This is a genomic window from Stutzerimonas stutzeri, assembly GCF_002890915.1.
GTDB lineage: Bacteria > Pseudomonadota > Gammaproteobacteria > Pseudomonadales > Pseudomonadaceae > Stutzerimonas > Stutzerimonas stutzeri_AF.
The window spans coordinates 170,758-225,020 of record NZ_POUT01000002.1 but is presented as its reverse complement, the minus strand read 5'-3'; the positions used below and the strand labels follow the sequence as shown (position 1 = coordinate 225,020).

Annotated in this window: 58 protein-coding genes and 2 pseudogenes (2 of these 60 only partly in view); 27 read left to right on the top strand and 33 right to left on the bottom strand. The window is 65.2% G+C overall.

The features are described 5' to 3' along the window. Window positions 1–535, bottom strand: the 5' portion of a protein-coding gene (locus CXK94_RS04780) for a response regulator transcription factor (RefSeq protein WP_102893493.1). The gene continues 170 nt to the left of window position 1, outside the view; only the first 535 of its 705 coding nucleotides appear in the window; the start codon lies at window positions 533–535; the stop codon falls past the left edge of the window. Between the two features lie 229 nt (window positions 536–764). Here CXK94_RS04780 and CXK94_RS04775 point away from each other — a divergent pair, with 229 nt between their 5' ends. Genes CXK94_RS04775 through CXK94_RS04760 form a run of 4 tightly spaced genes read left to right on the top strand, consistent with a single transcriptional unit; the run spans window position 765 to window position 4,437 of the window. After that, window positions 765–2,522, top strand: coding sequence for a copper resistance system multicopper oxidase (locus CXK94_RS04775; protein ID WP_037041569.1), 1,758 nt, complete (start codon window positions 765–767; stop codon window positions 2,520–2,522). An 11-nt stretch (window positions 2,523–2,533) separates the two neighbouring features. After that, window positions 2,534–2,851, top strand: coding sequence for a hypothetical protein (locus CXK94_RS04770; RefSeq protein ID WP_102893492.1), 318 nt, complete (start codon window positions 2,534–2,536; stop codon window positions 2,849–2,851). Further along, window positions 2,841–3,767, top strand: a complete 927-nt coding sequence (locus CXK94_RS04765; protein ID WP_102893491.1) for a copper resistance protein B — start codon at window positions 2,841–2,843, stop codon at window positions 3,765–3,767. The genes CXK94_RS04770 and CXK94_RS04765 overlap by 11 nt, the downstream gene beginning before the upstream one ends. A gap of 10 nt (window positions 3,768–3,777) precedes the next feature. Beyond that, a complete protein-coding gene (locus CXK94_RS04760) occupies window positions 3,778–4,437 on the top strand; it encodes a c-type cytochrome (RefSeq protein ID WP_102893490.1) in 660 nt (219 codons plus the stop codon). 62 nt (window positions 4,438–4,499) lie between these two features. Here the strand turns inward: CXK94_RS04760 and mdoH are convergent, their stop codons facing one another. The 3 genes from mdoH to bglX form a co-directional block, all read right to left on the bottom strand. Further along, a complete protein-coding gene (gene mdoH / locus CXK94_RS04755; RefSeq protein ID WP_423835235.1) occupies window positions 4,500–7,028 on the bottom strand; it encodes a glucans biosynthesis glucosyltransferase MdoH in 2,529 nt (842 codons plus the stop codon). 4 nt (window positions 7,029–7,032) lie between these two features. After that, window positions 7,033–8,532, bottom strand: a complete 1,500-nt coding sequence (locus tag CXK94_RS04750; RefSeq protein WP_037041577.1) for a glucan biosynthesis protein G — start codon at window positions 8,530–8,532, stop codon at window positions 7,033–7,035. 289 nt (window positions 8,533–8,821) lie between these two features. Beyond that, the gene (gene bglX, locus CXK94_RS04745) at window positions 8,822–11,107 is read right to left on the bottom strand and encodes a beta-glucosidase BglX (RefSeq protein ID WP_102893488.1); all 2,286 of its coding nucleotides are present in this window, start codon (window positions 11,105–11,107) and stop codon (window positions 8,822–8,824) included. Between the two features lie 196 nt (window positions 11,108–11,303). Between bglX and CXK94_RS04740 the strand changes: the two genes are divergently transcribed. Beyond that, a complete protein-coding gene (locus CXK94_RS04740) occupies window positions 11,304–11,810 on the top strand; it encodes a GNAT family N-acetyltransferase (RefSeq protein ID WP_102893487.1) in 507 nt (168 codons plus the stop codon). A 41-nt stretch (window positions 11,811–11,851) separates the two neighbouring features. On the opposite strand, the gene wrbA is transcribed toward CXK94_RS04740, so the two are convergent. From wrbA to CXK94_RS04720, 4 genes are all read right to left on the bottom strand, one after another. Further along, complete coding sequence (wrbA, locus tag CXK94_RS04735) at window positions 11,852–12,451, bottom strand: NAD(P)H:quinone oxidoreductase (RefSeq protein ID WP_037041584.1); 600 nt, start codon at window positions 12,449–12,451, stop codon at window positions 11,852–11,854. 237 nt (window positions 12,452–12,688) lie between these two features. Then, window positions 12,689–13,228, bottom strand: a complete 540-nt coding sequence (locus CXK94_RS04730) for a DUF3087 domain-containing protein (RefSeq protein WP_102893486.1) — start codon at window positions 13,226–13,228, stop codon at window positions 12,689–12,691. A gap of 349 nt (window positions 13,229–13,577) precedes the next feature. Beyond that, window positions 13,578–14,288 carry an LrgB family protein gene (locus tag CXK94_RS04725; RefSeq protein ID WP_037041588.1) on the bottom strand — a complete coding sequence of 237 codons (711 nt, stop codon included), beginning with the start codon at window positions 14,286–14,288 and terminating at the stop codon, window positions 13,578–13,580. Then, a complete protein-coding gene (locus CXK94_RS04720; RefSeq protein ID WP_102893485.1) occupies window positions 14,285–14,635 on the bottom strand; it encodes a CidA/LrgA family protein in 351 nt (116 codons plus the stop codon). The genes CXK94_RS04725 and CXK94_RS04720 overlap by 4 nt, the downstream gene beginning before the upstream one ends. 307 nt (window positions 14,636–14,942) lie before the next feature. Between CXK94_RS04720 and ccoG the strand changes: the two genes are divergently transcribed. Next, a complete protein-coding gene (gene ccoG, locus CXK94_RS04715; protein ID WP_102893484.1) occupies window positions 14,943–16,358 on the top strand; it encodes a cytochrome c oxidase accessory protein CcoG in 1,416 nt (471 codons plus the stop codon). A 34-nt stretch (window positions 16,359–16,392) separates the two neighbouring features. Continuing rightward, entirely contained in the window at window positions 16,393–17,802 is a 1,410-nt protein-coding gene (gene mapR, locus CXK94_RS04710; RefSeq protein WP_102893483.1) for a GntR family transcriptional regulator MpaR, read from the top strand. A 278-nt stretch (window positions 17,803–18,080) separates the two neighbouring features. On the opposite strand, the gene CXK94_RS04705 is transcribed toward mapR, so the two are convergent. Continuing rightward, the gene (locus CXK94_RS04705; protein ID WP_256045984.1) at window positions 18,081–18,464 is read right to left on the bottom strand and encodes a PhzF family phenazine biosynthesis protein; all 384 of its coding nucleotides are present in this window, start codon (window positions 18,462–18,464) and stop codon (window positions 18,081–18,083) included. A gap of 154 nt (window positions 18,465–18,618) precedes the next feature. On the opposite strand from CXK94_RS04705, the gene CXK94_RS04700 reads away from it, so the two are divergent. Then, window positions 18,619–19,083: a DUF3597 domain-containing protein gene (locus tag CXK94_RS04700; RefSeq protein ID WP_102893482.1), complete on the top strand. Its 465-nt coding sequence runs from the start codon at window positions 18,619–18,621 to the stop codon at window positions 19,081–19,083. 38 nt (window positions 19,084–19,121) lie between these two features. Here CXK94_RS04700 and CXK94_RS04695 read toward each other — a convergent pair whose 3' ends face one another. The 3 genes from CXK94_RS04695 to CXK94_RS04685 form a co-directional block, all read right to left on the bottom strand. Then, complete coding sequence (locus CXK94_RS04695) at window positions 19,122–19,532, bottom strand: HPF/RaiA family ribosome-associated protein (protein ID WP_102893481.1); 411 nt, start codon at window positions 19,530–19,532, stop codon at window positions 19,122–19,124. 268 nt (window positions 19,533–19,800) lie between these two features. After that, window positions 19,801–20,061, bottom strand: coding sequence for a hypothetical protein (locus CXK94_RS04690; RefSeq protein ID WP_037041610.1), 261 nt, complete (start codon window positions 20,059–20,061; stop codon window positions 19,801–19,803). A 195-nt stretch (window positions 20,062–20,256) separates the two neighbouring features. Continuing rightward, window positions 20,257–21,075 carry an inositol monophosphatase family protein gene (locus tag CXK94_RS04685; RefSeq protein ID WP_102893480.1) on the bottom strand — a complete coding sequence of 273 codons (819 nt, stop codon included), beginning with the start codon at window positions 21,073–21,075 and terminating at the stop codon, window positions 20,257–20,259. A 162-nt stretch (window positions 21,076–21,237) separates the two neighbouring features. On the opposite strand from CXK94_RS04685, the gene CXK94_RS04680 reads away from it, so the two are divergent. From CXK94_RS04680 to CXK94_RS04670, 3 genes are all read left to right on the top strand, one after another. Continuing rightward, window positions 21,238–21,858: a hypothetical protein gene (locus CXK94_RS04680; protein ID WP_102893479.1), complete on the top strand. Its 621-nt coding sequence runs from the start codon at window positions 21,238–21,240 to the stop codon at window positions 21,856–21,858. Beyond that, window positions 21,851–22,582: a hypothetical protein gene (locus CXK94_RS04675; RefSeq protein WP_102893478.1), complete on the top strand. Its 732-nt coding sequence runs from the start codon at window positions 21,851–21,853 to the stop codon at window positions 22,580–22,582. Before CXK94_RS04680 ends, CXK94_RS04675 begins: the two co-directional genes overlap by 8 nt. Before the next feature lie 74 nt (window positions 22,583–22,656). Beyond that, window positions 22,657–23,052, top strand: a complete 396-nt coding sequence (locus tag CXK94_RS04670; protein WP_102893477.1) for a DUF3597 domain-containing protein — start codon at window positions 22,657–22,659, stop codon at window positions 23,050–23,052. A 161-nt stretch (window positions 23,053–23,213) separates the two neighbouring features. On the opposite strand, the gene CXK94_RS04665 is transcribed toward CXK94_RS04670, so the two are convergent. After that, window positions 23,214–23,450, bottom strand: coding sequence for a DUF2789 domain-containing protein (locus tag CXK94_RS04665; RefSeq protein ID WP_037041618.1), 237 nt, complete (start codon window positions 23,448–23,450; stop codon window positions 23,214–23,216). Window positions 23,451–23,578: 128 nt separating this feature from the next. Between CXK94_RS04665 and CXK94_RS04660 the strand changes: the two genes are divergently transcribed. Further along, a complete protein-coding gene (locus CXK94_RS04660) occupies window positions 23,579–24,514 on the top strand; it encodes a 2-hydroxyacid dehydrogenase (protein WP_102893476.1) in 936 nt (311 codons plus the stop codon). Window positions 24,515–24,518: 4 nt separating this feature from the next. On the opposite strand, the gene CXK94_RS04655 is transcribed toward CXK94_RS04660, so the two are convergent. Together CXK94_RS04655 and dgt are read right to left on the bottom strand one after the other, a co-directional pair. Next, window positions 24,519–25,727, bottom strand: coding sequence for an ammonium transporter (locus CXK94_RS04655; RefSeq protein ID WP_102893475.1), 1,209 nt, complete (start codon window positions 25,725–25,727; stop codon window positions 24,519–24,521). A 323-nt stretch (window positions 25,728–26,050) separates the two neighbouring features. Then, window positions 26,051–27,547: a dGTPase gene (dgt, locus tag CXK94_RS04650; RefSeq protein WP_102893474.1), complete on the bottom strand. Its 1,497-nt coding sequence runs from the start codon at window positions 27,545–27,547 to the stop codon at window positions 26,051–26,053. Window positions 27,548–27,658: 111 nt separating this feature from the next. Here dgt and CXK94_RS04645 point away from each other — a divergent pair, with 111 nt between their 5' ends. The 4 genes from CXK94_RS04645 (at window position 27,659) to CXK94_RS22375 (ending at window position 29,092) form a co-directional block, all read left to right on the top strand. Further along, window positions 27,659–27,856 carry a hypothetical protein gene (locus CXK94_RS04645; protein WP_102893473.1) on the top strand — a complete coding sequence of 66 codons (198 nt, stop codon included), beginning with the start codon at window positions 27,659–27,661 and terminating at the stop codon, window positions 27,854–27,856. A gap of 78 nt (window positions 27,857–27,934) precedes the next feature. Further along, window positions 27,935–28,222 carry a hypothetical protein gene (locus CXK94_RS22380; protein ID WP_102893472.1) on the top strand — a complete coding sequence of 96 codons (288 nt, stop codon included), beginning with the start codon at window positions 27,935–27,937 and terminating at the stop codon, window positions 28,220–28,222. Between the two features lie 70 nt (window positions 28,223–28,292). After that, complete coding sequence (locus CXK94_RS04635; protein ID WP_102893471.1) at window positions 28,293–28,886, top strand: hypothetical protein; 594 nt, start codon at window positions 28,293–28,295, stop codon at window positions 28,884–28,886. Between the two features lie 65 nt (window positions 28,887–28,951). Beyond that, window positions 28,952–29,092 (top strand): hypothetical protein, encoded by a 141-nt coding sequence (locus CXK94_RS22375; RefSeq protein WP_180984395.1) that lies wholly within the window; start codon window positions 28,952–28,954, stop codon window positions 29,090–29,092. A 57-nt stretch (window positions 29,093–29,149) separates the two neighbouring features. Here the strand turns inward: CXK94_RS22375 and CXK94_RS04630 are convergent, their stop codons facing one another. After that, on the bottom strand, window positions 29,150–30,034 hold the full coding sequence (locus tag CXK94_RS04630) for an EamA family transporter (RefSeq protein ID WP_102893470.1): 885 nt from the start codon (window positions 30,032–30,034) through the stop codon (window positions 29,150–29,152). A gap of 194 nt (window positions 30,035–30,228) precedes the next feature. On the opposite strand from CXK94_RS04630, the gene CXK94_RS04625 reads away from it, so the two are divergent. Then, window positions 30,229–30,927, top strand: a complete 699-nt coding sequence (locus CXK94_RS04625) for a YebC/PmpR family DNA-binding transcriptional regulator (protein ID WP_102893469.1) — start codon at window positions 30,229–30,231, stop codon at window positions 30,925–30,927. A gap of 52 nt (window positions 30,928–30,979) precedes the next feature. After that, on the top strand, window positions 30,980–31,324 hold the full coding sequence (locus CXK94_RS04620; RefSeq protein WP_102893468.1) for a YajD family HNH nuclease: 345 nt from the start codon (window positions 30,980–30,982) through the stop codon (window positions 31,322–31,324). A 24-nt stretch (window positions 31,325–31,348) separates the two neighbouring features. Here the strand turns inward: CXK94_RS04620 and CXK94_RS04615 are convergent, their stop codons facing one another. Further along, window positions 31,349–31,780 carry a universal stress protein gene (locus CXK94_RS04615; RefSeq protein ID WP_102893467.1) on the bottom strand — a complete coding sequence of 144 codons (432 nt, stop codon included), beginning with the start codon at window positions 31,778–31,780 and terminating at the stop codon, window positions 31,349–31,351. Between the two features lie 150 nt (window positions 31,781–31,930). Here CXK94_RS04615 and CXK94_RS04610 point away from each other — a divergent pair, with 150 nt between their 5' ends. Further along, window positions 31,931–32,371, top strand: a complete 441-nt coding sequence (locus CXK94_RS04610; protein WP_102893466.1) for a group II truncated hemoglobin — start codon at window positions 31,931–31,933, stop codon at window positions 32,369–32,371. Here the strand turns inward: CXK94_RS04610 and CXK94_RS04605 are convergent, their stop codons facing one another. Then, window positions 32,372–32,809, bottom strand: coding sequence for a pyrimidine dimer DNA glycosylase/endonuclease V (locus CXK94_RS04605; protein WP_102893465.1), 438 nt, complete (start codon window positions 32,807–32,809; stop codon window positions 32,372–32,374). A 106-nt stretch (window positions 32,810–32,915) separates the two neighbouring features. Between CXK94_RS04605 and CXK94_RS04600 the strand changes: the two genes are divergently transcribed. Together CXK94_RS04600 and CXK94_RS04595 are read left to right on the top strand one after the other, a co-directional pair. Then, window positions 32,916–33,464, top strand: a complete 549-nt coding sequence (locus CXK94_RS04600) for a non-canonical purine NTP pyrophosphatase (protein WP_037042083.1) — start codon at window positions 32,916–32,918, stop codon at window positions 33,462–33,464. Window positions 33,465–33,470: 6 nt separating this feature from the next. After that, entirely contained in the window at window positions 33,471–34,262 is a 792-nt protein-coding gene (locus CXK94_RS04595; protein ID WP_037042081.1) for an SIR2 family protein, read from the top strand. Between the two features lie 144 nt (window positions 34,263–34,406). On the opposite strand, the gene CXK94_RS04590 is transcribed toward CXK94_RS04595, so the two are convergent. Both CXK94_RS04590 and CXK94_RS04585 read right to left on the bottom strand, forming a co-directional pair. Then, window positions 34,407–34,922: a hypothetical protein gene (locus CXK94_RS04590; RefSeq protein WP_180984382.1), complete on the bottom strand. Its 516-nt coding sequence runs from the start codon at window positions 34,920–34,922 to the stop codon at window positions 34,407–34,409. A 300-nt stretch (window positions 34,923–35,222) separates the two neighbouring features. Beyond that, entirely contained in the window at window positions 35,223–37,133 is a 1,911-nt protein-coding gene (locus CXK94_RS04585) for a sodium:solute symporter family protein (RefSeq protein WP_102893464.1), read from the bottom strand. Between the two features lie 121 nt (window positions 37,134–37,254). Here CXK94_RS04585 and CXK94_RS22815 point away from each other — a divergent pair. After that, a pseudogene (locus CXK94_RS22815) lies at window positions 37,255–38,176 on the top strand (GNAT family N-acetyltransferase). On the opposite strand, the gene CXK94_RS22370 reads toward CXK94_RS22815, so the two are convergent. The 8 genes from CXK94_RS22370 to ispF all read right to left on the bottom strand — a co-directional run bounded on the left by CXK94_RS22370 (window position 38,119) and on the right by ispF (window position 44,684). Continuing rightward, entirely contained in the window at window positions 38,119–38,256 is a 138-nt protein-coding gene (locus CXK94_RS22370) for a hypothetical protein (protein WP_164838461.1), read from the bottom strand. The pseudogene CXK94_RS22815 and the gene CXK94_RS22370 sit on opposite strands and share 58 nt — an antisense overlap. 584 nt (window positions 38,257–38,840) lie before the next feature. Beyond that, on the bottom strand, window positions 38,841–39,821 hold the full coding sequence (rpoS, locus tag CXK94_RS04575; RefSeq protein WP_037042068.1) for an RNA polymerase sigma factor RpoS: 981 nt from the start codon (window positions 39,819–39,821) through the stop codon (window positions 38,841–38,843). 100 nt (window positions 39,822–39,921) lie between these two features. Then, window positions 39,922–40,764: a peptidoglycan DD-metalloendopeptidase family protein gene (locus CXK94_RS04570; RefSeq protein ID WP_371257627.1), complete on the bottom strand. Its 843-nt coding sequence runs from the start codon at window positions 40,762–40,764 to the stop codon at window positions 39,922–39,924. 28 nt (window positions 40,765–40,792) lie between these two features. Then, entirely contained in the window at window positions 40,793–41,728 is a 936-nt protein-coding gene (locus CXK94_RS04565; protein ID WP_102893463.1) for a DUF368 domain-containing protein, read from the bottom strand. Window positions 41,729–41,747: 19 nt separating this feature from the next. Further along, on the bottom strand, window positions 41,748–42,383 hold the full coding sequence (locus tag CXK94_RS04560; RefSeq protein ID WP_037042092.1) for a protein-L-isoaspartate(D-aspartate) O-methyltransferase: 636 nt from the start codon (window positions 42,381–42,383) through the stop codon (window positions 41,748–41,750). Window positions 42,384–42,424: 41 nt separating this feature from the next. Then, window positions 42,425–43,174, bottom strand: a complete 750-nt coding sequence (gene surE, locus CXK94_RS04555) for a 5'/3'-nucleotidase SurE (protein WP_037042060.1) — start codon at window positions 43,172–43,174, stop codon at window positions 42,425–42,427. After that, on the bottom strand, window positions 43,174–44,214 hold the full coding sequence (gene truD / locus CXK94_RS04550; protein ID WP_102893462.1) for a tRNA pseudouridine(13) synthase TruD: 1,041 nt from the start codon (window positions 44,212–44,214) through the stop codon (window positions 43,174–43,176). Before truD ends, surE begins: the two co-directional genes overlap by 1 nt. Continuing rightward, window positions 44,211–44,684 (bottom strand): 2-C-methyl-D-erythritol 2,4-cyclodiphosphate synthase, encoded by a 474-nt coding sequence (gene ispF, locus CXK94_RS04545; protein ID WP_037042059.1) that lies wholly within the window; start codon window positions 44,682–44,684, stop codon window positions 44,211–44,213. The genes truD and ispF overlap by 4 nt, the downstream gene beginning before the upstream one ends. Window positions 44,685–44,855: 171 nt before the next feature. Here ispF and CXK94_RS04540 point away from each other — a divergent pair, with 171 nt between their 5' ends. Further along, on the top strand, window positions 44,856–45,158 hold the full coding sequence (locus CXK94_RS04540) for an ArsR/SmtB family transcription factor (RefSeq protein WP_102893461.1): 303 nt from the start codon (window positions 44,856–44,858) through the stop codon (window positions 45,156–45,158). Window positions 45,159–45,200: 42 nt separating this feature from the next. Beyond that, window positions 45,201–46,250, top strand: coding sequence for an alkene reductase (locus CXK94_RS04535; protein WP_102893460.1), 1,050 nt, complete (start codon window positions 45,201–45,203; stop codon window positions 46,248–46,250). Between the two features lie 687 nt (window positions 46,251–46,937). Here the strand turns inward: CXK94_RS04535 and fghA are convergent. After that, complete coding sequence (gene fghA / locus CXK94_RS04530) at window positions 46,938–47,783, bottom strand: S-formylglutathione hydrolase (RefSeq protein WP_102893459.1); 846 nt, start codon at window positions 47,781–47,783, stop codon at window positions 46,938–46,940. A gap of 93 nt (window positions 47,784–47,876) precedes the next feature. Beyond that, window positions 47,877–48,992: an S-(hydroxymethyl)glutathione dehydrogenase/class III alcohol dehydrogenase gene (locus CXK94_RS04525; RefSeq protein ID WP_102893458.1), complete on the bottom strand. Its 1,116-nt coding sequence runs from the start codon at window positions 48,990–48,992 to the stop codon at window positions 47,877–47,879. Between the two features lie 301 nt (window positions 48,993–49,293). Between CXK94_RS04525 and CXK94_RS04520 the strand changes: the two genes are divergently transcribed. From CXK94_RS04520 to CXK94_RS04510, 3 genes and pseudogenes are all read left to right on the top strand, one after another. Beyond that, window positions 49,294–50,193: a LysR family transcriptional regulator gene (locus CXK94_RS04520; protein WP_102893457.1), complete on the top strand. Its 900-nt coding sequence runs from the start codon at window positions 49,294–49,296 to the stop codon at window positions 50,191–50,193. A 137-nt stretch (window positions 50,194–50,330) separates the two neighbouring features. Next, a pseudogene (locus CXK94_RS04515) lies at window positions 50,331–50,630 on the top strand (HPF/RaiA family ribosome-associated protein); the annotation flags it as partial. Between the two features lie 96 nt (window positions 50,631–50,726). After that, window positions 50,727–51,893, top strand: coding sequence for a hypothetical protein (locus CXK94_RS04510; RefSeq protein WP_102893456.1), 1,167 nt, complete (start codon window positions 50,727–50,729; stop codon window positions 51,891–51,893). Window positions 51,894–51,939: 46 nt separating this feature from the next. Here the strand turns inward: CXK94_RS04510 and ispD are convergent, their stop codons facing one another. From ispD to eno, 3 genes are all read right to left on the bottom strand, one after another. Further along, a complete protein-coding gene (gene ispD / locus CXK94_RS04505) occupies window positions 51,940–52,644 on the bottom strand; it encodes a 2-C-methyl-D-erythritol 4-phosphate cytidylyltransferase (RefSeq protein ID WP_102893455.1) in 705 nt (234 codons plus the stop codon). Then, window positions 52,641–52,928, bottom strand: coding sequence for a cell division protein FtsB (gene ftsB, locus CXK94_RS04500; RefSeq protein ID WP_102893454.1), 288 nt, complete (start codon window positions 52,926–52,928; stop codon window positions 52,641–52,643). Before ftsB ends, ispD begins: the two co-directional genes overlap by 4 nt. Window positions 52,929–53,265: 337 nt before the next feature. Then, a protein-coding gene (gene eno, locus CXK94_RS04495) for a phosphopyruvate hydratase (RefSeq protein WP_102893453.1) crosses the window boundary here: on the bottom strand, window positions 53,266–54,263 show its 3' portion. The gene runs 292 nt beyond the window's last position; the window shows 998 of its 1,290 coding nt (coding positions 293–1,290); the start codon falls outside the window, past its right edge; it ends in the stop codon at window positions 53,266–53,268.

Here is a 54,263-nt window from a genome sequence, read left to right as displayed (position 1 = left end):
CCGTGTACCTCGACAGGGCTGCAACGATCTCCCGTTCGCGCTCGGTGAGCGACGTTATCCGCTGCGACTCAGGGTCAGGCACGCGAGCCGGTACACGGGACAGGCAATCGGCCAGAATCCGCCCGGTGGTCGCACGGTCCAGCCAGAGCTGCCCCTGGACCACCTTGGTGATCGCCGTGACGATCAGCTCTGCCGGCTCCGCCATTTCGAGCACCCCGCAAGCCCCGCAGAGCACGGCCTGGCCATGCACCGACCTGTCCTGCAGCGTAGTCATCACCAGCAGCTTTGCCGGCGATTGCGCCCTGAACCAGGAAATGGCATCGAAGCCACTCTGCATGGCCAGATCGATACCAAGCAGGACGACGTCGGGGGCGGTCTTGTTCAGCAAGGCAAGCGCATCAGCAGGGCTGGTCGCGCTACCGACGACCTCCATGGCAGGCTTCGCATCCCCGATGAGCTTTTCCAGAGCCCAGAGAATGCAACGATGGCCGTCGACAACCAGAACGCGGATCGGCCCAGAGCGCTCAGTACTCATCGAAAATCCCTTCCGTGAGAATCATGCACTGCACTTGAGTATAAGCGCAGATATCGAAGGCTTCGCTCCGAGGTGCCAAACCTGCCCGCGTGCCCGCCCTGCAAGCTGACCGAACCGTAATCTTGCGCTCAGCCTCCTGTCAGCGCAGGCACGCTATGGTTGTCCTGCTCCCTGCGTTCACCTCGCGGCAACACTGCTCGAACATCCCGATCGACCGAACAGGACCAGCATGCAATTCACCAGTTCCCGGCGCACCTTCGTCAAAAGCCTGGCCGTTGGCGGCGCCCTCGCCGGCTTCGGCCTGTGGCGCCAGCCCGTCTGGGCGCTGACCAGCCCCGGCCAACCCACGGTGCTCAGCGGCACCCGGTTCGACCTGAGCATCGACTCGATGACGGTGGACTTCAGCGGCCGCCGACGCACCGCCATGGCCATCAACGGCAGCATTCCCGGCCCGCTGCTGCGCTGGCGCGAGGGCGACAGCGTGACCCTGCGCGTGCGCAACCGCCTGCCGCAGGACACTTCCATCCACTGGCACGGCATCCTGCTGCCGGCCAACATGGACGGCGTGCCCGGCTTCAGCTTCGCCGGCATCGCGCCGGACGGCATGTACGAGTACCACTTCAAGGTCAAGCAGAGCGGCACCTACTGGTACCACAGCCATTCGGCCTTCCAGGAACAGCTCGGCGTCTACGGCCCGCTGGTCATCGACCCGCTCGAGCCGGAACCCTTCGCCTACGACCGCGACTACGTGGTGTTCCTCTCCGACTGGACCGACGAGAGCCCGGCACGGGTGCTGGCCAAGCTGAAGAAGCGATCGGACTACTACAACCAGGGCCGCCGCACCCTCGGCGACTTCATCGGCGACGTCGCCGACAAGGGCTGGCGCGAGGCCTTCGGCGAGCGCTGGGCCTGGGCCAGGATGAACATGTCGCCCACTGACCTGGCCGATGTCAGCGGCGCCACCTACACCTACCTGCTCAACGGCCAGGCGCCGGACGGCAACTGGACCGGCCTGTTCCAGCCGGGCGAGCGCATTCGCCTGCGCCTGATCAACGGCTCGGCGATGAGCTACTTCGATTTCCGCATTCCCGGGCTCAAGCTCACCGTGGTCGCCGCCGACGGCCAGCACATCGAGCCGGTAACAGTGGACGAGATTCGCCTGGCGGTGGCGGAAACCTATGACGTGATCGTCGAGCCCGACGCCAGCCAGGACGCCTACACCCTGTTCGCCCAGGCCATGGACCGCAGCGGCTACGCGCGTGGCACCCTGGCCCGCCGTGCAGGCCTGCAGGCGCCGGTGCCCGGGCCGGACCCGCGGCCGGAACTGAGCATGGCGGACATGGGCCACGGCGATCATGCCGGCCATGGCGCCCCTGCACCGGCCGGGCCGGGGCATGCCGCCATGGATCATGGACAGATGGATCACGCCGCCATGCCCCATGGCACCACCGGCAGCCCGGCAATGCAGGCGCATCCGGCCAGCGAGCAGGGCAATCCGCTGGTGGACATGCAGACCATGATGCCGGTGGCGAAGCTGGACGACCCCGGCATCGGCCTGCGCGACAATGGTCGCCGCGTGCTGACCTACGCCGACCTGCGCAGCGCCTTCGCCGATCCGGACGGCCGCGAGCCGAGCCGCACCCTCGAACTGCACCTGACCGGGCACATGGAGCGCTTCGCCTGGTCGTTCGACGGCATCCCCTTCGCCGACGCCGAGCCGATCCGCCTGAAGTACGGCGAGCGGGTACGCCTCGTGCTGGTCAACGACACCATGATGCACCACCCCATCCACCTGCACGGGATGTGGAGCGACCTGGAAGACGAGCACGGCAATTTCAAGCTGCGCAAGCACACCATCGACATGCCGCCCGGCGCCAGGCGCAGCTACCGCGTCACCGCCGATGCCCTCGGCCGCTGGGCCTACCACTGCCACCTGCTGATGCACATGGACCTCGGGATGTTCCGCGAAGTCCGCGTAGAAGAATGACGGAGAAGCACATGAACACTCGCAAACACAATGCCCTGCTCGCCTTCGGCCTGACCGCCACCCTCAACCTCGGCACCGCCTATGCGCAGAGCGAACACGACGGCCACCATCCGCAGAACGCCCCGGCCGAACAGGCGGCGCCACAGGCCACCCTGCCCAAGCCCGGCCAGGGCGGCATGATGCAAGGCATGGATCACGACAAGATGATGCAGATGCACGATGAGCACATGGGCAAGGGGCAGATGATGGACCACAGCAACATGGGCCAGGGCGGCATGGGCAACGGCATGAACAAGGACGCCGGCCAGGGCAAGCCGCATGATCACTAAGACGCTGCCCGTCGCCCTTGCCCTCGGCCTGGCCGCCACGGCGAGCCAGGCACAGCAGCTCATGGACCACTCCGGCCATGCCATGCCGTCGGCGCACGAGCAGGCACCTTCCCCGCAGATGGAGCATGGCCAGATGGGCCATGGCGACATGGATCACGGCTCGATGGCGCATCCGCCGGCCACCGGCATCCCACCGGGCCAGGAACCGCGTTCGCCGATCCCCACCCTCACCGAGGCAGACCGTGCCGCTGCCTTCCCCGCCCTGCCGCCGCACCGGATGCACCAGGGCGGCAGCCACTTCCTCTTCCTCGCCGACCAGTTGGAATGGCAGGACGCCGACGACGGCAGTGCGCTGGCCTGGGACATTTCCGGCTGGCTCGGTGGCGACGTCGACCGCCTGGCCTTCCGCTCCGAAGGCGAGCGCACCGACGGCCATACCGAAGAGGCCGAACTGCAACTACTCTGGAGCCACGCCATCGGCCCCTGGTGGGAAACCGTCGCCGGCGTGCGCCAGGACTTCAAGCCCGGCTCGGCGCAGACCTGGGCCGCGTTCGGCGTGCAGGGCATGCCGGTGTACGGCCTGGAAACCGAGGCCACCGCCTTCCTCGGCGAAGGCGGCCAGAGCGCGCTGCGCCTGGAGGCCGACTACGACATCCTGCTGACCCGGCGCTGGGTGCTGCAGCCGACCGCCGAGCTCAACCTGCATGGGCGCAACGACGAAGCCCGCGGCGTGGGGGCCGGCCTCAGCGAGGCCAGCGTCGGCCTGCGCCTGCGCTACGAAATCACCCGACAGTTCGCCCCCTACGTCGGCCTGAGCTGGAACCGCGCCTACGGCAATACTGCCGACATCCTGCGCGCCAATGACGAAGACATCAGCGAAACACGTCTACTGGCGGGCATCCGTTTCTGGTTCTAAGGTCCAGCGCATGAAAACCATTCTGACGACACTGGCGGCGGTCGCCCTGGCCACGGCGATTGGCGGTGCCGCGGTGGTGTATTCCGGCATCATCGATGTCGCAGCCGATACCCCGCATGCCGCCCCCCTGCACGCCTTGCTGGAAACCACCCGCAAGTACGCCATCGCGGCGCGCGCCAAGGACATCGAGGTGCCCGGCCTGGACGCCGCCGAACTGATCCGCTCCGGGGCCGGCAACTACGACGCCATGTGCATCGGCTGCCATCTCGCGCCCGGGGTCGCCTCCAGCGAATTGAGCCAGGCCCTCTATCCCGCCCCGCCGAACCTCGCCAAGGCAACGGCCGATGGCGATCCGGCGATCCGTTTCTGGATCATCAAGCACGGCATCAAGTCCACCGGCATGCCGGCCTGGGGCAAGTCCATGGACGATCGCTACATCTGGGGCCTGGTCGCCTTCCTCGAGCGGCTGCCATCGCTCTCCGCCCAGGAATACCAGAGCCTGGTGGCATCCAGCGCGGGCCACCAGCATGGCGGTGGGGAAAGCGACAGGCACGCACCGGGGACAGCAGGCCATGAAGCCGGCACGAACCACGCGGGGCACCCGCATCCGGCCGAGCCCGAGGCGGCGACGGTTCATCGTCACGCCGATGGCAGCCAGCACCGGCACTGATCGCCCTGGGCACGGGGCCGCCCCTGCGGGCGTACCCCCGTGCCGCGGCCGCTATGCCCGGCTCACGACTCCTTCGCGGCGCAGCGGCGGTAGGCGTCGCACCAGGCCTGGTAGCGCGGGTCCTGCCAGACACGCAGGTGCAGGCTCGCCATGCCGTCGGGATCGTTGAGCAGGCGCCAACGTGCCGCTTCGGCATTGCCTTCGGGGCCGGCATCGAGGATCTGCTGCATGCGCTGCTCGCGCAGCGCCTCGGCAGCGGCCACCCGCTTGGCGTGACGCGCCCGCGCCATGCCGCACACCAGCGCGTTGTAGAGCGGGTCCACCGTGGCGGCGAGGAAGCCCTCATGCAGGGCAGCGTCCTGGTTCTGCCGGGTATAGCGATCGGTTGCGGCCAGCTCCGGCGGCGGATTGAACTCCTCCGGAATCAGGAACAGCTTGCGGCGCAACGCGGCCAGCCCCAGCCCCGTGCGACTGGTGATCACCGAGACCGGCGCCGACAGCATCAGCGACACCACGATCGGCGCCAGCCACCAGAGGAAGGCCGGATCGAGCCAGGCCACCAGCGCCGTCCAGAGCACGCCCAGCAGCATCTGCGAGCCGTGCCGGCGCAGCGCTTCGCCCCAGGGCGTGGCGTTGTCGGCGCGCTGCGGCGACTGCCATTGCACCGACCAGCCGAGGAACGCCGCGGTGACGAACACCGTGTGGAACAGCATGCGCACCGGCGCCGCCAGCATCGAGAACAGCGATTCGAGGATCATCGACAGCAACAGCCGCAACCGCCCGCCATACTCGTGCGCACCCTGGATCCAGATCAGCAGCACGCTGAGCAGCTTGGGCAGGAACAGCAGGGTCAGCGTGGCGGTGAACAGCGCGATGGCTTCCTCCGGATGCCAGCGCGGCCACAGCGGGTAGAGCTGGTTCGGCTGCAGGAAATACTCCGGCACCATCAGCGTGTGGATCGCCAGCAGCCCGGTGGACAGCGCCAGGAACACGAACCACAGCGGCGCGGAGAGGTAGGACATGACCCCGGTGAGGAACACGAAGCGGTGCACCGTGTGCATGCCCTTGACCAGGAACAGGCGGAAGTTCATCAGGTTGCCGTGGCACCAGCGGCGGTCGCGCTTGAGTTCGTCGAGCAGGTTGGGCGGCAGTTCCTCGTAGCTGCCCGGCAGGTCGTAGGCGATCCACACGCCCCAGCCGGCGCGGCGCATCAGGGCCGCCTCGACGAAGTCGTGGGAAAGGATGTCGCCGGCGAACGAGCCCTTGCCCGGTAGCGGCGCCAGCGCGCAGTGCTCGATGAAGGGTTTGACCCGGATGATCGCGTTGTGCCCCCAGTAGTGCGATTCGCCCAGCTGCCAGAAGTTGAGGCCGGCAGTGAACAGCGGACCGTAGACCCGCGTGGCGAACTGCTGCATCCGCGCGTAGAGGGTGTCCATGCCCGAGGCCTTGGGCGCCGTCTGGATGATGCCGGCGCCAGGGTTGGCTTCCATCAGCCGCACCAGGCTGGTCAGGCAGGCGCCGCTCATCACGCTGTCGGCATCGAGCACCACCATGTAGCGGTAGCTGCTGCCCCAGCGGCGACAGAAGTCGTCGATGTTGCCGCTCTTGCGCTTCACCCGGCGCCGGCGCCGGCGGTAGAAGATGTGGCCGAAGCCGTCGACCTCGCGGCACAGCTCCAGCCAGGCCTTCTGCTCGGCCACGCAGGTATCCGGGTCGTTGCTGTCGCTGAGCACGAAGATGTCGAAATGCTCGATCTGCCCGGTGGCCAGCAGCGATTCGTAGGTGGCGCGCAGGCCGGCGAACACCCGCGGCACGTCCTCGTTGGCAATCGGCATCACCAGCGCCGTGCGCGCCTCGCGCGGGATCGGCTCGTCGCCCAGCGTGCTGGCGGAGATGTTGTAGCGGTCACGCCCCTTGAGCAGCTGGAAAAAACCCATCAGCGCCGTCCAGAAGCCCACCGAGACCCAGCAGAACAGCAGCGCGAACAGCAGCAGGATGCTGGTCTGCACCACATACGGCAGGATCTGCCGCGCCGACTCCTGCCAGGGTTGCTGGAACACCTCCTGCAGGTCCACCAGCGCCCAGCCCTGATAGGGCAGCACCGACTTCATGTGCCAGGTGGCGAAGACCGTCTGTAGCAGCATCAGCAGCAGCAGGACGGTGCGGCGGAAACCGGCCACCCTGCGCCAGCCGGAACGATCCATCTCGACCGGCGGCGGCATGTCCACCGCCCGGTTCTTCTTGCGCAGCAAGCGCCACCAGCTCAGCCGCAGCACGTTGGTATGCCAGGGCTCGGGCACCATCCGGGTGCGCACGATTGGCGGCGTCGACTGGATGCAGATACGGTCCTGGTGATCGCGCGCGAGCGCCCGGCCACGCTCCAGGGTCTCGCCCCAGCCGAGCCTCAGGCGCGCGACGACCGAGCCCAGCACTCCGGCACCGCCGGCAATGGCCGGTGCACGACGCGCCAGGACCCGGTGCACGTCTTCCAGCTCGCCCCCCTCGTGGGTCACCTCGCGAACCAGGGCCTGGCGCTCGTCTTCGGCGAGTGGCAGTTGATCGATATAGCGCCCGCTAAGGGGAGGCAGCACCGGATTATTCATGGATCGGTATCTGATAGCTCCAGGTTTCGGAAAGCGTCGTCTCGCCGTCCACCAAGGCTGCGCGCAGCTCCACCGGTCGGGCCGGGTCGCGCACCTTCAGCCTCAAGGTCAACCGCCAGCCCTTGCTCACCGGGTTGTGGCGCAGGTTGTTCTCCACCAGTTCGGCGTTGTTGTCGACGCTCACCCGCGTGGACACCGGGGCGTCCGCCGGCAGCCCGGCCAGGTTCGGTCCGGCGAAATCGACGATCAGCGCCATGCTGCCGTCGGGCTGGCGGATCAGGTTCGACTGCTTGACGTCGCCGGTCGACAGCCGCGTCTGGCTGACCCAGGCCAGCGCCGGATCGTGCAGCGCCGGCTCGTCCATGGTGAAGTGCAGGCGGTAGGCGAAATCCAGCGGCTCGCGCGGCTCCGGTCGCTCTTCGGGGACCCAGAACGCGACGATGTTGTCGTTGGTTTCGTCCGGCGTGGGGATTTCCACCAGCTCGACGTGGCCCTTGCCCCAGTCGCCGCTCGGCTCGACCCAGGCGCTCGGGCGCAGCTCGTAGCGATCATCGAGATCCTCGTAGCGGCCGAAGTCCCGGGTGCGCTGCAACAGACCGAAGCCACGCGGATTCTCCACGCTGTAGCTGCTGATCGCCAGGCGCTTGGGGTTGTTCAGCGGACGCCAGATCCACTCGCCGTTGCCGGCCTGAATGGCCAGCCCTTCGGAGTCGTGGAGCTGCGGCCGGTAGTTGAGTTGCCGGCTCGGCTGGTTGGCGCCGAACAGGTACATGCTGGTGAGTGCGCCGATGCCGAGCTTTTCCACCGGCTCGCGCAGATAGACCCGCGCCTGCACGTCGACGGTGCTGTCCTTGCCCGGCGTGACCACCATGCGATAGGCGCCGGTCGCGCGCGGCGAATCCAGCAGTGCATAGATCACCAGGTTGCGCCGGTCGGCCTCCGGCCGCTCGATCCAGAACTCGCGAAAGTGCGGGAATTCCTCGCCGCTGGGCAGCGCCGTGTCGATCGCCAGCCCGCGGGCCGACAGGCCGTAGACCTGGCCCTTGCCGACCACGCGGAAGTAGCTGGCGCCCAGCAGCGTGATCAGCTCGTCCGCCTTGTCCGGCGCGTTCAGCGGATAGAGCACCTTGAAACCGGCGAAGCCGAGGTTTTCCAGCGCCGCCGGGTCGACCTGCACGTTGCCGAAATCGAACATCTCGGGATCGTAGCGCACCCGTTCGACGCCCTTGGCGGTGATTTCGTTGATCCTCACCGGCACGTCGAAATGCATGCCCTGGTGGTAGAACTGCACCTCGAACGGCGTCTGCGCCTCGTGCCAGAGCGCCTTGTCGCCACGAAAGCGCAACTGCTGGTAGTCGGCGAAGGCCATCTCCCGGAACGCCGCCGGCAGGTTGCTCTGCGGCGCGGTGTATCCCGCCGCCGCCAGCTTCTCGGCCTTTTGCGCAACGTCATCGAGGTTGAACGCCCAGCCGCGGCCCGCGAGCAGGCTCATGGACAGGCCCAGCGCCAGAGCCCATACCCGGCTTTTACCGGCGCCCGTTGCCAAATGAATGGTTCGTGACACATCCCCTCCTGTCGAATCGCGATTACGCCGGGCCGTCGATCGGCCCGCTTGCTCGTTGGTCTGCTGCCAGCGGTAATGATTCCCGCGCTAATCGAGGCGGCGCATCATCCCACGCCGGACACGAGCCGGATAGATACCCCGAAACGTCCCGTGCAGGCGCGTGCCAGCGGTCGCCCCGCCGCCTGCGCAGCAGCCTTGGACCGGGGCCTGGCGCGATTCATTGCAGCTCGAAACGCAGGCTTTGCACCCGCTGCGAATCGAGGCCGATCTGCACCTCGAATTCGCCCGCCTCTGCCACCCGCTGCAGCTGGGCGTCGACGAACTTCAGGTCGTCCTCATCGATGCTGAAGCGGACTTCCCGCTCTTCGCCGGCCTCGAGCAAGACCTTGCGAAAGGCCTTGAGTTCTTTCACCGGGCGAATCACCGATGCCACCCGGTCCTGGATATATAGCTGGACCACGGTCGCGCCGCTTCGCTGACCGACGTTCTTCACCTTCACGCGCGCCTGCACTGTTTCCCCGCGTCTGAGAGTGGAGCTGGACAAGCTGACATCGGACAACGCGAAGCGGGTATAGCTCAAGCCGTAGCCGAACGGGTACAGCGGGCCGGTAGGCTCCTCGAAATACTGCGAGGTGTAGTTGCCCGGCTTGCCCTCGACGTATGGCCGCCCGACGCGGAGGTGGTTGTAGTAGGTCGGGATCTGCCCCACCGAGCGCGGGAAGGAAATCGGCAGCTTGCCCGAAGGGTTGTAGTCGCCGAACAGCACGTCGGCGATGGCGTGGCCGCCCTCGGTGCCGCTGAACCAGGTTTCGACGATCGCATCGGCGTTGGCCTTCGCCCAGCCGAGCTCCAGCGGCCGGCCGTTCATCAGCACCAGTACCAGCGGCTTGCCGGTCTCTTTCAGCGCTTCGAGCAGGCGCTGCTGGCCGGGCGGAAGCTGCAGGCTGGTGCGACTCGACGACTCGTGCGACATGCCGCGCGACTCGCCCACCGCAGCGACGATCACGTCGGCCTTCTGCGCGACGGCAAGCGCTTCGGCGATCATCTCGGCGGGGGAACGCGGGTCCTGCACGACCTCCGTGACGTCCCAGTTGAGCTGGTTCAGGTAGTCGACCATGTGCGGGTCGTCGGTCACGTTGGCGCCCCGCGCATACAGCAGTTCCGCCGCCTCGCCCAGCGCCTCGCGCATGCCCTGGCGCAGGGTCACCGATTGCCGGGCGATACCGGCGGCGGACCAGCTGCCCAGCATGTCGAGCGGCGAATCGGCCAGCGGGCCGACCAGGGCGATGCTGCCGTGCTTCTTCAGCGGCAGGATCCGCCCGTGGTTCTCCAGCAACACGAGCGACTGGCGCGCAACGGCTCTCGCTGCGGCGCGATGCAGGCGGCTTTCGGCATTGACGTCCTGCGGATCGTCCTTGGCGGCGCCGATGCGCCGATAGGGATCGTGAAACAGGCCCATGTCGTACTTGGCACCCAGCACCTCGCGCACCGCCGCATCGACCACGTCGATCCCGACCTCGCCCGAACGCACCAGGGCCGGCAGCTCGTCGCGATACAGCGTGTCGGCCATGCTCATGTCGATGCCCGCCTCGATCGCCAAGCGGGCCGCCTCGCGACCGTCGCGCGCGACGCCGTGGCGCAGCAGCTCGCTGATCGCGCCGTGATCGCTGACGGTCATGCCGCGAAAGCCCCAGTCGCGGCGCAACAGGTCGCGCAGCAACCAGCGGTTGGCGCTCGCCGGCACGCCGTTGATGGCGTTCAGCGCCACCATCACGCCGCCGGCCCCGGCATCGATGGCGGCGCGGTACGGCGGCAGGAAATCCTGGTGCATGCGCATCGGGCTCATGTCCACCACGTTGTAGTCGCGTCCGCCCTCGACCGCCCCGTAGAGGGCGAAATGCTTGACGCTGGCCGTGATGCTGTCCGGTGCCGCCGGCGACTCGCCCTGGTAGGCTTTGACCATGGTGCGGGCGATTTCCGAGACCAGGTAGGGGTCCTCGCCGAAACCTTCGGAGGTGCGCCCCCAGCGCGGATCGCGGGAGATGTCGACGGTGGGCGCGAAGGTCATGTCCAGGCCGTCGGCACTGGCCTCGATGGCCGCCACCCGGCCGCTGTGGGCGATGGTGTCCAGGTCCCAGCTCGACGCCAGTCCCAGCCCGATGGGAAAAATCGTCCGGTGGCCATGCACCACGTCGTAGGCGAAGAAGATCGGAATCTTCATCCGGCTGCGCAATGCAGCATCCTGCAAGGGCCGATTGTCATGGCGGGTGACCGTGTTGAAAGTGCCGCCGATCTGCCCCGCCGCCAGTTCCTCGAGCATCCGCGAGCGCGGCATGTCCCCGCCGATACTGATCAGCCGCAGCTGGCCGATCTTTTCCTCGAGGGTCATCCGCTCGATCAGGTCGTCAATGAAGGCTCCTTTCTCGTTCGGCGAAGGGACGGTCGCGGCAGCAGCATGAAGCGAAAAGCCGGCGAGCAAGCCGAGCAGATACATCCGTTTCATTGAAATGTGTTCCAGGCAGGCGGGCATTTGGCGCTTCGCTCGTACCGGGACGGCGCCGAGCAGTGCGCGTGCCGAGTATGAATCGCCCAGCCGGGTACAAACCAGAGGCGCTCGCGGAGAAATTGCTATTCTCGCCTACCCCGCGCCCGCCGAGGCGCACGCAACCGCCCCGATGCGACCACCACTGGAGCAACGCATGCGCCGACTCGCCACGCCAGCCGACTTCGACCGCGTCTACGACATCTACATGCATGAGGAAGTGGTGCCCTTTCTCGGCTTCGAGCCGATGCCCCGCGAGGCCTTCGCCAGGGTCTTCGACCCGTTATTCGAAAGCGGCTGCTTCTACGTGTTCGAGGTCGAGGGGCAGGTCCAGGGGTTCTACAAGGCGCAGCGCCATATCGGCCGCGCCGCCCATGTCGTCTACCTGGGGACGCTGGCGGTGGCGCCGGCGGCGAAAGGCCGCGGCGTGGCGCAGATGATGATGGGCGATGCCCTGGCCCGGCTGCGCGCCGCCGGTATCCGCCGCGTCGAACTGACGGTCGAGGCGGACAATCCGCGTGCGATTGCCTTCTACGAGCGCTTCGGATTCGTACGCGAGGGCACCCAGCGGGCCGCATACAAACGCGCGAGCGACGCAGGCTATGTGGACGAGCTGATGTATGGCCTTTTGCTGGAGCCTCTACAGGCCTGCCCAGCAGGCTGATGCGGCGCCGGACGGCCAGCCTCCGGCACCGCCTCGGTCGCTCAGCCTTTCAGCTTGCTGGCGATCTTGGCCACATGCTCGCCCTGGAAGCGGGCGATGGTCAGTTCCTTGGCCGACGGCTGGCGGGAGCCGTCGCCCCCGGCAATGGTCGAGGCACCATAGGGCGTGCCGCCGTTGGTCTCGGAGATATCGAAGAATTCACTGATGCCGTAGCCGGTCGGCACGATGATCATGCCGTGGTGCGCCAGCGTGGTCCAGGTGGAGGTGATGGTCATCTCCTGGCCGCCGCCGGTGCCGGTCGAGGTGAACACGCTGGCGACCTTGCCATGCAGCGCGCCATTGACCCAGAGGCCGCCGGTCCGGTCGAGGAAATTGCGCATCTGCCCGGACATGTTGCCGAAGCGGGTCGGCGTGCCGAAGATGATCGCATCGTAGCCGGGCAGCTCGGCCGGATCGGCTATCGCCGCGGCCTGCTCGACCTTGCCGCCGGCATTCCTGAACGCATCCTCCGGCATGGTTTCCGGCACACGCTTGATGACCACCTCGGCGCCCGGCACGCGACGCGCGCCCTCGGCCACCGCATTGGCCATGGTTTCGATGTGGCCGTACATCGAGTGATACAGCACGAGAATCTTCGCCATCTGGTGTTCCTCCTGGGGTGAAACGCAAACCTGCTGGTGAATAACCATAGCTCGTGAAAACGCCTGGTCACGTCCGCTCACGAGAGCGCCGCGCTCTCAGGCGTGACGGGGCGGATGATGTATTCGCCCCAGCCTCGAATGGTTGCAATTTCATACCGATAAACATCGACCAGTTCGATACGAACCAGCCGACACCGGAGGACTTGCCCGCTGGCCACGAAGCGCGGCCAGGCTGCCTTAGCTGGAGGCGCCGAAGCGCTTCACCGCCTCCAGCCAGGCCGGATCCAGCCGGCGCTGGTCGATGTCCATGCCCAGCGCCTGCATGGCTTCGCGATGCCGGTCGATCTCGGGGACCATCTCGCTGAGGGCGCTGGAGTTGGCATCCAGCTGGTGCATCTGCGTCATGCCCAGGTGGTAGAAGCGCAGCAGGCGCATGGCCGTGGGGTCCTGCGCGGCGACGCCGGCCTTCAGGTGATGCATCAGGTTGGTGATGCTCATCAGGCTGCGCTTGAGCCGCCAGCCGTAGACCGCCGCGGCCATCCACGGCTGCCGCCAGTACAGCTGGCGCACCAGCGCCACCGTCAGCAGCAGGCCGGCCAACACACCGCCGATGTTCCAGCGCAGGTTGTCGCCGCCCGGCTCGCCGAACAGCGCCACCGCCGCCGTCGCCAGCCCCATGGCCAGCACCGCGAAGGTCGCGATGACGATCAGCGTGCTGCGCCGCGTCTGCTGACGGTACGCCTCCGCGTTCATCGGCTCGATCTCGAATACCAGCATGTCGGATTTCCTGCAGGGCTAATGGCGGCGCGCATTATTGCAGACTACAGGTCTGCCCGAGGCTCAAAGCATCGCCCCGAGGGCGAGGCTCCCACAAGAACAGCAAGCCCACGCCGAACCGATGGGAGGCACGCCCTCGCGGCGACTGCAGGCCGCTGGACTGCCAGAAGCCCAAAAGCATCGCCCCGAGGTCGGGCCTCCCACAGAAGCAGCCTGTGCACACCGAACCCTGTGAGGCGCGCCCTCGCGGCGATTGCAGGCCGCAGGACTGCCTGAGGCTCAAAGCATCGCCCCGAGGTCGGGCCACAAAAGTAGCCGGAGCATGCCGCGGACCCTGTGGGCGCGCCTATCACCCCAGCGCGAACGGCAGCAACAACGCGATCAGGATGCCCAGCAGGCTCATCCCCAGCGCGGCGAAGGCGCCGCATTCGTCGCCCTCCTCCAGCGCCCTGGCCGTGCCGATGGCATGGGCATTGATGCCGTAGCTCAGGCCACGCGCCGCCGGATGCTCGACCCCTGCCCAACGCAGCAGCAACGGGCCCAGCGCGGTGCCGATGACGCCGGTGAGCATGACGAACACCGCCGCCAGCGAAGCCATGCCGCCGAGTTGCTCGGCCACCAGCATGGCGATCGGCATGGTCGCGGATTTCGGCGCCAGGCTCATCAGCACCGGCAGCTGCGCGCCCAGCGCCCAGGCGATCAACAGGGTCAGCGCCACGCAGAGCACGCCACCGACCAGCAGGGTGACGAGGATCGGCCAGAACAACTGTTGGATGCGCCGCAGATGTCGATACAGCGGTACCGCCAGCGCCACCGTCGCCGGGCCCAGCAGCATGGCGATCAACGCGGCGCCCTCGCGGTAGCGCGCATAGTCCATGCCGACCAGCGTCAGCGTGGCGACCACCAGCAGCATCCCCACCATCACCGGTTGCAGCACCAGCCAGCCGCTGCGCCGGTACAGCACGAGCGCCAGTTGGAAGGCAATCAGCGTCAGCGCCACGGAAAACAGCGGGTGCTCCACCAGCGTCAGCCAGAACGCGCGCAGGTCGAGCGTGTTCATGTCCGGTCCTCCTGCCGGCGAATGAGCCACTGCATCAGCCAGCCACAGAACGGCACGGTGACCAGCAGCGACAGTACCAGGCCCGCCGCGATGGCGGGCAGGTCGTCCAGCAGCGCGGCGCCGCTGGTCATGATCCCGGCCGCCGGCACGATCAGCAGCAGCGGCAGATACTGCAGCAGCAGCGCAGCGGTCTTCTCCAGCGGCTCGGGGATGCCGCGGCGCAACAGCAACAGGCCGAACAGCAAGACCATGCCGATGATCGGCCCCGGCAATGCCGGTACCAGCAGGTTGAGCATGCCGCCGAGCAGTTGCAGCAGCACCAGCCAAGTCAGGCCCTTGATGATCATCGGACTGCCTCCAGCCGCTGGTAACGCTCGTCGTGATACATGACATTCCCCCTTCGCTGACCGGCCAAAAGGTATCGACTATGGCTGTAGCTTCCATTGCGCAACAGGTGCAGATGCGCACGAAAAATACGGATCAGTCGAGTTGCGGACGGTTTCGCTGATACAGGTCAACCGTCGCCCCATGGAAGCCTGATAGGCGCCCGCCAGCCTCATCTGATCCGTATTTTCAAGGCAAATCTGAGTCTGTTATACGAACGCTCCGCCGTCGATCATCCGCTCGCCTGAAAAGCCTATGGGGCGAAAACCAATGACCGACCGCATACCCGCGCGGATCATCGAAACCGTTGATCCCAGCCAACCGATCCGCCTGACGCCCGCGCAGCGCGGCGGGCCCATTCATACGCGCAGCTTCAGCGGCTTCTTCCGCAACCTGCGCCTGCTGGGCGGCGGCCTGCTGATGCTGCTCTACTTCGGCACCGTCTGGCTGAACTGGAATGGTCGCCAAGCGGTGCTGTGGGACCTGGGCAGGCAGCAGTTCCACATCTTCGGTGCCACTTTCTGGCCACAGGATTTCATCCTGCTTTCCGGCTTGCTGATCATCGCCGCCTTCGGCCTGTTCTTCATCACCGTGCTGGCCGGCCGCGTCTGGTGCGGCTATGCCTGCCCGCAGAGCAGTTGGACCTGGATGTTCATGTGGGTGGAGAAGATCACCGAGGGCGACCGCCAGCAACGCATCAAGCTGGACGCCGCGCCCTGGTCGGCCGGCAAGCTGCTGCGCCGCACCGCCAAGCATGGCCTGTGGCTGGCGATCAGCCTGGCGACCGCGTTGGCCTTCGTCGGCTACTTCACCCCGGTACGCGAGCTGGTCGGCGATCTCGCCCGTTTCGAACTCGGCCCGGCGGCCACGTTCTGGCTGCTGTTCTTCACCGCCGCGACCTATATCAACGCCGGCTGGCTGCGCGAGCAGGTATGCCTGCACATGTGCCCGTATTCGCGCTTCCAGAGCGCGATGTTCGACGCCGACACCCTGGTGGTCTCCTACGATGCGGCGCGGGGCGAGAACCGCGGCGCGCGGCGCAAGGACAGCGACCCGCGTGCGCAAAACCTGGGCGACTGCATCGATTGCACGCTGTGCGTGCAGGTCTGCCCCACCGGCATCGACATCCGCGATGGCCTGCAGCTGGACTGCATCAGCTGCGGCGCCTGCATCGACGTCTGCGACAGCGTGATGGACAAGATGGGCTATGCCCGCGGCCTGCTGCGCTACACCTCGGAACGCGCGCTGCAAGGCGGCGCCACGCACTTCCTGCGCCCGCGTCTGGTGGGCTATGCCGTGGCGATGGCGGCGATGATCGGCGCCTTAGCCTGGGCGCTGGAGGTTCGCCCGCAGCTGTCGCTGGACGTGACCAAGGATCGCACGCTGTTCCGCGAGAACACCCAGGGGCAGATCGAGAACATGTACCGCCTCAAACTCATCAACAAGACCCAACAACCGCGCCGCTATTCGCTCGCCCTGGACGATGGCCCGTTCGAGCTGCATGGCCCGGACGAGGTCGACCTGGCACCCGGCGAGATCGCCGACCTGCCGGTCAGCGTGGCGCTGCTCGACCCGCGCCAGGCCGGCAGCCACGCGCTGCGCTTCGAGGCTCACGACGTCGCCGAACCGGCCAGCCGGGTGAGCACGCCGAGCACCTTCGTCGCGCCGGCACGGTCGCCGCAGTAGACTTGACGCGCCTACCCGTCACGGCCCGGACACGATGAAACGCTACGAGAAATTCGCCGACGAGATTGCCGAACTGATCCGCAGCGGTGTGCTCGCGCCGGGGGAAAAGGTGCCCTCGGTGCGCCATGCCAGCCGTACCTACGGCGTCAGCCCGTCCACCGTGTTCCAGGCCTACTACCTGCTGGAAGATCGCGGGCTGATCCAGGCGCGAGCACGCTCGGGCTACTTCGTCCGCGAGCACGCCAAGCGCCCGTTGCACGAGCCGGACATCAGCGTGCGACCCGCGCAAACCACCGACGTCGGCGTCAGCGAACTGGTGTTCTCGGTGCTCGCCTCGCTGCGCGACCCTGATACCGTGCCCTTCGGCTCGGCCTTCCCCAGCCCCGAACTGTTCCCCCTGCAGCGCCTGGCGCGCTCCATGGCGCAGAGCGTGCGTGACATGCCGGCGCGCGAGGTGATCGCCGAGATGACCGCCGGCAACCCCGACCTGCGCCGGCAGCTCGCCCTGCGCTACATGGTCAGCGGGGTGATGCTGCCGATGGACGAGCTGGTGATTACCACCGGCGCCATGGAGGCGCTGAACCTCTGCCTGCAGGTGGTGACCGAACCGGGCGATCTGGTGGCCATCGAGGCGCCGGCCTTCTACGCCACCCTGCAGGTGCTGGAACGGCTCAAGCTCAGGGCAGTGGAGATTCCGCTGCACCCGCGCGAAGGCATCGACCTCGACACCCTGGCCGACAGTCTCGCACAGCTGCCGATCAAGGCCTGCTGGTTCATGAGCAGCCTGCAGAACCCGCTCGGCGCGAGCATGGGCGAGGCGAAGAAGCGGCAGCTCTACGAGTTGCTGCAGCGCCATCAGGTGCCGCTGATCGAAGATGACGTCTACGCCGAGCTGTATTTCACCCGCGAACCGCCCAAGCCGGTCAAGAGCCACGACCGCGAAGGCCTGGTGATGCACTGCGGCTCGTTCTCCAAGAGCCTCGCGCCCGGCTACCGGGTGGGCTGGGTCGCTGGCGGCCGCTATGCCGAGCAGATCGCCCGGCTCAAGTTGATGACCACCATCTCCCCGTCCGTGCCCGCGCAGGCGGCCATCGCCGACTACCTGCAGCACGGCGGCTATGATCGCCACCTGCGCAAGCTGCGCCACGCGCTGGAGAGGCAACAGGGCGCGATGCTCGCCTCCGCCGCCCGGCACTTTCCGGCCAGCACCCGGGTGACGCGCCCCAGCGGCGGCTACTTCCTCTGGTTCGAGTTTCCCGAGCGGGTGGATTCGCTGCAGCTGCTACAGCTGGCGCTGGCCCAGGGCATCAGCCTGGCGCCGGGGCCGATCTTCTCAGCGACCCAGCGCTTTCGCAATTGCGCCCGGCTGAATCACGGGCACCCGTGGGATGCGCGCAGCGAGAAGGCGATGGAATTGCTGGGCAGGATGATCAAGTCGTTCTGAGGCGCTGCTGGGCTCGCCCATTCACCGGCTTGATTCGCCGACGCTCGCCGATGTGCGAGCGACCGGGTATCCGCGGTAGGTTGGCGCTGAGCGCAGCGAAGCCCAACAAGGGCCGGTACGGATGTTGGGCTTCGTCGCTGCGCGCCTCAACCCGACCTACATGGACTGCTATCGCCTCAGGCCAGCCCCCCAAAAAAGCAGCATGTGCACACCGACCCTGTAGGCGTCGGCTTGCCGGCGATCATCGGCGTTGCGGCGGATCGCCAGCAAGCTGGCTCCTACAAGTCCCCAGGGGCAACAGCGAACCAGGCCTGGCGATTCCTCAACACGCATTCGGGCACCAGGTTCAGCGCAGCGAGCAGCACCTGTGGCGGCTCGGCGACCGGCTCCGGCGCACGGTTGGGAAAACTCATTTCCAGCAGGCCGTCCTCACGGCGAACGACTGCGGTACCGCCCACCGCCGCGGCGCGAAAGACCAGCGGCGCGGCGGCGATCCGCTGCTCGAGGATGACGAAGGCAGTCTCCGAAAGGTTGTTCTCCGCGGCGATGGCCTGCATCTGCGCATCGCTCAACCAACCATCCAGCGACACCACCGCGGCCGGGTGGCCCTTGAAGCGCTCGTGGGTGAACGCATCGATCTGGCACATCGCGAGCTTCATCATCAGTTCTCGGCAGCAGGGAAAGCATGGATGGGATCTTGCCAGTTGCCCGCCACACTCACCACGGACGGATGCCACGCCCAGCCGACCTACGGAAGCGAATGGCTTGCCGTACGTGACGGTCCAATGCTCACGACCAACAGCCAGGAGACAGGCAATGGGGCTTTTCGATTCGATCAAGGCGAAGCTTGGCTTCGGCGACGTATCCAACGAGGCGCAAACCAAGGCCGACGTACCGCCGGCGGATGCCAGGCTGTCCAATGCCGAAGGCGTCACGCTGTCCAACGACAGACCATCGGCGACGGCCAACGAAACCCTCGCGCCGAACATGGACCTGAACCGTTCGGCAGCCACCGCGCGTGGCGTGGATGTGGTGGCACAACTGGAAGCGAAGGCTGCGCAGTACCCGGAAGCGCTCAACTGGCGCGCATCCATCGTCGATCTGCTGAAGCTGCTGAGCCTGGACAGCAGCCTGGAGTCGCGCCGGCAGCTCGCCACGGAGCTGGGCTGCCCGCCGGAACGGATGGCCGACACGGCGCAGATGAATATGTGGCTGCACCGGGAAGTGATGAGGAAGCTGGCCGAGCATGGCGGCACGATACCGCCGGAGCTGCTGGCTTGAAGCGCAAGGGCCTTCGCGGGGAAGGCCCTTGTCCCAGGTTATGAATTGCGGACCAGTTCATCCGCCAGGAAGTCTTCCTCGAGCAAGGCATCCTGGCCTGCTGCGCCGCCGCCCGCCAGCGACTGTGCCGCCATACGCTTGCTGCGCAGCTTGCCGAACTGGTGATTGAGCGCGTTCTCGAGCTTGTCGACCGCGCCGTCGAGCGCCAACTCCAGCGACTCGGCCTTGTGCGTCACGGAGATCGGCTGCAGCCCCTTCGGCCGCGCCTCGATCTGGCAACGCTTGTCATGGGCACCGGCTTTTTCGCCGTTTTCGTCATTCAGGTGGACGACGACGCGCGTCAGTTCGTCGTCGAAACGCTCCAGCTTGCTGGCGACACTGGCACTGACCCAATCGACCAGACGGGCACTGCCTTCGATGTGGTTATCGCTGTGAACCTGGATTTGCATAAGTCGTCCTTACTTCCGCTTATGAACGGCCACCTTTGCGGATGGCTCGGTATCAGCTATGCCACCGTTTCGCTCATTAAGCAACGCCCAAAATGTCGCCGCGCCTTTCGCTCCGGCAATGGAATTTTCGCTTTGCTATCCGGAACTTGGCACGATTGCAGGCGTTGCCGTCGCGAAGCCTGGCAGATCGCACGGCCGCGAAAGTTGAAAAGATTCTTCAAAACAAAAGCGCGCCGGACATCCGGCGCGCAGGCGCGAGCGCGGCCAGTCAGGCTGCTTGCGAGAACAGCTGCCGCCCGTGATCGAGGTGCTGGTCCACCAGCCATTTGCCGTGGGCGATGGACAGGCGCTGGGCCTTGTCCAGTTCATCCATGAAGGCATGTTCCAGCGGCAACGGCAGACGACGGGTGACATGCCCGGACGGATCGGTGATACGGCAGCCGCCAGCCCAGGGCGTCGAGGTGCCGGGATATTCCAGCACCTCGGCGGTGATGGTGTGATCGCGGTAGGCGCATTGCATCATGGTCATGATCGTTACCTCGCTGTTTGCGGGGCCTCCATCAGCTCACATAGGCTCGGGCCTGATGGATGGGCCGTTATGTTCCCCCGTAGTGAGCGGGCCGTTCGTCGGCCCTCGTCGCGTCTGGACGGTATAGCACAGGCTGCTCGTCCTGCAGGAACGATGCAACGCGCGCGCGACGAACGCGAAATGCCGCGGCGCCGATCAGCCGTCCAGCGACGGCCCGATCAGTTGCGCCAGTTGCGGATAAACGCCTGGCGCGGCCACCAGATACGGGTTGCCGTGCAGCAGGCCGTCGTTGCGGAAGAAATCGTTCACCCGGCCACCGGCCTCCTCCACCAGCACCAGGCCGGCCAGGCAGTCCCAGCTCTTGAGCTGGGTCTCGTAGTAACCGATGAGGCGCCCGGCAGCCACATAGGCGGTCATCAGCGCCCCGGAGCCGTTGCGGATGAACATGCCGCCTTCGCCCAGCAGCTTTTGCAGAAAGGGAATGAAATGCTCCTTGCCGCGCGGGTGGAAGGTGCCGGCGCCGGTCAGCCCCTCGCAGACATGGGTGGCGGCGCTGACCGCGAGCGGGGTGTCGTTGACGAAGGCGCCCCGCCCCCGGCAGCCGTGGAACAGCTCGTCGTGATTCGGATCGGCGATCGCCCCGACATGGGGCTGGCCATCGACCAGCAGGCCGACCGACACGCACCAGTTGTGCAGGCCGTTGACGAAGCAGGCGGTGCCGTCGATGGGATCGATCACCCAGACGCAGCGCGCCTGCAGATCGGCCGAACCGCTTTCCTCGCCGAGAAAGCCATCCTCGGGGAAGCGCTCGGCGAGCCGCGCGCGGATGAAGTCTTCGATCCGCTTGTCGGCAATGCTGACCACATCCTGCCGGTCGCTGCCCTTGTGCTCGACGGCCAGCGCCTCACGGCGCCGGTAGAAATCCATGCCCAGCTGCGCGGCTTCGAGCGCCAGGGCTTTCGCACAGGCATAGCGCGCGTCGATATCGAGGTCGCCGGGAGTCGGTGGGGTCATGGTGGGTCCTTGATCGCGCAAAAACAGGCATTCTAGACGGCCCGATGAGCCAGGAACATGATGGCGACGATGCAAGTAGCCTTGAAAGGCCACTTTTGCTTTAGTTGCCTAATTGGGCTACTTTCTCTTCACGTAGCTTTTCCAGACAACGGAACCTTCCCGATGACCCCGATGGCGGTGCTCACAGGCGACCTGATCGGTTCGCGCTCGATGCACGATACCGAGGCCTTCCTCGCATGCCTCAAGACGCTGCTGGCCACGCTGGGCGAGCGCTATGAGGCGCGCAGCGAAACCTTTCGCGGCGATGGCTTCCAGCTGACCATGCGCCACGCGCAGACGGCCTTCGACTGCGCGCTCGCCTTGCGTGCCGGCCTGATCGCCGCCAGCCCGCCAGGCGAACGCTGGGATGCGCGGCTGGCATTGGGTATCGGCCGGGCCGAAAGCGACGGCCAGGTATACGGCGAGGCGTTCGTGCTGTCCGGCCAGGGCCTGGACGGGATGAAGAAGGAAACCTTCTGCCTGTTCAGCAGCATCCCGCAATTGCTCAGGTACGCCGAGCTGCCCACCGCCTTCGTCGAAGCCATCGTCGAACGCTGGACGCCGGTGGAAGCCCAGACCTACTACCTGCACCTGACCCGCGGCCTGGACCAGCGCAGCATCGCCGAACAGCTGGGTAAATCGCGGGTGACGGTGACCAAGGCGCTGCAACGTGCCGATGCGCGGCTGGTGGATCGCTACCTCGGCTGCGCACGCGACTGGCTGAAGGAGCTCGAAGATGCCTGATTCGATCACGCTGCTGCTCTGGCTGCTGCTGGCCCACGTCGTCCTGGATTTCCTCCTGCCGCTGCGCCGGCGCCTGCAGGAGGCACCGCGCGCCTGGCGCAGCCCCGCGCTGTATCTGCTGGGGCTGGCCCAGGGGCTTGCGGTACTGCTGATCTTCGGGGGGCTGCGCGGCGATCCGGTGCTGGCCGGCTCGGCGGCATTGCTGGTCATGCTGGCGCGCATCCTGGCCGGTGGCTGGGCGGCAGGCCCGCAGCGCTCGGCGCGCAGCCTGCTGCTGGAACAGCTCGCGGCATTGCTGTTGATCGTCGCCTTGTGGCTGACCAGCGAAAGCCTCTGGCAGGCCGTGCCGACCTATCTCGATGCCCAGGCCAATGCGCGCAATCTGCTGATCCTGCTCGGCTATCTGCTGATGCTCGCCCCGGCATCCGGGCTGATCGGCGCCATGCTCAGGCCCTGGCAGGAACGCATCGGCACCGACGATTCGCTGGTCAACGGCGGCGCCTCCGTCGGCTACCTGGAGCGCGGCCTGATCCTGACCCTGGTGCTGCTCGGCCAGTGGCAGGCCATCGGCTTCCTGCTCACGGCGAAAAGCATCCTGCGCTTCAACGAGCTCAAGGGGCGCAACAACCGCCAGCGCAGCGAGTACGTGCTGCTCGGCACCCTGCTCAGTTTCACCCTGAGCATCGCGGTTGGCCTGGCGATCCGCCTGATGCTGGATTTGTAGCGCGACGAATCCAGGCGCCAGCGGTCCTATCTGCGAGCCTCGGCTCTTCCCCCTACGCAGAAAGGAGATTCACCATGGGCTTGTTCAACACGATTCTGGAAAAGATCGGCCTCGGCAAGGCACATGCGGCGCCAGGCAGTACGGCGCCCACCACGCCCCCGGAAGCATCCACCGGCGGTGCGGCGGCACCGGTCACCCCGGCCATGGACCAAGTGGATGTGGCGGCGAAGCTCGACGGCATGGCGGCCAATAACCCGGAAAAACTCAACTGGCGCACCTCCATCGTCGACCTGCTCAAGCTGCTCGGCCTGGACAGCAGCCTGACCGCGCGCAAGGAGCTGGCCAGCGAGCTGGGTTGCCCGCAGGAGAAGATGGCCGATTCGGCGCAGATGAACATGTGGCTGCACAAGACCGTGCTCAACCGGCTGGCCGAGAACGGCGGCAACGTGCCGGCCGACCTGCTCGATTGATGCCGCTCAGCTTGCGCTGACGCCGGAGCGAGGCGGCAGGTTGTAGCCGAGGCGGATGGCGCCGAAGCCCAACCCGTAGCGCCTCCTTCCGCCGGCCGCGCTGTGCCCGCCCAGGGTCCGTTGTCGTTTCGTCGCGGTCGCGAACGAAATGGCGACAGGCCCTAGCGTTCGTGCAGCCGCACGTTGAGTTCGTCGATGATCGGCGCCCACTCCGCATCCTCCACCCATTCGTCCCGCAGCAGCGCCCGCTGCGCCTCGTTCCAGAACGGCGCATCGGCCAGCCTGACGTCCTCCGGCAGCGGCGAATGGCTGGCGATGAAGGCATCGATGCTGGCGGGATCGGAGGCCAGGCCGAGCTGTTCGAACAGGGTACCGAGGTCTTTGTTGGGGAGTTCCATGGTGTTCTCCAGGCGCGTTTGAACAGGCTGAAAGCACGCGTGGCACGTGTTCCAATGCTTGATATTCAGAGGCCGCGCGGCTGAGTACAGTTCCGTGGCAACGACGCGAACACGGGAAACCACGAACGATGGACATACTGCTCTGCGGCAGCTTCGACGATGACGAACGGGACGCCTGGCTCGCGGCGCTGCAAGAGGCCTTGCCCGGTGCCGCCTGGCATCTGTCCGTCACGCCGGAGAGCGCTGGGCGGATCGATGCGGCCGTGGTGGCCAACCCGCCTCCGGGTTCACTGCGGGGCCTGACGAACCTGCGCCTGATCCAGTCGCTCTGGGCCGGCGTCGACCGGCTGCTGGCCGACCCGAGCCTGCCCGCCGATGTGCCGGTCGCACGCATGGTCGATCCGGCCATGAGCGCCGCCATGGCCGAGACCGCGCTCTGGGCGACCCTTTCGCTACACCGCGACTTCTTCGCCTATGCGCGCCAGCAGCGTACGGCCACCTGGCAACCGCTACCGCAACGACGCGCCGACGAAATCCAGGTGACGGTGCTGGGCATGGGCCAGATGGGGCGCGCCTGCGCCAGCCGCCTGCGCGCCCTGGGTTATCGCGTGGCAGGCTGGAACCTGCACGGCGGCAGCATCGCAGGCATCCCCCTGCATTGCGGCATGGCGGCGCTGTGGCCGCTGCTGGGGCGCAGCGACATCCTGATCAACCTGCTGCCATTGACGGCACGGACCATCGACCTGCTGGACCGGCGCTTCTTCGATGCCCTGCGCCCCGGCGCCGGACTGGTCAACCTGGCGCGCGGCGCGCATGTCGTGGAGGCGGATCTGCTCCAGGCCTTGGACAACGGCCAGGTCGGCCAGGCCGTGCTCGATGTATTTCGCAGCGAACCCCTGCCGGCGGACCACCCCTTCTGGCGACACCCGAAGGTGACGCTGCTGCCGCACGTGGCCGCCGCGACCGACCTGCGCAGCGCCGCACGGATCGTCGTACAGAATCTGCAGGCGTTGCGCGACGGCCGTCCACTGGCGTACCAGGTGCAGCGCACGCGGGGCTATTGAGCGCTCAGTCGTGGCTGAGCGCTCCGATCCGGTGGATCGCGAGATCGGCACCGTTGTACTCGTCTTCCTGGCTCAAGCGGATGCCCAGCGAAACCTTGAGCAGCCCATAGACCGCAAAGCCGCCAGCCAGCGCCACCAGCATGCCCAGTGCGCTGCCGATCAGCTGGCTGGCCATGCTGACGCCACCGAGCCCGCCGAGTGCCTGCTGCCCGAAGATACCGCAGGCAATGCCGCCCCAGATGCCGCACAGGCCGTGCAACGGCCAGACGCCGAGCACGTCGTCGATCTTCCAGCGGTTCTGTGTCGCGGTGAACGCCCAGACGAACAATGCCCCGGCGATGGCGCCGGTGGCCAGCGCACCGACCGGATGCATCAGGTCGGAGCCGGCACAGACCGCCACCAGCCCGGCCAGCGGGCCGTTGTGCAGAAAGCCCGGGTCGTTGCGACCGACCAGCCAGGCCGCAGCGGTGCCGCCCACCATCGCCATCAGCGAGTTGACGGCCACCAGCCCGCTGATACCTTCGATGGTCTGGGCGCTCATCACGTTGAAGCCGAACCAGCCGACGATGAGAATCCAGGAGCCGAGCGCCAGGAACGGAATGTTCGACGGTGCGAACGCCACCAAGCGGCCGTCGCGGTAGCGGCCGTTACGCCGGCCGAGCAGGATCACCGCCCCGAAAGCCAGCCAGCCACCCATGGCATGCACCACCACGGAGCCGGCGAAATCATGGAAAGCCGCACCGAACCGGTGCTCCAGCCAGGCCTGAACGCCGAAGTTGCCGTTCCAGATCATGCCTTCGAAGAAGGGGTAGACGAAGGCGACGATCAGCAAGGTCGCGCACAGCTGCGGGCCGAAACGTGCACGCTCGGCGATGCCGCCGGAGATGATCGCCGGTATCGCCGCGGCGAAGGTGAGCAGGAAGAAGAACTTCACCAGCGCGTAGCCATGATCGGCCACCAGTTGCTCGGCCGGCTGCATGAAGGTCACGCCGTAGGCGATCCAGTAGCCGATGAAGAAGTACGCCAGGGTGGATACGGCGAAATCCGTGATGATCTTCGACAGGGCATTGACCTGGTTCTTCAGCCGCACGGTGCCGACTTCGAGAAAGGCGAAGCCGGCATGCATCGCCAGCACCATGACCGCCCCCATGAGGATGAAGAGCGTGTTCGAACCATGGATCAGGGTTTCCACGGCGTTATTGAGGTTTTCCATCGGTAGTTACAGCCTCACCGGGTAGAACGCACCAAAACGGTTATCTTGATCCGCATGACGCACCGCGATGCATCACAAAGTCGGAACCGCTAACCGCCACCTGCAGCCGGGAGGTGGGTCCATCAACGCTTCGATCACGTCAATAGCCTTATTTTTCAATAAGTTATGAATAAACCCAGATTCCTTGCGTGCGCCATTTAGGGGCTTTCACGCCGGCCGCTGCACCATGTCATAGCAATGTGCGTACCAAGCGCAGCGGCCACACGGGTGCCAAGGCACGCAAACCGTGCGACGAAGCCGCTCAGCCTGCCGGTAACCGGGGTTTATAGCGCCGACAAGGCACGATATTCGTCTTGGGCGAGCTGGTCGGTCATGCCGCTGACGAAGTCCTGCAACATGCGATTGCGGCAATAGAATTCCCACAACGGCCGGTCCGCCGAAGCTTGCGGATGATCCTTGAGCGCTTCGTGATAGGCCTTGACCAGTTGATTGGGCAGGCGCCGCGCCAGCATCTGCAGGTGCGGCTCGTTGCGGCAGTTGCCAACCGTGAGCTCATGGAAGACCTCCGGCGGCACGCGCAACAGCGGGGCGTAGTGATCCAGCAGCCCCTGGAGGATGCGATAGCCCTGCAGTTGCAGGGTCTCCACCTCGCGGTGGCAGAACACTCGGTCCATCGCCACGTCCTTGAAGGTCTGCACGATGGCGTTGGGCAGGCTGTCGTCTTCCAGCAGCGCGCGATCGAGCATGCCGTGGTAGACCGCCTCGATGTTGTCGATGAACTGCCGCGCGGCATGCTGGACCAGCGGGTGGATCATGTTCACCCGCAACCAGATGAAGAACTCGCCGACCTTGTTGATCGGCTCCTTCCCGGCGCGCTCCAGCGCATAGTTGACCATGCTGCGAAAGCTGCGCTCAGGCCCGGGAATCGGCGCGTCGGGCGAACCGTGCTCGGCGAACTTGGCCAGCAGCAACTGCGCCAGCTGTTCGATGCTGAAGATGCCCTTCTCCACCGAATCTTCGATGTCCGCCAGGCAGTAGGCGATATCGTCGGCCGCCTCCATGACATAGGCGAGCGGATGGCGCGTGCAGGGCCGCAGATCCAGCGCCGCCTGCAGTTCATGGATGAAGCCTTCCTCGGAAAGGTAGAAACCGGGCTTCTTCTGCAGATAGGCGCCCGGAGTGCCCTTCTGCGGCTTCGGCGCATGGGCCGGACGCACGTACTTGAGCAGGCCGGCAGTCTGGGTATAGGTGAGGTTCAGGCGCAACAGCGTCACCACCAGGCGGATCGCCTGGGCGTTGCCCTCGAACTGCTTGAGGTCGACGAGCATGCGTGTGCGCAACTCGGCATCGCCCTGCCCCGGCGGCACGGCGGCGGCGAACAGTTCGTCCAGATGGCGCTCGAACCAGGCGCCGATGGCATATTCGCCGAAATGACCGAACGGGGGATTGCCGATGTCGTGCATCAGGCAGGCCATTTCCACCAGGCTTTCCAGCGCGCCCTCCAGGCCGTCCAGGCCATAATCGGCCGCCCTGGCGCCGAGCTGTTTATAGAGCGTGCGGACAATGAAGCGGCCGGTCTGCTGGACTTCCAGCGAATGAGTCAGGCGGCTGCGCACCGCGGCGTTGCGTTCGAGCGGGAAGACCTGGGTCTTCTGCTGCAGGCGGCGCACGGCGGCCGAGTTGATGATCCGCCCGCGGTCGCTCTCCAGCTGGTCGATCACCGCGCCCAGGTCGCCATCGCTGGCCCTGAGCCCAGCCTCGGCCCTGCCATAGGGACGCTGGCGGGAGATCTTGTCCTTGAAGTTCACACGCACTGGCATGGATCGTACTCGCTGAGCGGATCGAAGCCGTCGAGCCTAGCGCGGGCGCCGGAGTTTACCAAGCCCCCGCGCCTCTGCTATTCAATCGCCCGCATCTGACAGGAGACAACCATGAGCCGAGCAGATTTCCACACGCGCAACGCCGCCCGGGCCACCGCCGAAGCCCAACGGCTGCTGGCACGCCGCGAAGCGCTGGGCCCCCGCTGGCTTCCCTGGGTAGCCACCGAGCTGTACCAGCTCAGCCCGCCGGAATACACCGCGATGGTCCGCCGCGAGCTGGAGCGGCTGAACGAGGAACGGCTCGGTTGAGCCGCGCAAGAGCGTAATGCTGAGTATTTTGTAGGAGCGCGCCATGCGCGCGATCGCGGGCGTGGCCCGCTCCTACATGTGATCCAACTCCAGCTTGAGTCATTGAGTGAACAGCATTACGCGCAAGAGCGGGCATTTCTTGACCTGATGCATGCTCTGGAGCCGTGGTTGTTGAACTGGACGCGGCCATCGGTCACCCTCCGGCCTTCGCCTCATCGCCCCGAGCAAGCGCTAAACACTCTGTTACTTGCCTTGGCTCTTTTTGCAATTCCTTTTATCTGGGAAGTGCTACGCCCCATGCCCCTGCCCATCCTGCTCAACCGCCGCACCCGCGAGCTGTATTTCGAGCAGGACGACGAGCTGTAACCACACGCCCTGGGATGGCATCGCCGCAGCCGCCTACGCCTACGGCACCGTTGGCCCCTATACCGCCGGCATGCGCCATGCCGCACTCGAAACCCTGCTGCACCGCTACGGCCACCCCGAGGAACAGGTGCTGATCAACCTTGGTTCACCCATTGGCAAGAGCCTGGAGATGCAGATGGGCTTCTGGGAATACCTGCGCGCCTATATGGACAACGGCCCCTGGTTCGACGAAAGCGGTCAGCCCGGCAACTCGTCTGAGTTCAATCAGAGTCTGCTGGAAGTGCGCAAACGCCGAGGACATTGGGCGCGCCTGCAATGGCGTGACATCAAGGAACAGTACAAGGCCAACGACGGTCGCAACTTCCTTAGCGCTTCCGGCTTCATACTGTTGCTCGGCGGTATCTTCCTCGCTCCGCTCAACGCCCTGCAAAACCTCACCTACGCCATCGTCAAGCGCCGCTCGCGCAGCCAGTGGCCGCAGCTGATTCGCGAACGCCTGCGCGCCGACGGCCCGACCAGCCAGCTGGCCGACTCGGCTAGTCGCATGAACCGCCCCGAAGCTCGCACTAGCTCCCCACGACGTGCAAAGCCGCGCCGCAGTGCCATACTGCAGCTGTCATGGAAGGCACCAGGCCGGACGAAGCAGCCATCTGCGCTCCTCTAGCCCTTAAAGGCGACGGCCTGCTCGTGCACCGGGATATGTCCAGCCACGATCAGAGGTGAAACACCATGAGCAAGGGAATGGATGCGAAGAAGAATGCCAAGAAGAAGCCGCTGAAAACCGCGCAGGAAAAACGTATGGCCAAGCGCGACAAGAAGCACGGCACCACGACGTTGCTCGGGGCTCACGCTGCCCCCCGCCAGGGCTGACGCGCCATCGTGACGCCCCGCCCGAACCGATTGGCGCGGGGCGTCTCGCTGTAAAGCTCAAGCCAGGCGCAGCCGCAGCCATCCGTACAGCCAGCCGCCCCAGACGTTGACCACCAGCCCCAGCATCACCAGCAGCGCACCGGCCAGTTGCAGCGGGCCCAGCCGCTCACCCAGCAGCAACGCCGATGAGCTCAGCCCCACCACCGGCACCAGCAGGGAAAAAGGCGCCACCTGGCTGGCCGGGTAGCGCGACAGCAGGCGGCTCCACAGGCCATAACCGAGCAGGGTCGCGCCGAACGCCAGATAGACCAGTACCAGCAGGGTGTCCACACCGAGCCCGCGCAGGGCGAGCTCTATGGCGGTGGGACCTTCCAGCCACAACGACAGCGCCAGGAACGGCAGCGGCGGCACCAGGCTACCCCATACCACCAGGCCGACCAGGTTCACCTTGCCGAACTTGCGCGTGACGATGTTGCCCAGCGCCCACATCGAGGCGGCACCCAGGGTCAGCACGAAGCCGGCCAGGGTCATGCCGCGATCGGCTTGCGTACCGATCAGCACCAGCCCCGCCGCAGCCACCAGCAGCCCCAGCAGATTGGCCCGGCGCAGATGCTCGCCGAGAAACAGCACAGCGAAGAACAGGGTGAAGAAGGCTTGCGACTGCAGCACCAGCGAAGCCAGGCCGGCGGGCATGCCGACCTTCATCGCCGAAAACAGGAAGGCGAACTGCCCCAGCGAAATGGTCAGCCCATAGGCCAATAGCCAGCGCAGCGGCACCTGCGGCTGCTTGACGAAGAAGACCGCCGGCACCGCCGCCAGCATGAAGCGCAGCGCCCCGAGCAGCATGGGCGGTACGTCGTGCAGGCCGACCATGATCACGACGAAATTGAGGCCCCAGACGACGATGACGACCAGCGCGAGCAGCAGATCCCTGGGTGACATAACGACGCATCCCTCGGTGGCAAGACGACCATTAGAGCCACGTGGAGGGCCGGCCGGTCCATACAGTGGGCCGCAAATTGGCCGATACAGTCCGCTCGGAACGACGATCGTCCCTTCATCGCCGACAGAACAGACGAAACCTCGGCAGACCCGATAGAATCGCCAACCGGTTCAACCATCAGACGAGTACGAACATGGGCGCACAGTGGAAAGCGAAACATAAGGAAGCCGCGGCGAATGCCAAGGGCAGGATCTTCGGCAAGCTGTCGAAGGAAATCATGATCGCCGCCCGCAGCGGTCCCGACCCGGACATGAATCCACGCCTGCGCCTGGTGGTCGAACAGGCCAAGAAGGCCTCCATGCCCAAGGACACCCTGGAGCGCGCCATCAAGAAGGGTGCCGGCCTGAGCGGCGAGGTGGTCCACTACGAGCGGACCCTCTACGAGGGTTTCGCCCCGCATCAGGTGCCGCTGATCGTCGAGTGCCTGACCGACAACCTTAACCGCACCGTGGCGGAGATCCGTGTGTTGTTCCGCAAGGGCCAGCTGGGTTCGTCCGGCTCGGTGAGCTGGGACTTCGACCATGTCGGCATGATCGAGGCGAGCCCCACGGGCGATGCCGACGCCGAAGTGGCCGCCATCGAAGCCGGAGCCCAGGATTTCGAGCCCGCCGAAGACGGCGCCACGCTGTTCATCACCGAGCCGACCGACCTCGACGCAGTGTGCAAGGCACTGCCGGAATTCGGCTTCAGCGTGCAGTCGGCACAGCTGGGCTACCGTCCGAAGAACCCGGTAAACCTGTCCGGCGCGGAACTGGAGGAAGTCGAGGCCTTCCTCGAGGCCATCGATGCCCATGACGACGTGCAGAACGTCTATGTCGGCCTGGCCGGCTGAATCTCGGCGTCTATAGTTGTGTCGAGAAAGGCACCCGACGAGCAGGTGAACGATGAGCAACGACAAGCCCACCACGCCCTATAGCCAGCGCGAGCAGGGCTACCGGGAAAAAGCGCTGAAGATGTACCCATGGATCTGCGGGCGTTGCGCGCGGGAGTTCTCGGGCAAGCGCCTCAGCGAGCTGACGGTCCACCACAAGGACCACAACCACGACAACAACCCGGAGGACGGCTCCAACTGGGAGCTGCTTTGCCTGTACTGCCACGACAACGAGCATTCCCGCTATACCGACAACCAGTACCAGGCCGAAGCCCGGCCTGGCAGCGATCTGGGGCCGAAGGAAACCTTCAAGGCCTTCGCCAACCTGGCCGACCTGCTCAAGGGCAAGCAGGGCTGACCAGGCAGCGCGCATTGCGGCCGCTTACTTGACCAGCAGAACCGGGACCGATACCTCGTGGATCACCCGGTTCGCCACCGAGCCCAACAGCAGCCCGGTGAAGCTGCCAAGGCCGCGAGTACCCATCACCACGGTGTCGCACCCCAGGCGTTTGACCGCATCGTTGATCTGCTCGGCGACGTTGCCCAGTACCGAGTGCGTTTCATAGGTGAGGCCACTGCCCTGCAGCATTGCCGCTGCTTCGGCGAGGATGCCCTGTGCCTTGGTCTCCAGGCCCTTGTTGAGTTCGTCGATCATCGCTGCGGTGACATATTCGCCGTAGATGATCGGCTCGTGCTGCGCATTGAGCACGTGGACGTCCATTGCCAGCCCGGCATCACGGGCGAAATCGATGACATATTGCAGGGCCCGCTTGGCGTTTTCCGACCCATCGAATGCAACCAGAACTTTGCGCATGTTCCATCTCCGTCATTGTGTCGTTTCAGCATAGACCAGCTCGCAGTCGCCGCGGGTGCTGCCCGCCCTTGTCTTGAGCTGGTCGAGCGAGCATCATTTCGCCCCCGCAGGCGCCCGCCTGCCCCACTCTGGATCAGGAGGCGCGCCAGGATGACCGTCAACGAAACGCCCGCATTCGGTACAGCTGACGCTTCGTTCCAGGCGGCCGGAGGCCAGGAGGGGCTGGAGCGTCTGGTGGCGGAATTCTATCGGGTGATGGACGAAGACCCGCGAGCTGCGACGATACGGCGCATGTACCCCGAGCAACTGGAACTGGCCCGCGAGAAGCTCGCCAGTTTTCTCAGCGGCTGGCTGGGTGGGCCGCGCCGCTACGCCGAGAAGTACGGCAGCATCCATATTCCGCAGTTTCATACCCGCTGGAGCGTCGGCGAAGCCGAGCGGGATGCGTGGCTGTATTGCATGGAACAGGCCATCGCCCGCCAGCCCTACTCCGCCGAGTTCGCCGAATACCTGCTGCGCCAGTTGAAAGTACCCGCCGAGCGCATCCGCATGGTGCAGTCCATGTGTCCTGCGCAAGGCCGCCAGGGCTGATCAGCCTCCGCTCAGCACTTCCCAAGGCTCTACCGGCCCTTCGACGAGCTGGAACAGCGGGTGCGGTAGCGGGCAGTCTTCGGCCTGCAGCGCGTCGAGCAACGCTGGCTGGCGTACCGCCAGTTTGGCCATCAGGTGCGTGCGCTCGTACTCCAGCTGCCCACGGCTAACCGACATCGGCTCGAGCCTGGCGGCGATACCGATCTTCTGCGCATCGAAGCGATATCCACGCCGCAGCGCTTCGGCATGCACGGCCTGCAGGTAGCCCGCGACCTGGGCGGCTGGTTCGACGCATTGCGCAAAGCGCCGCAGCTGCGGATGCCGGCGGTAGCCGCGGGTCTGCCCGCACAGCACCGCCTGCGCCAGCAGCCCCTCGCGCCAGAGCGCGACCAGCCCCTTGGCATCGAGATAGCGTGGATGCAATGACCACAGGCGCATGCGTCGCCCTCCTCTTTTCCGGTATTTGGCTGTCCATCCAGAACCGACCGATGTCGTCTGCGTCAAAAATAGCAACGCAGCATGGCGCTCCAGAGGCAGGTGCAGCATGAAGATCCGCTTCGCCTCCATCAACCAGCAGAAGATCCGCGAAGTCCGGGAGATTCTCGAACCCAGCGGCATCGAGGTCCTGCCCTTCCCGATACGCATCGAAGAACTGCGCACCGAAGACCTGCAACAACTGGTCAGCGACAAGCTACTGGCTGCGTTCAAGCTGATCGGCAAACCGGTGTTCGTCGAGCATACCGGGCTGTTCATCAACAGCCTCAACGGTTTTCCCGGCGGCCTGACCCAGATCTTCTGGGACCGGTTGCAACCCGAACGATTCTCCGAGCTGATCAGCCGGCTGGATGACCCGACAGCCGAGGCGAAGACGCTGATCGGCTATTGCGACGGGCGCAAGCGGCACTTCTTCGAAGGGGTGGTCGCCGGCAGGATTTCGCCGAAGCCGACCGGCCACGGTGGCTTCGAATGGGATGATGTGTTCATTCCCGACGGACAGAGCCGCACGTTCGCCGAACTCGGCGAACAGAAGAACGGCCTGTCCATGCGCAGACATGCCCTCGACGCCTTCGTCAGCTTCCTCAGGGAGCCCTGAACGGTCATGGACCTGCTGAAAGATGCCTACCGCAACAATCGCCTGATCCTCTTCGTCGGCTCCGGCGTGTCCGCCAATATCGGGCTGCCGCCCTGGAAGGAACTGATCGACGAAATCGCCACGCAGCTTGGGTACGATCCGGAAGTGTTCAATACCTATGGCAATTTTCTCGCCCTGGCCGAGTACTACCGGATCAAGAAGGGCAATATCGGCCCGTTGCGCAGCTGGATGGACCGCGAATGGCACAGGGACATCGAGATACGCGACTCGGAGATTCACCGCCTGATCGTCCATGGCCGTTTCCCGGCCATCTATACCACCAATTACGACCGTTGGCTGGAATACGCGCACGATGCCTATGGCGTCGAGTACGTGAAGATCGCCAATGCCAGCGACCTGACCAAGGCCCACGACGGCATGCGGCAGATCGTCAAGTTCCATGGCGATTTCGACGACGACGCCTCGATCGTGCTGGACGAAACCAGCTACTACCAGCGGCTGCAGTTCGAGACACCGCTGGATATCAAACTGCGTGCCGATACGCTGAGCAAGGCCGTACTGTTCATTGGCTACAGCCTTTCGGATACCAACATCCGTCTACTTTTCCACAAGCTGTCGAAAATCTGGAACGAACATGAAGCGCTCGGCGTCCGGCCTATTTCCTATGTGTTCTCGCACAAACCGAATCCGGTACAGGAAGAAGTTCTCAGCCAATGGGGCATCCGTATGATCGCTTCGGAAGACGACGAACCCGGGCTGGCACTGAAGAACTTTCTTCAGCAACTGGTGGAAGGCTGAGCTATAGAAAAACAACACGCATCGCTTCCATCCCCATGCAGGCAGATGAAACAAGCGAAGCCATATCAAACAAGCGAAACGATAAAGGCGGAAGTTCCGAGCGATGCGGCACGATACCAATACGGTATCGCGCCGCGTGCCGCATCAGTAGTTGAAACCGATACCGATGCTATAGAGGAATACACCGTCATCGTAACGGTCCTGGGCATCACTGCCACTTTTGAACAGGAACTGATATTCGGCCATTGCGGTAATGAACGTCTTGTCCTGAACCCAGTATTTGAGTCCCACTTCCGGCCCCGCCATGAACGTGTCGTCCACCCGGTCGCCATAGACCCCGCCAACGCTGGCGCCAATGAAGGGACGGGCATTGCCGGTGCCGAAGTGATAGTCGTAGAACACCCGTGTCGATCCGTCGAACTTGGTACTTTCATCCTCCGCATCACGCACGTTTATGGTTTGCCGGACACCCCACAGGGATGACTCGGAAAGGTATTTACCCCAGCTACCCTGAACGGAGAACACAGTATCGTCGAAGTCCTTGTCACTGCTTCCTGCACCACCCAAGGTAATTTCACGATCACCGGCCATGGGAGCGGCGCCCGCAACGGCCGGAAACATGGCTGCGACCATCAGGGAAGTTTTCAAGAATCGGTTCATGACGGCACCTCTTGTTCTGCTTGTTGGATTTACGCAAACACCAGAACGCACTGCGTACATTGAGCCAAGCATGCAAACCGAATCTTTTCCTCGACAAATCGACGAATGACACATATTTAACAAAAAACCGAAGAGAATCCTCTAATCGAATGATTCAACTTGAGTTATGCACCTGGAATCATTTTGATATTAACCAGAGCAAGCGAGACCACCCCAACAAACAAGCGAAACGCTGGCATTATTCACATCCGGTTCCTGACTGTTTCCGATCTTCAAAAATTGGCGGCTCGCATTGCGCCTTTACTTTCCCGCTGGTGCATGGAGTTCGTCTGGATCATCGAAACGATCACTCAATGCCAGGTAGAGCCACACCGGCACCAGCGCCATCCCCAGCACGATGCAGCTCCAGGCCGGCCAGGACTCGCCATCCGGGTGTGGGAACAGCAAGCGGCCCATACCGAACAGCAGTGCGTAAAGGGACAGCGCAGTGATCGCCACGGCGAGCAGCCGGCGACCGAGCGCCTTCAACGAAGCGCTCGGCGCCACGCCACAACGCACGGCAGTGCGCCCCCAGAAGCCGAACGGACGAACGCGCCGGTAAAACCGGTCGAGGGTTCGCTCGTCGGTCGCCGGCGTGACGAAACTGACCAGGATCGCCGCCGTGCAGGTCACCAGTGACATGATGCCCAGGCGTATCCACTCCTGGGCCGGCCCGGTGCCGAGCATATGCAGCAGCAACGGTGCCGTGACCAGCGACGCCACCATGGCGGCCAGCTCGGAGTAGAGATTGATCCTCTCCCACAACCAGCGCAGCACCAGCACCGAGCCCATTCCCGCACCGAACAGCAGGGAGACGAACCAGGCCGTCTGGATCGAACCCAGGTTGGCCATGATGAACATGGCGATCAGCAAGATCAACACATTGGACAAGCGCGCCACCCGCACCAGCTCCTCGTTCCTGGGCTTGCGCTTGAGCAGCCTGGGCGCCACGACGCCGGCATACACATCGTTGCTCCAGTAGGACGCCCCCCAATTGAGGTGGGTATCCACCGTCGAGGCCAGCGCCGCCAGCAACCCGATCAGCATCAACCCCCGCGCTCCAGGCGGTAGCAAGGCATCGATACCGGTCACGAACAGCGCCTCGCGCGCGGCGGTGAAGCCGGCACCGCCGGCTTCTTCCGGACTGAACGGATAAAGCACCAGCAGGCCGATGGCGATCGCCAGCCACAACAGGCTGCGCAGGAGGACCTGCACCCAGGTGAAGACCAGCCCGGCGATCCGCGCCTGGCGGTCCGTGGGGCAAGCCATGCAGCGCTGAGCCAGGTAACCGGTACCGTCGGCATTCATCTGGAACAACCACTGCAGGCCAACGATGAGCAGAAAAGGCATGAGGGCATCGCCGACACCGCTCGGGGCGAAGGACAACAGCTGGTCCGCCCGCTGGGCACCGTACAGTTCGACGAGCCGGTCGGTCAGGCCTGCCAGCCCGCCGGCGGCATCGACCACGAACCAGGCGTAGGCCAGGGTCCCCAGCATCGCCACGCTCAACTGCAGCACATCGGTCTGTACCACGGCCCGCAGCCCTCCGGTGATCGAATACATCCCCGTGAACGCCAGAATCAGCACGATCGAGATCAGGTTGTTGGTGGTGGCGGTCGCCCGGTCGAGCCCACCGATGCTCTCGCCCAGGCGAAGACCGCTGGCCTCCACCACACCGAGAATGACCTGGTAGAAGCCGCTGGGCAGCCAGGTGTGCCAGGGCAGGAACACTTCCGCGATGCGGATCGCCGCCACCAGCACCATCGCCAGCACTACGCAGTTGATTACCGTGCCGTAGTAGAGCGCCTTGAACAGGCGCAGCGGTACGACGGCCGGACCGCTGTAGCGCACCCGCGTCAGTTCGGCATCGGTGAGTACACCGGCACGACGCCAACCGGAAGCGAAGACCCAGGCCAGCATCAGAAAGGCCAGCCCGTATATCCACAATCGCCACAAGGCGAATACGCCGGCGGTGGCCACCAACCCGCTGACCAGCAACGGCGTATCGGCGGCGAACTGGGTGGCGGCCATCGAGACTCCGGCGCGCCACCCCTTGATCGTGCGCCCGGCGAGAAAGTATTCGTGCAGGCTCTGCGAAGCCTTGCCGCGCGCCCGCATACCGGCGCAAAGCCCGTAGAGGACGAAGGCCAGTACCATCAGTAGATCCAGCATCCTGTCATCCCGGTCGTTGTTGCGATGAGCCCCTTGAATGCCATGTGCGGGCGAGAACACGCCGATTTCGGCGCTGCACAACAGACGCTAGACTATTCGGCCCCGAGAACGACCGAACGACATGCCAGCCCTCGACTATCAGCCGCTCCCCCTCGCCGCTGGTCCCCTTGCTGATCAGGTTCTACCGCAGCCACAACAGCCGTAACCGCGTGCACCCGGATGCGAAATGCTGGGTCGCCCGGCGCAGCGAGATTCATGCCGGGCTCTGCCTGACACCCGTCGAACAGGGGCATTTCCTGACCGGCTTGCTGGTGGCTCCGCCCGAGCGGAACCGGGGAATCGGCGCCCGGCTGGTTCGTGAAGCCCTGGCCTCGGTCGAAGGGCCGGTCTGGCTGTTCTGCCAGCCACGACTGCGGGAGTTCTATGCCAGGCTGGGCTTCTTTCCCACCGAGCGGTTACCGGAAACCCTGGCCGACCGCCTGGCCCGCTACCAGCGAACCAAGACATTGATCGCCCTGCTCAACGACCGCCGGATACCCCCATGCCCAGACCGACCCTGACTATCGCCATTGCCTGCCTGTTCGACGAGAGTGGACGCATCCTGGTCGTGCGCAAGCGCGGCAGCCGCTTCTTCATGCTGCCCGGTGGCAAGGCGGAAACGGGCGAAAGCCCACTGCAAACGCTCATGCGGGAACTCGACGAGGAGCTGCACCTGCGCCTTGGCGAAGGCGACTTCGAGCCGTTGGGACATTATCAGGCGCCCGCCGCCAACGAGCCGGGGCACTGGGTGCAGGCCGACGTGTTCATGGCGCGGCTCCCCCACGCCGTGCATGCTCAGGCGGAACTCGAGGAACTGGATTGGCTGGAGCTGAGCACTCCGACACGCGATGATCTGGCACCGCTGCTGCGCGAGCGGATCATGCCCGCACTGCTGGAGCGTACCGCGCCCCACTGTGCAAGCGACCACGCGCAACGGTAGAAGCGCTCAAGGCGAGATCGGGTCGCTGGCGGGAAAAGTCTCTTCCAGCGCCTCGTCGAGCTGATCCTCGTCGGCGTCTTCGGGACGCCGGACCACGTCGTCCCGATCTTCGGCGGGCTGGCCGTTCTGCTCTTTGCCGCTCATTCGCTGTGCTCCCGCTGGATGGCTGTGGGAACTTAGGCCATGAACGTGCATTGCGGTTCAACGAGCACTTTGCTGCGGGCAAAAAAAAAAGGGGCGGGAGTTGATCCCCGCCCGCCTCCTTCCATGCTCCTTTACGTCCTGCTCATCGTCCTGATGACATCGCTTCCAGCGATGGTTCCTGACCCTCATCCATGAAGGCCTGTACTTGTCCTTAAGTACGAGCGCGATATTAATGATCCCGACGACTGCGGCAACCGGGGAAAAATCCACAGCGTCGGATTTTCATCGTCCATCACCAAAAATAAGTCATTTAAAATCAACAACTTATACTTACATACATGGATGATCGGGCGATTCGATCGGCCTTTTCACATACTTTTCTTACAGGTTTTGTAAGCAAATGCTTACAAGGGATAGAGACAAACCGGAAAAACAGCTATCCGGGCATTAGCTCGATGGGCTGAAGGCCGCCAGGACGGCAGCGGTTGGACAACGTACAGGGCCGAGGGGGCGCAAACCGCCCTCGGCCCGACGGGATCAGAACGGCGCGCCCTTCCGGGCCTGGCACGGCCAGGCCGCAAGCGCTACTGGAACAAGGCGTCGCTCGACAGCCCATTGCGCTCCAGGATTTCCCGCAGGCGTCGAAGCGCTTCCACCTGAATCTGCCGGACGCGCTCGCGAGTCAATCCGATCTCCTGGCCAACTTCTTCCAGGGTGCACGCCTCATGGCCCCGCAGGCCGAAGCGGCGAATGACCACTTCCCGCTGCTTCTCGGTGAGATCGGACAACCATTGATCGATACTCGCCGAAAGATCGTCATCGAGCAGCAATTCGCAGGGATCGGTCGGTTTTTCGTCGGTCAGGGTGTCGAGCAGGGTCTTGTCGGTATCCGGCCCGAGGGAGACGTCCACCGAAGTCACCCGCTCGTTCAGGCCGAGCATGCGCTTGACTTCCCCCACCGGCTTTTCCAGCAGGTTGGCGATCTCTTCCGGGCTGGGCTCGTGATCGAGCTTCTGCGTCAACTCACGCGCAGCGCGCAGGTAGACGTTCAATTCCTTGACCACATGGATCGGCAGGCGAATCGTGCGGGTCTGGTTCATGATCGCCCGTTCGATGGTCTGGCGAATCCACCAGGTGGCATAGGTGGAAAAACGGAAGCCACGCTCGGGATCGAACTTCTCCACCGCACGAATCAGGCCGAGGTTGCCTTCCTCGACCAGATCGAGCAGCGACAGACCGCGGTTGACGTAGCGCCGTGCGATCTTCACCACCAGGCGCAGGTTGCTCTCGATCATGCGCTTGCGCCCCGCCGGATCACCCTTTTGCGCCAGGCGGGCGAAGTGCACTTCTTCTTCGGGAGTCAGGAGGGGGGAGAAACCGATTTCGTTGAGGTACAACTGGGTCGCATCGAGCGCCCGGTTGTAGTCGATGAACTTGTGTTGCTTGGCCTTGCCAGCAGCCGAAGGCCGGTGCGTATCGCTGGCGCGGTCGAATGCTGTGGCCGGTTCCATGAGCAGAACCGCATCGTCGACGTCAAACTCCAGCGCTTCTTTTTCGAGTGCCATTTATTGTTGTCCTGTTCTGAGTTCGACAACAGGCTCGGGCAGCACGCAATCCTTGGCAATACTCGAGCCCATCCCAGTGCCGGAACAGGCGGGCGTCAGGTCAACGTCTCGGCAGATATTGCAGGGGGTCTACGGGTTTTCCCTGGCGACGAATTTCGAAATGCAGCTTCACCCGGTCGGTTCCCGTCGATCCCATCTCGGCAATGCCTTGCCCAGCCTTGACTTGTTGGCCCTCCCGCACCAGCAGCCTGCGGTTGTGACCGTAGGCGCTTACATAGGTATCGCTGTGCTTGATGATTACAAGTTCGCCGTAACCCCGTAATCCACTACCGGCGTACACAACAGTCCCATCAGAAGCAGCTAAGACAGGCTGTCCTAATTCCCCGGCGATATCAATTCCTTTATTCAAACTGCCGTTTGAGGAAAAACGCCCGATGATCGTGCCGTTCGCCGGCCATGCCCAGCCGCTTGCCGAGCGGGTGACCGGCGTCACCGGCGTGGTCGCCGGCTGGCTGGGTGCGGTGCTGATGCTGGGTTGCCGTGGCACCGGGGTGGCGACCACCACAGGCGTCGAAGGCGCGGGTTTCGGTGCTGCCGGCGCCGGGGCGACAGGGCGCGGTGCGGTGGCGACGGAAGGTGCTGCACGTCCGTCGAAGCTGATCCGCTGGCCAGGATAGATGACGTGCGGCGGCCGGATGCCATTCACCCGGGCCAGCTCACGCCAGTCCCAGCCGAAGCGGAAGGCGATCGACCAGAGCGTATCGCCACGGCGGACGATGTAATGGCCGCTGGTGACACGGTCGCGATTGTTGCGATCGACGACCTGCACGCCCCCCGGCGGAGCGGATGCGCAACCGAGAAGCGTCGAGCCGATCAGCATGACGCCCAGGAACGAACGGACCAGAGGATCGCGAATCCACCGCTGAATGGCTGTGAGCCTCAATGCCCGCTCCCTTTCATAAAAAGTCCGTTCAGACGCTTTCCGCCACCGGCTGACGCCGACCGGCGAACCACTCGAGGCCGAGCACCAGCACGATACCGCCGATAGCCAACAGGATAGCCATCAGCAACTGGGGATCATGCCCGGTTAGGTCGCCGTAGGTGGCGGGCAGCAGGTTCTGCTGCAGCAGAGGGGTCCGTTCGCCGTGCGAGTTGGTCTGCCAGGTGAGGGTTTCCTTCCAGGGCCAGACCTTGTTCAGCGAGCCGAGCATGAGCCCGGTGAGGAACGCCAGGGTCAGGTCGCGCCAGTGCTTGAGCATCCAGCTGAGCAGCTTGGCGAAACTCAGCAGGCCGAGCAGGCAGCCGGCGGCGAAGGTCATCAGCACGCCGACGTCGAGATTCTTGACCGCGCCCAGCACCACCGGATAGAGCCCCAGCAATACCAGGATGAAGCTGCCGGAAATCCCCGGCAGGATCATCGCGCAGATCGCGATGGCACCGGCCAGGAACAGGCTCAGCCCACCGCTGCTCCACTGCATGGGCGCGGCCACGGTGATCCAGTAGGCGAAGCCGATGCCCAGGCAGAAACTGAGGATTCGCGACAGGTTGCGGCGCTGGATTTCCTTGCCGACCAGATGCACCGAGACCAGGATCAGGCCGAAAAAGAACGACCATACCGGGATCGGATGATGCTCCAGCAGATAGGTTATTAGCCTGGCCAGGGTGAAGACGCTGGTGAGGATGCCCGCGAAGAGAACCAGCAGGAAGGTCGCGTTGGCGGTCTTCCAGGCCTCGGCAACGCGGCCGCGCAGCAGCGGAGCGACGGCATAGGGCACCGCGCTGATCGAGCGCAGCAGCTCGTCATAGATACCGGTGATGAAGGCTACCGTGCCGCCCGACACGCCGGGCACCACATCCGCCGCCCCCATGGCCATACCCTTGGCATACAACAACAAAGCGCTCTTCATGTTTCCTTCCGCTGAATGATCAAACTACGGGTCCATTGAGCAGCGGCACGAAACGTACGGTATCCAGAAGATGGCGGGAAAAGCCGTTTTCCTCTCGAATGATCAGCATCAGTTGCTGGACTTCGCCGGCACCCACCGGAATCACCAGGCGCCCACCGGGCGCCAGTTGTTCGAGCAGGGCCTGCGGCACGTCGGCGGCCGCCGCGGTGACGATGATGCCGTTGTAGGGCGCCAGTGCCGGCCAACCCTCCCAACCATCGCCCCAGCGAAAGACCACATTACGCAGCTTGAGTTCGGCCAGGCGCTCCTTGGCACGGTCCTGTAGCGCCTGGATGCGCTCGACCGAGAACACCCGCTCGACCAGTTGCGCCAGCACGGCGGTCTGGTAGCCCGAGCCAGTACCGATCTCCAGCACCTTGTCCAGCGGGCCGTCGGCCAGCAGCAGCTCGCTCATGCGGGCGACCATGAACGGCTGGGAAATCGTCTGGTTGTGGCCGATGGGCAGCGCGGTGTCCTCGTAGGCCCGATGCGCCAGGGCCTCGTCGACGAACAGGTGGCGCGGCGTGCGGCGAATCACCTCGAGCACGTGGGGATTGGACAGCCCCTCCTCGTAGAGCCGCTGGATCAGGCGATCGCGCGTGCGCTGGGATGTCATGCCGGAGCCGTGGAGCAACAGGCTGTCTTGTCCGCGATGGTTCACAGCACATTCTCCAGCCAGCTTTCGAGGCCCTTGAAGGCCTCATGGAAGGTCCGGTCCAGCTGCAGCGGCGTGATCGACACGTAACCCTGCATGACGGCGTGGAAGTCGGTGCCCGGGCCGCCATCCTCGACGTCGCCGGCGACCGAGATCCAGTAGCCCTCCTTGCCGCGCGGGTTGGCCTGCTTGACCGGCGGCTTGGCCCGGCTGCGATGCCCCAGGCGGGTGAGCTGGATGCCGCGGATGTGGTCCAGCGGCAGGTTCGGCACATTCACGCTGAGCACGGTGCGCGGCGGCAGGTCGAGCTGATCGTGCTTCTCCACCAGCGTGCGGGCGATGTAGGCGGCCGTCGGCAGGTTCTCCGGCGAGCGCGAGATCAGCGAGAAGGCAAAGGCGGGAAGGCCGGTGAAACGCCCCTCGATGGCGGCGGCGACCGTGCCGGAATAGAGCACGTCGTCGCCCAGGTTGGCACCGAGGTTGATTCCCGAGACCACCATGTCCGGGGTGTCGTCGAGCAGGCCATTGAGTCCCAGGTGCACGCAATCGGTGGGCGAGCCGTTCAGGCCGATGAAACCGTTGGGCATGCTCACCGGATGCAGCGGGCGGTCCAGGGTGAGCGCGCTGCTGGCGCCGCTCATGTCCTGGATCGGGGCTACCACCTTGCACTCGGCATAATCGGCCAGCGCGTCGTAAAGCGCGGCGAGCCCGGGTGCATACACCCCGTCGTCGTTGGCGATCAGAATACGCATCAGATGTCCGTCTGCCCTGCCAGGCTGACCAGCTCGCGCACCACTGCGGTGGCGAAGCATCCGGTCGGCAGGACGAATTCCAGTTGCAGAATGTCAGGCTCGGGATAATGCCATGACAAACCGCCGATGGGGAGGCGAAGAATGCGCCGTTCGTGCTTCATGCCGGCTTGCGCCAGCCAATTGGCGATTGCCGGCTCGGCAGCGGCGACACGCTGCTCCAGCGCCTGGATTCCGCCGCCTGCCGGCGACTCGCCACTGCCCCACAACGGGCCGGTGGGGTGCAGGTCGAGAATCGCCAGCCGCGGGTCGCTGCACTCGGCCTCGCCTGCCGGGAAAAAGCTGCGGCTGTCGGTGAAGGCGAGCAGGTCGCCCACCTGCGCCCGATCCCAGCTCGCCTCGGCGACCCGCTCGGCCAGGACCCGGTTGAACAGGTAACTGCGCCCGGCCGAGAGCAGCCGCGAGCGCAGGTTGCGCTGCAGCGGCAGTTCCCCTCGGGCGGCGAAGTCGCGGGCGCCGTGCAGGTTGCCGCCCTCGTGACCGAAGCGCTGCAGGCCGAAGTAGTTGGGCACGCCGCGGGCCTTGATCCGCTCCAGTCGGGCATCGAGCGCGGCCTGCTCGCCACGCAGCTCAGTCAGGCGCAGGGTGAAACCGTTGGCCGAATGCGCGCCACGCTGCAGCTTGCGCTGGTGGCGCGTGCGCTGGAGGATCGCCAGGCTTTCGTTCTCCGCCGCCGCCAGGTCCGGATCGGCCTTACCCGGCAGGTGCAGGCTGAACCACTGCCGGGTCAGCGCCTGGCGGTCCTTCAGCCCGGCGTAGCTGATCATCTTCAGCGGCACCCCGGCGGCGCGGGCGATGCGCCTGGCGGCCTCCTCGGTATTCAGGTTGCGCTTTTCCACCCACAACCACAGGTGTTCGCCCTCGCCGGACAGCGGGATGTCGAGTACCTCGTCGACCTGGAAATCCTCGGCGACGGCCTTCAGTACCGCGCTACCGCAGGGCTCGCCATGGGCACGCGGCCCGAGCAGCTGCGCCTCGTTCATGCGTGAACCAGCAAGGCGACCGCATGCACCGCGATCCCCTCCTCGCGCCCGGCGAAGCCGAGCTTCTCGGTGGTGGTGGCCTTGACGTTGACCTGGTCCATCTCGACCTGCAGGTCCTTGGCAATCAGCGCGCGCATGCGCTCGATGTGCGGCGCCATCTTCGGCGCCTGGGCGACGATGGTGGCGTCGACGTTGCCGACCTTCCAGCCCTTGGCCTTCACCTGCTCGAGTACGTGGCGCAGCAGCACGCGGCTGTCGGCCCCCTTGAACTGCGGGTCGGTGTCGGGGAAGTGCTTGCCGATGTCGCCCAGCGCCGCGGCGCCGAGCAGCGCATCGCTCAGCGCATGCAGCAGCACATCACCGTCGGAATGGGCCAGCAGCCCGAACCTGTGTGGAATTCGCACGCCGCCGAGCGTGATGAAATCGCCCTCGCCGAAGCGGTGCACGTCGAAGCCATGGCCGATACGCATAGAAAGAACACCCTGGAAAACTCAGGTGGCGATTCTACAGGAGCGAACAGCCGCAGCGCGGGCGCTTCATCATCGATAGCGGCGATAGGCACCATCAGACGAATCGATCACATATCGTTTTATTCCGATATATAGTTCGCCTCATTCCGATATACGACTGCGAAACAGCCCATGCCCGACGATTTCGACGACATCATCAAGGCGCTCGCCCATCCCCTGCGCCGCGACATCCTGCGCTGGCTCAAGGAGCCGCAGCGCTACTTCGCCGAGCAGCACCACTCGCTGGAGAACGGTGTCTGCGCCGGGCAGATCGACCAGCGCGCGGGCCTCTCGCAATCGACGGTATCGGCGCACCTGGCCACCCTGCAGAAAGCCGGGCTGATCAGCAGCCGGAAGGTTGGCCAGTGGCACTTCTTCAAGCGCAACGACGAGGCCATCCAGGCCTTCGTCGAGCGTATCGGCCAGAATCTCTGACCGTTTTATCGAACCACCCTCGCGTACAGGAGCAGCACGGCTATGCCCACACTCTTCGACCCGATCAGGATCGGCGACCTGGAACTGAACAACCGCATCATCATGGCGCCCCTGACCCGCTGCCGCGCCGAGCCCGGCCGCGTGCCCGGCGAGCTGATGGTCGAGTACTACAGCCAGCGCGCCGATGCCGGCCTGATCATCAGCGAAGCCACCTCGGTGACACCGATGGGCGTCGGTTATCCGGACACGCCCGGCATCTGGTCCGCCGAGCAGGTGCAGGGCTGGAAGAAGATCACCGATGCCGTGCACGCCAAGGGCGGCAAGATCGTCCTGCAGCTCTGGCACGTCGGACGCATCTCCGATCCGCTCTACCTCGACGGCCAGCTGCCGGTCGCGCCCAGCGCCATCAAGCCGGCCGGGCATGTCAGCCTGGTGCGGCCGATGAAGGACTACGAGACGCCGCGCGCATTGCAGACCGAGGAAATCCCCGGCATCGTCGAGGCCTACCGCAAGGGGGCCGAGAACGCCAAGGAAGCCGGTTTCGACGGTGTGGAGATCCATGGCGCCAACGGCTACCTGCTCGACCAGTTCCTGCAGGACAGCACCAACCAGCGCAGCGATCAATACGGCGGCTCGCTGGAGAACCGCGCACGGTTGCTGCTGGAAGTGACCGATGCCGCTATCTCGGTCTGGGGCACCGGCCGCGTCGGCATGCATCTGGCGCCGCGTGCCGACTCCCATGATATGGGCGATTCCAACCGCGCGGAGACCTTCGGCTACGTCGCCCGCGAACTGGGCAAGCGCGGCATCGCCTTCATCTGCACCCGCGAGAAGGCCGGCGAGGACAGCCTCGGTCCGCAGTTGAAGCAGATTTTCGGCGGCGTCTATATCGCCAACGAGCGCTTCACCGGGGAACAGGCCAACGCCTGGCTGGCCGAAGGCAAGGCCGATGCGGTGGCGTTCGGCATTCCCTTCATCGCCAACCCGGACCTGGTCGAGCGGCTGCGCCGGAATGCTCCGCTGAACGAGCCCAGGCCCGAACTGTTCTACGCCCAAGGTGCCGAAGGCTACACCGATTATCCGTCGCTCTAGCTCCTGGCGATGGAAAGGCCCGACCGGGAACTCCGGCCGGGCCTTTTTTGTGACGGTCGTTCCTGGCGGTAGACGCATGGATGAGGCTACGCCGTCATCCACCCTACGCCCTCAACGCCACGGTATGCGGCCTCGTAGGGTGGAAAACCGCAAAGCGTTTTCCACGCGGCCGGCGCATCAAGCAAACGTCCCGGCCAGCATATTCGCCGGCGAACCAGACGCGTGGATGAGGCTACGCCGTCATCCACCCTACGCCCTCAACGCCGCGGTATGCGGCCTCGTAGGGTGGAAAACCGCAAAGCGTTTTCCACGCGGCCAGCGCATCAAGCAAACGCCCCAGCCAGCACAGTAGCCGGCGAAACAGACGTGTGGATGAGGCTGCGCCGTCATCCACCCTACGCCTCCAACGCCGCGGTATGCAGCCTCGTAGGGTGGAAAACCGCAAAGCGTTTTCCACGCGGCCAGCGCATCAAGCAAACGTCCCGGCCAGCACATTCGCCGGCGAACCAGGCGCGTGGATGAGGCTTCGCCGTCATCCACCCTACACCTCCAACGCCACGGTATGCGGCCTCGTAGGGCGGAAAACCGCAAAGCGTTTTCCACGCGGCCGGCGCATCAAGCAAACGTCCCGGCCAGCACAGTCGCCGGCGAACCAGACGCGTGGATGAGGCTACGCCGTCATCCACCCTACACCTTCAACGCCGCGGCGTGATGGCGCAGGTGGTCATCGATGAAGCTGGAGATGAAGTAGTAGCTATGGTCGTAGCCGGGCTGGATGCGCAGCGTCAGCGGGTGATCGGCCGCCCTGGCTGCCGCCTCCAGCGCCTCGGGCTTCAACTGGCTGACCATGAAGTCGTCGCGATCGCCCTGGTCCACCAGGATCGGCAGTTTCTCGCCAGCCTCGGCGATCAGCGTGCAGGCGTCCCACTCGCGCCAGCGCGAACGGTCCGCGCCCAGGTAGTGGGTGAAGGCCTTCTCGCCCCACGGGCAGTTCAGCGGATTGACGATCGGCGCGAAGGCCGACAGCGACCGGTAACGGCCCGGGTTCTTCAGCGCGCAGATCAACGCGCCGTGACCGCCCATGGAGTGCCCGCTGATGCCGCGCCTGTCGGACACCGGGAAATTCGCCTCGATCAGCGCCGGCAGTTCGTCCACCACGTAGTCGTACATGCGGTAGTGCTGCGCCCAGGGCTGTTCGGTAGCGTTGAGGTAGAACCCCGCGCCCAGGCCGAAGTCCCAGGCACCCTCGGGGTCGTCCGGCACGCCGGCGCCGCGCGGGCTAGTATCCGGCGCCACGATGATCAGGCCGAGCTCCGCCGCCAGGCGATGGGCGCCGGCCTTCTGCATGAAGTTCTCGTCCGTGCAGGTCAGCCCGGACAGCCAGTACAGCACCGGCAGCTGCTCGCCCTGCTCGGCCTGCGGCGGCAGGTACACGGCGAAGACCATGTCGCAGTTCAGGCTGCGCGAACGATGCCGGTAGCGCTTGTGCCAGCCACCGAAGCTTTTCTGACAGGAAAGGTTTTCAAGGGTCATGGGTAGGCCTCGCGTAGGGTGGAAAACCGCGAAGCGTTTTCCACCTGCCGAGGTGGATAAGCCGTCTGGCGACGGCGTTAGCCACCCTCCGGATCAATAGTGGATGACGGTACGGATGCTCTTGCCCTCGTGCATCAGGTCGAAGGCCTCGTTGATCTTTTCCAGCGGCAGGTTGTGGGTGATGAAGGTATCCAGCGGGATCTCGCCACTCTGCGCTTTCGCCACGTAGCCCGGCAGTTCGGTACGCCCCTTGACGCCGCCGAAGGCCGAACCGCGCCAGACGCGCCCGGTGACCAGCTGGAACGGCCGGGTGCTGATCTCCTGGCCGGCACCGGCAACGCCGATGATGGTCGACTCGCCCCAGCCCTTGTGGCAGCACTCCAGCGCCGCGCGCATCAGCTGCACGTTGCCGACGCACTCGAAGCTGTAGTCGACGCCGCCGTCGGTCATCTCGACGATCACCTCCTGGATCGGCTTGTCGTGCTCCTTGGGATTGACGAAGTCGGTGGCGCCCAGCTCCTCGGCGATGGCGAACTTGCCCGGATTGATGTCGATGGCGATGATCCGGCTGGCCTTGGCCATCTTGGCACCGATGATCGCCGCCAGGCCGATGCCGCCCAGGCCGAAGATGGCGACCGTGGCGCCCTCTTCCACCTTGGCCGTGTTGAGCACCGCGCCGATACCGGTGGTCACGCCGCAACCCAGCAGGCAGACCTTCTCCAGCGGCGCCTCCTTGGGAATCACCGCCACCGAGACTTCCGGCAGCACGGTGTACTCGGAGAAGGTCGAGCAGCCCATGTAGTGATAGATCGGCTCGCCGTTGTAGCTGAAGCGGCTGGTGCCGTCCGGCATCAGGCCCTTGCCCTGGGTGGCGCGCACCGAGCTGCACAGGTTGGTCTTGCCGGACTTGCAGAACTTGCACTCGCGGCATTCGGCGGTGTACAGCGGGATCACATGGTCACCGACGGCCACCGAGGTGACGCCCTCGCCCACCGCCTCGACGATACCGCCGCCCTCATGGCCGAGGATGCACGGGAAGACGCCTTCGGAATCCTCGCCCGACAGCGTGTAGGCGTCGGTGTGGCATACGCCGGTGGCGACGATGCGGATCAGCACTTCGCCGGCCTTGGGCGGCTCGACGTCCACTTCCACGATCTTCAGGGGCTGGTTGGGGCCGAAGGCGACCGCGGCGCGCGACTTGATGGTCATGGCATCACTCTCGTTGTGTGTCAGGGAAAGCGGAAAGTGTAATTCACTCTCCAACTGGCTTAATGAGCGTTTCGGGAAAACATTATTGCTGCCGAGGAACAATACGCTACCATTTCGCACAACCGTTCCCAGTCCCCCAAGTTGTCTATGCCTGAGTTGTCTGTTGCGGATGGACGTCCTCGAAGTGATAGGAGCGGGCCATGCCCGCGACGCTTTTGCACGCTGAATATTCGCGGGCATGCCCGCTCCTACAGGGGCAACACATGACTGGACACTGCCTGCCGTTTTCCCGGAGCTCCCGATGAATCGCTGGGAAGGCCTCGACGAATTCGTCGCCGTCGCCGAATGTGGCAACTTCATGCGCGCCGCCGAGCGCCTGCGCGTATCGTCCTCGCACGTCAGCCGCCAGGTCGCCCGCCTCGAGGAACGGCTGCAGGCACGCCTGCTCTACCGCACCACCCGCCGCGTGTCGCTGACCGAGGCGGGGCACACCTTCTTCACCCGCTGCCAGCGGCTGATCGAGGAGCGCGACGAAGCCTTCCTGGCGATCAGCGACCTGCATGCCGCGCCGACCGGGCTGCTGCGCATGACTGCCGCGGTGGCCTACGGCGAGCGCTTCATCGTGCCGCTGGTGAACGAATTCATGGCTCGCCACCCGCAACTGCGGGTCGAGATCGAGCTGTCCAACCGCACCCTGGACCTGGTGCAGGAAGGCTACGACCTGGCGATTCGTCTGGGCCGCCTCGGCGACTCGCGGCTGGTCGCCAGCCGTATCGCGCCCCGGGCGATGTACCTGTGTGCCGCACCGGCCTACCTGGAGCGCTACGGGCGCCCGCACACCCTGTCGGAACTGGCGCGGCACAACTGCCTGATCGGCACGGGCGATACCTGGGCATTCCAGGTCGACGGTCGCGAGCAGCACTTCAAACCGACCGGCAACTGGCGCTGCAACAGCGGCCAGGCCGTGCTGGATGCCGCCCTGCGCGGTTTCGGCCTGTGCCAGTTGCCGGACTACTACGTGCAGGAACCGCTGCGCCGCGGCGAGCTGGTCTCGCTGCTCGAAGTCAACCAGCCGCCGGACACCGCCGTCTGGGCGATATATCCGCAGCGGCGCTACCCGCTGCCCAAGGTTCGCCTGCTGATCGAGGCGCTGAAGACCGGGCTCGCGCGCTGCCCGGAATATGCCGGCGAGGAACGCTGAACCGAGCCCGGCACCATGCGTCCGAGGGGGCGGCAGGCGGCGGAACCCAGCCCCGCTTGCCACGTCGTAACTTCTGTAGCTGCATATCCTTCGCGTCTTCGCGCACGGGTATGCAGCGCTTCAATCAGGAGGACACCATGCAGGTTCTGGTGAACAGCAATCACAGCGTCGACGTTTCCAACGGCCTGGAGGAACGCATCAGGGCGACCGTGGAGAGCGAACTGGAACGTTTCGATGGCCAGTTGACCCGGGTCGAAGTTCATCTCAACGACGAAAACAGCGGCAAGAGCGGCCCGCAGGACAAACGCTGCCAGATGGAGGCGCGGGTCAAGGGGCACGAGCCGATTTCCGCCACGCACAAGGCCGAATCGCTGGACCTGGCGATCAACGGCGCCGCGGAGAAACTCAATCACGCCCTGAGCCATGCGCTCGACAAATTCAATCGCCACTGACCACCGGCCAACGATGGCCACAGAAAGCGCCATCAATCACCACTGCGAGGGACCGAATCACCAATTCGATGGAGGCCACCCATGAACCGCCTGCTCGACCGCGAAACCCTTTCCCAACTGCTGTCACGGCGCGAAGGGCCGTGTCTGTCGCTCTACCAGCCCACCCATCGCAGCTTCCCTGAACGCCAGCAGGACCCGATCCGCTTCAAGCATCTGGTCCGGCAACTGGAAGATGCCCTCAAGCAGCAGGGCCACGGCGAACAGGTGCCGTCGCTGCTCAAGCCATTCCATGCGCTGGTCGACGACAACGACTTCTGGAACCATAGCCTCGACGGCCTGGCAGCGTTCGCCGCGAAGGATTACTTCGAGGTCTATCGTCTGCAGCGCAGCGTGCCGGAGCTGGCCGTGGCCAACGAGCGCATGCACCTCAAGCCGCTGCTGCGCATCGCCCAGTCGGCCGACCGCTACCAGATCCTCTGCCTGTCGCGCGACTCGGTGCACCTGTTCGAGGGCAACCGCGATGCGCTCGACGAAGTGAAGCTGCACGAGGCGGTACCGCGCACCCTCACCGAGGCGCTGGGCAGCGATATGACCGACAAGGGCCAGAGCGGCTTCGTCCAGGGCTACAGCCGCGCCGGCGAGCGCGGCGACTCCATGCAGGTCGAGGCCGGCGGCAGCGGCAAGCAGGCGGAGATCGATCGCGACCGCGACCGTTTCTTCCGCGAGGTCGACCGGGCGATCGCCGAGCATCACTCGAAACCCTCGGGGCTGCCGCTGATCCTCGCCGCACTGCCGGAGCAGCAGCCGCACTTCCGCCGTATCAGCCATAACGAGCAGCTGCTGGCCGAAGGCATCGAGATCGGCCAGGGCGCGCTGAGCACCAACGAGCTGCGTGAAAAGAGCTGGCTGGTCATGCAGCCACGCTACCTCAAGCGCCTCGAGGGCCTGCTCGAGCAGTTCGGCTCCTCCCACGGCCAGGGTCTGGGCTCGGATCGCCTGGAGGACATCGGCGAAGCTACCCAGCAAGGCCGGGTCGCCACCCTGCTGGTGGAGGCCGAACGCAAGATTCCCGGGCAGGCCGACAAGGCCCGGGGCAAGGCGATTCCCGGGGACGGTGACGGCATGACCACGCCGGACCTGCTCGACGAGCTGACCATCTGGACCCTGGAACAAGGCGGCGAAGTGGTCGTGGTGCCGGTGGAGCGCATGCCTACCGCCACCGGGGCCGCGGCGATCTATCGCTTCTGAGGGCATATGGCAGACAGGCCCCGGCCTGTCTGCCATGACCGCGAGTTCAAGCCTTCCAGCACCGCTCGAGCCAGAGCAGGTCCTCGGGCCGGGTGATCTTCAGGTTGTCCGCGCGGCCTTCCACCAGGCGCGGCGAAAGCCCTGCCCACTCGATGGCCGAGGCCTCGTCGGTGACCGTCGCCCCGGCCTCCAGCGCCGCCGCGAGCGAGCGTTGCAGGCCGCCCAGATGGAACATCTGCGGCGTATAGGCCTGCCAGATCACGCTGCGATCCACGGTTTCCACGACCCGGCCATCCGGGCCTGCACGCTTGAGCGTGTCGCGCGCGGGCACGGCCAGCAGGCCGCCCACCGCGTCGTCGGCCAGCTCGGCCAGCAATCTGTCCAGATCGCTGCGGGCCAGGTTGGGCCGCGCCGCATCGTGCACCAGCACCCAGTCGCCAGCGCCGGCGCCGAGCTCGCGCAGGCGCTGCAGGCCGCCCAGCACCGAATCGCAACGCTCGCTGCCACCGGCCGCGCGCTGGATACGGGTGTCGCGCGCACACGGCAGGTCCTGCCAGTACGGATCGTCGGGCGCCAGGCAGACCACCAGCCCCAGCAGCCGGGGATGGTCGAGAAAGCAGTCCAGCGTGTGTTCGAGGATGCAGCGCCCAGCCAGTTGCAGGTACTGCTTGGGTCGGTCGGCGCGCATGCGGCTGCCGATGCCGGCGGCCGGAATAACCACCCAGAAGGCAGGAAGGTCGTGAGGGTTCATTCGATCAGCTGATAGAGGGTCTCGCCCTCTTTGACCATGCCGAGTTCCTGGCGGGCACGTTCCTCGACGGTTTCCATGCCCTGCTTGAGCTCCAGGACTTCCGCCTCGAGAATCCGGTTGCGCTCCAGCAGCCGCTCGTTCTCGCCCTGCTGCTCGGCGATCTGCTTGTTCAGGCTGCTGACCTGGGCCAGGCTGCCCTCGCCCACCCACAGGCGATACTGCAAGCCGCCCAGGAGCAGAATCAGCACGACGAACAACCAGTAAGGGCGATAAGGGCGACGCATAGCAGGCATGAAACGGCTTCGGCTGTATTCGAATATGGGAAAGCGGTGACCGGCGGCGGCTGCCCTTTCACGGAAACCGGCTTTCAGGATTGAAGCAAAAAAGGGCGACTCACGCCGCCCTTTTTTAGAATGCCGCGACCCAGAGCCTGTTCACGATCTCGCGAGCTAGAGTCCTGCAAGGCAAAAACAGGCGAGGAAGCGGAGTTTACTGATGTAAATGAGCATGACTCACTCCGTTCGCCCTTCGGGCCGCGCTAAAGCGCGTTAGCCGCAAGCGGCTTGCCGAGCCTGTTTTTAACGCCGCAGGGCCGACGCGCAGCAGATCATGAACAGGTTCTCAGCCGCGGAATTCGGCACGGCCCTTGTACGGCGCCTTGCCGGCCAACTGCTCCTCGATGCGCAGCAGCTGGTTGTACTTCGACACACGGTCGGAGCGGCACAGCGAACCGGTCTTGATCTGGCCGGCGGCAGTGCCCACGGCCAGGTCGGCGATGGTGCTGTCCTCGGTCTCGCCGCTGCGGTGCGAGATCACCGCGGTGTAGCCGGCGGCCTTGGCCATCTGGATGGCTTCCAGGGTTTCGCTCAGCGAGCCGATCTGGTTGAACTTGATCAGGATCGAGTTGGCGATGCCCTTGTCGATGCCTTCCTTGAGGATCTTGGTGTTGGTGACGAACAGGTCGTCGCCGACCAGTTGGACCTTCTCGCCGATCTTGTCGGTCAGCGCCTTCCAGCCGGCCCAGTCGGACTCGTCCATGCCGTCTTCGATGGAGATGATCGGATAACGTTGGCTCAGGCCGGCCAGGTAGTCGGCGAAGCCTTCGGCGTCGAACACCTTGCCTTCACCGGCCAGGTCGTACTTGCCGTCCTGGTAGAACTCGCTGGAGGCGCAGTCCAGGGCCAGGGTCACATCGCTGCCCAGCGTGTAGCCGGCCTTCGCGACCGCCTCGGCAATGGCGCCCAGTGCGTCCTCGTTGGAGGCCAGGTTCGGCGCGAAACCGCCCTCGTCGCCCACCGCGGTATTCAGGCCGCGAGCCTTGAGCACGGCCTTGAGGTGATGGAAGATCTCGGCGCCCATGCGCAGCGCGTCGGCGAAGGTCTTGGCGCCGACCGGCTGGATCATGAATTCCTGGATGTCGACGTTGTTGTCGGCATGCTCGCCGCCGTTGATGATGTTCATCATCGGCACCGGCATGGAGTACTGGCCCGGAGTGCCGTTGAGGTCGGCGATGTGCGCGTAGAGCGGCACGCCCTTGGCCTGGGCGGCGGCCTTGGCGGCGGCCAGGGACACGGCGAGGATGGCGTTGGCGCCCAGCTTGGCCTTGTTCTCGGTACCGT

Bases quoted from the DNA above. Each gene is read 5' to 3' on its own strand.
- CXK94_RS04615 (WP_102893467.1), bottom strand. From the start codon at position 31,780: ATGCGCAAAGTTCTGGTTGCATTCGATGGGTCGGAAAACGCCAAGCGG.
- CXK94_RS04675 (WP_102893478.1), top strand. From the start codon at position 21,851: ATGCCTGATTCGATCACGCTGCTGCTCTGGCTGCTGCTGGCCCACGTC.
- CXK94_RS04665 (WP_037041618.1), bottom strand. From the start codon at position 23,450: ATGGAACTCCCCAACAAAGACCTCGGTACCCTGTTCGAACAGCTCGGC.
- rpoS (WP_037042068.1), bottom strand. From the start codon at position 39,821: ATGGCACTCGAAAAAGAAGCGCTGGAGTTTGACGTCGACGATGCGGTT.
- CXK94_RS04695 (WP_102893481.1), bottom strand. From the start codon at position 19,532: ATGCAAATCCAGGTTCACAGCGATAACCACATCGAAGGCAGTGCCCGT.
- CXK94_RS22370 (WP_164838461.1), bottom strand. From the start codon at position 38,256: ATGAGCGGCAAAGAGCAGAACGGCCAGCCCGCCGAAGATCGGGACGAC.
- surE (WP_037042060.1), bottom strand. From the start codon at position 43,174: ATGCGTATTCTGATCGCCAACGACGACGGGGTGTATGCACCCGGGCTC.
- truD (WP_102893462.1), bottom strand. From the start codon at position 44,214: ATGAACGAGGCGCAGCTGCTCGGGCCGCGTGCCCATGGCGAGCCCTGC.
- CXK94_RS04725 (WP_037041588.1), bottom strand. From the start codon at position 14,288: ATGAACACGCTCGACCTGCGCGCGTTCTGGCTGACGCTGGTGGAGCAC.
- CXK94_RS04510 (WP_102893456.1), top strand. From the start codon at position 50,727: ATGAACCGCCTGCTCGACCGCGAAACCCTTTCCCAACTGCTGTCACGG.
- fghA (WP_102893459.1), bottom strand. From the start codon at position 47,783: ATGACCCTTGAAAACCTTTCCTGTCAGAAAAGCTTCGGTGGCTGGCAC.
- CXK94_RS04540 (WP_102893461.1), top strand. From the start codon at position 44,856: ATGCCCGACGATTTCGACGACATCATCAAGGCGCTCGCCCATCCCCTG.
- CXK94_RS04765 (WP_102893491.1), top strand. From the start codon at position 2,841: ATGATCACTAAGACGCTGCCCGTCGCCCTTGCCCTCGGCCTGGCCGCC.
- CXK94_RS04670 (WP_102893477.1), top strand. From the start codon at position 22,657: ATGGGCTTGTTCAACACGATTCTGGAAAAGATCGGCCTCGGCAAGGCA.
- CXK94_RS04760 (WP_102893490.1), top strand. From the start codon at position 3,778: ATGAAAACCATTCTGACGACACTGGCGGCGGTCGCCCTGGCCACGGCG.
- CXK94_RS04730 (WP_102893486.1), bottom strand. From the start codon at position 13,228: ATGCTGGTATTCGAGATCGAGCCGATGAACGCGGAGGCGTACCGTCAG.
- CXK94_RS04605 (WP_102893465.1), bottom strand. From the start codon at position 32,809: ATGCGCCTGTGGTCATTGCATCCACGCTATCTCGATGCCAAGGGGCTG.
- CXK94_RS04655 (WP_102893475.1), bottom strand. From the start codon at position 25,727: ATGGAAAACCTCAATAACGCCGTGGAAACCCTGATCCATGGTTCGAAC.
- CXK94_RS04740 (WP_102893487.1), top strand. From the start codon at position 11,304: ATGCGCCGACTCGCCACGCCAGCCGACTTCGACCGCGTCTACGACATC.
- CXK94_RS04685 (WP_102893480.1), bottom strand. From the start codon at position 21,075: ATGACCCCACCGACTCCCGGCGACCTCGATATCGACGCGCGCTATGCC.
- bglX (WP_102893488.1), bottom strand. From the start codon at position 11,107: ATGAAACGGATGTATCTGCTCGGCTTGCTCGCCGGCTTTTCGCTTCAT.
- CXK94_RS04525 (WP_102893458.1), bottom strand. From the start codon at position 48,992: ATGACCATCAAGTCGCGCGCCGCGGTCGCCTTCGGCCCCAACCAGCCC.
- CXK94_RS04680 (WP_102893479.1), top strand. From the start codon at position 21,238: ATGACCCCGATGGCGGTGCTCACAGGCGACCTGATCGGTTCGCGCTCG.
- CXK94_RS04625 (WP_102893469.1), top strand. From the start codon at position 30,229: ATGGGCGCACAGTGGAAAGCGAAACATAAGGAAGCCGCGGCGAATGCC.
- dgt (WP_102893474.1), bottom strand. From the start codon at position 27,547: ATGCCAGTGCGTGTGAACTTCAAGGACAAGATCTCCCGCCAGCGTCCC.
- wrbA (WP_037041584.1), bottom strand. From the start codon at position 12,451: ATGGCGAAGATTCTCGTGCTGTATCACTCGATGTACGGCCACATCGAA.
- CXK94_RS04610 (WP_102893466.1), top strand. From the start codon at position 31,931: ATGACCGTCAACGAAACGCCCGCATTCGGTACAGCTGACGCTTCGTTC.
- CXK94_RS04635 (WP_102893471.1), top strand. From the start codon at position 28,293: ATGCGCCATGCCGCACTCGAAACCCTGCTGCACCGCTACGGCCACCCC.
- CXK94_RS04590 (WP_180984382.1), bottom strand. From the start codon at position 34,922: ATGAACCGATTCTTGAAAACTTCCCTGATGGTCGCAGCCATGTTTCCG.
- ispD (WP_102893455.1), bottom strand. From the start codon at position 52,644: ATGAACCCTCACGACCTTCCTGCCTTCTGGGTGGTTATTCCGGCCGCC.
- CXK94_RS04720 (WP_102893485.1), bottom strand. From the start codon at position 14,635: ATGATCATCAAGGGCCTGACTTGGCTGGTGCTGCTGCAACTGCTCGGC.
- CXK94_RS04595 (WP_037042081.1), top strand. From the start codon at position 33,471: ATGGACCTGCTGAAAGATGCCTACCGCAACAATCGCCTGATCCTCTTC.
- CXK94_RS04690 (WP_037041610.1), bottom strand. From the start codon at position 20,061: ATGACCATGATGCAATGCGCCTACCGCGATCACACCATCACCGCCGAG.
- CXK94_RS22375 (WP_180984395.1), top strand. From the start codon at position 28,952: ATGAGCAAGGGAATGGATGCGAAGAAGAATGCCAAGAAGAAGCCGCTG.
- CXK94_RS04565 (WP_102893463.1), bottom strand. From the start codon at position 41,728: ATGAAGAGCGCTTTGTTGTTGTATGCCAAGGGTATGGCCATGGGGGCG.
- CXK94_RS04630 (WP_102893470.1), bottom strand. From the start codon at position 30,034: ATGTCACCCAGGGATCTGCTGCTCGCGCTGGTCGTCATCGTCGTCTGG.
- CXK94_RS04660 (WP_102893476.1), top strand. From the start codon at position 23,579: ATGGACATACTGCTCTGCGGCAGCTTCGACGATGACGAACGGGACGCC.
- ispF (WP_037042059.1), bottom strand. From the start codon at position 44,684: ATGCGTATCGGCCATGGCTTCGACGTGCACCGCTTCGGCGAGGGCGAT.
- CXK94_RS04645 (WP_102893473.1), top strand. From the start codon at position 27,659: ATGAGCCGAGCAGATTTCCACACGCGCAACGCCGCCCGGGCCACCGCC.
- CXK94_RS04560 (WP_037042092.1), bottom strand. From the start codon at position 42,383: ATGACATCCCAGCGCACGCGCGATCGCCTGATCCAGCGGCTCTACGAG.
- CXK94_RS04775 (WP_037041569.1), top strand. From the start codon at position 765: ATGCAATTCACCAGTTCCCGGCGCACCTTCGTCAAAAGCCTGGCCGTT.
- CXK94_RS04750 (WP_037041577.1), bottom strand. From the start codon at position 8,532: ATGAGCCTGCTCGCGGGCCGCGGCTGGGCGTTCAACCTCGATGACGTT.
- mapR (WP_102893483.1), top strand. From the start codon at position 16,393: ATGAAACGCTACGAGAAATTCGCCGACGAGATTGCCGAACTGATCCGC.
- CXK94_RS04535 (WP_102893460.1), top strand. From the start codon at position 45,201: ATGCCCACACTCTTCGACCCGATCAGGATCGGCGACCTGGAACTGAAC.
- CXK94_RS04520 (WP_102893457.1), top strand. From the start codon at position 49,294: ATGAATCGCTGGGAAGGCCTCGACGAATTCGTCGCCGTCGCCGAATGT.
- CXK94_RS04705 (WP_256045984.1), bottom strand. From the start codon at position 18,464: ATGATGAAGCTCGCGATGTGCCAGATCGATGCGTTCACCCACGAGCGC.
- CXK94_RS04770 (WP_102893492.1), top strand. From the start codon at position 2,534: ATGAACACTCGCAAACACAATGCCCTGCTCGCCTTCGGCCTGACCGCC.
- CXK94_RS04700 (WP_102893482.1), top strand. From the start codon at position 18,619: ATGGGGCTTTTCGATTCGATCAAGGCGAAGCTTGGCTTCGGCGACGTA.
- CXK94_RS04585 (WP_102893464.1), bottom strand. From the start codon at position 37,133: ATGCTGGATCTACTGATGGTACTGGCCTTCGTCCTCTACGGGCTTTGC.
- CXK94_RS04600 (WP_037042083.1), top strand. From the start codon at position 32,916: ATGAAGATCCGCTTCGCCTCCATCAACCAGCAGAAGATCCGCGAAGTC.
- ftsB (WP_102893454.1), bottom strand. From the start codon at position 52,928: ATGCGTCGCCCTTATCGCCCTTACTGGTTGTTCGTCGTGCTGATTCTG.
- ccoG (WP_102893484.1), top strand. From the start codon at position 14,943: ATGACCGACCGCATACCCGCGCGGATCATCGAAACCGTTGATCCCAGC.
- CXK94_RS04620 (WP_102893468.1), top strand. From the start codon at position 30,980: ATGAGCAACGACAAGCCCACCACGCCCTATAGCCAGCGCGAGCAGGGC.